This is a genomic window from Mesorhizobium sp. WSM3879, assembly GCF_002294915.1.
Lineage (GTDB): Bacteria > Pseudomonadota > Alphaproteobacteria > Rhizobiales > Rhizobiaceae > Mesorhizobium.
In genome coordinates, this window is record NZ_NSFZ01000005.1 from 55920 (window position 1) to 113344 (window position 57425).

Consider the following 57425-nt stretch of genomic DNA (forward strand, 5'->3'; position numbering starts at 1 on the left):
ACCAGCGGATGGCGCACGACATCGCCCTCGTTGAAGCGGACCGTGACTATGCCCGGCACGCCGTCGAGGATGCGCAGCGCCTCGACCAGGCCCGACTTGGTGTTGGGCGGCAGGTCGATCTGGGTCGGATCGCCGGTGACGATCATGCGCGAGTTCTCGCCGAGACGGGTGAGGAACATCTTCATCTGCATCGGCGTGGTGTTCTGCGCCTCGTCGAGGATCACCGCGGCATGCGCCAGCGTGCGGCCGCGCATGAAGGCTAAAGGCGCGATCTCGATAACCTCGGCGGCGATCGCCCGCTCGACCTTGTCGGCCGGCATCATGTCGTATAGCGCGTCGTAGAGGGGCCGCAGATAGGGGTCGACCTTCTCCTTCATGTCACCGGGCAGGAAGCCGAGCCGCTCGCCGGCCTCGACCGCCGGGCGCGACAGCACGATGCGCTCGACCATGCCGCGCTCGAGCAGCATCGCCGCATGGGCCACCGCCAGATAGGTCTTGCCGGTGCCGGCCGGGCCGATGCCGAAGACCATTTCGGAGCGCTCCAGCGCGCGCATATAGGCGTCCTGGTTGAGCGAGCGGGCATAGATCGTGCGCTTGCGCGTGGCGATCTGGGCGGCCGAAACCTTGCCCTTGCGCTCCATGGTGGGCAGCGTCAGCTGGTCGTCGGCGGCGATCGCCATGCGCACGGCGCCGTCGACGTCGGACTGGCCGATATCGACACCCTTCTGCAGAATGCCGTAGAGCGTGTCGAGCGCGCGGCGCGCCTGCTCGGCGGCCGAAGCTGTGCCCTTGATCGCAAGCTGGTTACCGCGCGAACGGATATCGACGCCGAGCTTCTGCTCGAGACGGGCCAGATTCTCGTCGAACTGGCCGTATAGGGCGCTGGCAAGCTTGTTGTTGTCGAAGGTCAGTACGATGTGCGCCATGTCGGAGGCCCCGGATGCCTGGTTCTGGGGCGGATTCTTCAGTTCAGCAGCGCTCAACCGTCTCTCCTCATCTGCCGAGGCTTGTGGCTATGCATGTCGTTGTCCCGAAACCGCGAGCACTTTTTGGGCGACATGCATCAGGCCAACTCGGCGAACAGGCTGTTGGGACCTGTCTTCGTGATTCGTACGTCGATAATGTCACCGATTCCGCCGGCCTTGTCGTCAACAATAACAGGCTGCAGCCAGGGCGAGCGGCCGACGATCTGACCGGCATGGCGGCCGGGCTTCTCGATCAGCGTGCTGACGGTGCGGCCGACCAGGCTGGCGATGAATGCCTTCTGCTGCTCGTTGACCAGCGCCTGCAGGCGCTGCAGCCGCTCGTCCTTCACGGCTTCCGACACATGGCCGTCCATCTCGGCGCCCGGCGTGCCGGGACGCGGCGAATATTTGAACGTGAAGGCCGAAGCGTAATTCACCTCGCGCACCAGTTCGAGCGTTGCCTCGAAATCCGCTTCCGTCTCGGCGGGGAAACCGACGATGAAGTCGCCGGCCATGGCGATATCGCCGCGCGCGGCGCGGATGCGATCGATGAGGGCCAGATAATCGCGTGCCGTATGCCTGCGGTTCATCGCCTTCAGTATCCGGTCGGAGCCAGACTGCACTGGTAAATGCAGATAGGGCATCAAGGCCGGCAGGTCACGGTGCGCGGCGATCAATTCATCATCCATGTCGCGCGGATGGCTGGTGGTGTAGCGCAGCCGCGCCAGGCCGGGAATTTTCGCCAGGCGGAAGAGCAGGCGGCCGAGGCCCCATTCCTCGCCGTTTTCGCCCTCGCCGTGCCAGGCGTTGACGTTCTGACCGAGCAGCGTCACCTCGCGCACGCCAGCCTCGGCGAGGCGCTCGGCCTCGGCGACGATCTGGGCCACCGGCCGCGAGACTTCGGAGCCGCGCGTATAGGGCACGACGCAGAAGGTGCAGAACTTGTCGCAGCCCTCCTGAACGGTAAGGAAAGCGGTGACGCCGCGCTTTGCCAGCTCGGCGCGCTTCGGCTGCGGCAGATGCTCGAATTTGTCCTCAATGGCGTAGTCGGTCTCGACGATCTTCTCGCCGCCGCGCACCCTCGCCAGCACGTCGGGCAGCCGGTGATAGGTCTGCGGGCCGATGACGAGATCGACGGCCGGCGCACGGCGTATGATTTCCGCCCCTTCGGCCTGCGCCACGCAGCCGGCGACGCCGATCAGCAGCTCACGGCCGGCCTCGGCGCGCTCGGCCTTCATGTCGCGGATGCGGCCAAGCTCCGAATAGACCTTTTCGGCTGCCTTCTCGCGGATGTGGCAGGTGTTGAGCAGCACCAGATCGGCGTCTTCGACGGCGTCGGTGGCGACATAGCCGTCGGCCGCCAGCGCATCGGTCATACGCTGGGAATCGTAGACATTCATCTGGCAGCCATAAGTCTTGACGAAGACCTTTTTCGCCGCCCGGGCATGCACCGGCTCGCGCTCGGGCGCGGTGCCGATGTCGTGACTTTCAATCGTGTTCAATTCCATCGGGCGGCTTCTAACGCCTTTCCGCGACAAAAAACAGCCAATTCCGGCAGGATACGGCGCCGCGCGTCGGTTTTTCAAGCTATGCGCTGACGACTGGGACGCGGCTCGGCGAGCGCAGCCTGCATCATCTCGCGCACTCTCGCTTCCATCAATCTTGCCGTTTCCTTGCGGTTAGAACCCTTGGAGAAGGGCACCGGATCACCGAAATGCACTTCGGCATCGAGCGAGCCCTCGGCAAGCAAACCCTTCAAATGCGGTATCAGGTCCTGGTCGCCGATCCAGGCGGCGATCGGCCGGTGACGGCGGCCCATCGGCACGCCATGCAGGCGCGTATAGGCGATCGCCACCGGCTGGATGAAGACCTGGTCCGCCGCCCCTTCCGAAATCGCCATCGAGGCGGCGCCGAACAAGGTGCTCTTGAACGGCAGCACCAGATTGCCATCGCCGGTCGACCCCTCGGCGAACAGCACCATGGCATCGCCCTTGGCCATGCGTCTGGCGATCTCGCTCGCCTGGTCGCCGGAGGTGCGTTTGCGCTCGCGCTCGATGAAGACGGTGCGCTGCAGCTTGGACAGCATGCCGATCATCGGCCAGCCTTCCATGTCGGCCCTGGCGATGAACTTCACATCGACAAAGGAGCCGAGCACCATGATGTCGGTCCAGGAGATGTGGTTGGCAGCGATGAGCAAGGGGCGCTCTTTCGAGAGCGCGCCTTTGACGTGCACGCGCATGCCCAGCGCCTTGAGGATCATGCTGTGCCAGATTTTGAGGACGACCGTCTCCGGCCAAAGCCTCGTCTTCATCGACAGGAGCTGCAGCGGCGCCAGCACCAGCGTGCCGGCGGCGACGAGGCCGAACGCCAGGAAAATCCGCAATTTCTTGATCATTCGCTCCGGCCCTATCCCACGGTCTGGCTAGCGAAGATCGCGGCGCATGACAAGCGCGCCGGTCGGGCCGTGCTCGGTCGACCGGTAGTAGTTCGGACGCTGGCCGACCTGACGGAAGCCGAGCCGGCGATAGAGCGCGATGGCCGGCGTATTGGTCTCGTCGACCTCGAGGAACAGCGCCTCGGCGCGCTGCGCATGCAATTCGCGCAGCACCGCATCGATCAATTGCCAGCCAAGCCCCTGGCGCCGATGGGCGCGAGCCACCGCGACCGTAAGGATCTCGCCCTCGCCTGCCGCGAGCCGCGCCAGCACGAAACCGACCGGCGGCTTCGCACCCTGCCCGGTCTCGCGCGCGGCGTAACCGAACACGGTGTCCTGTTCGAGCAGTGCCGCGAACTCGCCATCGGTCCAGGGGCGAACGAAATCCTCGCGATGCAGCACCGCAACGGCGGCGCTGTCGGCCACCGTCAGCGGCTCCAGCGCATAATCCCTGCGGCGCGGCTGAAAGAAAGGTATGCGCATCAGGATTTTTTTCCCTTTGGTGCATGATCTTCTCCAGAACCCGGCTTCCCGGATTCATGGCTCCGCCTTGGCAGAATGAAACCGGCCTGCGGCTTGGCGTCGGCGCCGCGCAGATAGAGCGGCTTCGGCTTTGCGCCTGGCCCTTTCGCGGCGGCCAGTCGGGCATAGGTCGCTATGTCGGCTGTGGCAACGGCCGGCCCGGTGTCGAAACCATGTCCGCTCGCCGCGATCAGCGGCGCGGCGGTGCCGGTGAGGACCGCTTTCGCATCGACTGCCATTCCGGTCGCTTGGGAAAGCGTGGCCACCATTGGTCCGTAAGTCAGAACTAACGCTTCATCGAAAAGTGCCGCATGGAGTTCCTCGCGGCCGGCGTCGAGCGCCGCCAGCACGGCGCGGCCGGGAAAGGCATTCGCGGCCTCCGCCGCCAACGCTTCCAGCGTCGTCACGCCGATGGCCGGGATCTTCAGCGCCAGGGCCAAGCCGCGCGCGGTCGAGACGCCGACGCGCAGGCCAGTGAAAGAACCGGGGCCGATCGAGACGGCTACAGCGTCCAAGCCTTGGTAGCCGATCCCGCTGGCCTTCAATGCCGCCTCGATGACGGCCATCAGATGCTCGGCATGCCCTTTGCCGAGGTCGAGCACCTGGCGGCCAAGCTCGATGCCAGCGTCAGCGTCGTGTACGCAGGCGGCGCAGAGATTGGCGGCGCAGTCGATGGCGAGCAGCTTCATAGGGCCGGTTAACCAACTGGATCAAAACACATTCCCTGTGCCCGGCATGGCCCGCCGCCGCAAGGGCCACGCCGCATAAATGTCATGCGGCTTGGCTTTAGCGCGACATCAGGAAGCTGGCCTTGACAGCGATCAGCCCGCAGCCGCGATGCGCAGCACGTGGTTGTCCCAGACATAATCGGGTTCGGCGCGCGTCCCGCCCGGACCGCCGACGATCTCGCCAGCGCCGGTCGTTGCCATGAAGTCGGCGCCGTCCGGCGCGAGACCGCAAACTTCGACCAGCGACTTCGTCGCGATAACGCGTCCGCTGGCGGCATCGATGACGGCCAGCGAATTACCCTCCGGCGAGGTCACGGCGACGGTGCCGGCATCGGGATTGGCGGCAACCGAGCCGATATAGTTGCGGAAGCCCGACAGCACGTCCTGCGGCATCTCCAAAAGCTCGAGCTGCTTGCCGCGCGCGGCGCGGCCGACCAGCGCCGGCCGGTCGATCGCCGGCCCGCGATACTGGCAGCCGAACCAGACGGTGCCCGTCCGGTCGCGGTCCATGTGACGGATCGACAGCTGATGCAGCGCCGGCGGCAATTCGTGCTTTTCGATCAGGTCGCCAGTGATGCGGTCGACCAGCGCGTAGGACGGCTTCATCGTTGCGATGTTGAGCTCGGCGCGGCCGAAATCCGGATGCGTTTCGATGCCGCCATTGGCGATGGCGAGCGTCCTGCCGTCGCCGAGCAGCAGCAGTTCGTGCGGACCCATGCCGTAGGTCGGGAACTCGCCGACGCGGCTGAACTTCGCCCGCGCGTCATAGACGCCGACGACGCCGGCGGCGTTGTCGAAATCATTTTCCGTTGCATAGAGCAGCGCGCCGTCGGGCGAGAACACGCCGTGACCGAAGAAGTGCCGGCCGGCAATGCTGGCGATGATCAAAGGCTTCTCGCGGCCGGTGTGGTCGAAGGCCATCGCGAAGGTGCCGGGCTGGCGGGCGAAGACGACCGAGCGTTTCGACACTGGATCGAACGCGACGTCGTGGCCACGGTCGGGCAGATCGAGCGTGTGCAGGATCTTGCCGGCCTCGGAGAGCACGGCGGCGCCGAAGCCGCCGTCGCGCCTGACGAAGGCCGTGGCGAAGACGGCGTCCGTTGCAAGCGTCTCCGCCCAGGCGCGCGGCGCCATCGCCGCGGCGAAGCCGGCGCCGGCGGCACGCAGAAAGTCGCGGCGATCGATGAGCGGCGTCGTCACGGCGTCAATCACCATCCAGCGACGAAAAGCCGGCGGTGAGGCCAAACTCGGCGGTCATCCTGGTGCCGATCAGGGTCGAGAGGCTGGAGGTGATCAGCGCGAGATGCTCGAGCTTGTCGCGTAGCACCGGATCGGCGAGCGTCTTGTCGATCGGGCCGCTAACAGACTTCGCCGTCGCCACGCCGTTGGTCAGCTGGATGTGGATGGATTCGGCCATCCACCGCGCATCGGCGGGCAGCGCATCGCCAAGCTTCGAGGCCTGGAACAGCTTGTCGATGCCGGACAGATTTCCGGCCAGCGAATTCAGCGTGTTCTGCGAGCGCCAGTAGATCGCCTGCTTCGGCTTGTCAGCATCGGGCTTCGCGCCAAGAAAACCCTTGAGCCGCACGTCGCGGATCATTTCCAGCTCATTGATAAAAACGCCGACCAGTTCCGTCACTGCTTCGGTGCCATCACGATAGAGCGGGTTCTTCGGCCCCGGATTGGCCCAGAGCGAGGCAAAACCATCGGGCTTGCTCCACGCTTCGCGGACCTCGCCGGCGATCGCTTGGATGTTGCTGGCCACCGCCGCGCCGTAGGCGCAGCGATAGGGATCGTCCTTACTGGCAAGCGTTTCGGCGCCATCGCCGAACAGCACATATTCCAACGCACCGAGGCCCTGCATGGCCACGCTCTTTCCCGCGAGTTGCGCCGGATCGGCGGCGGATGGATCCTTGGCAACGAGGGTCGACTGCACCTGCCTCAATCCGATGCTCTTGCGGTCCGGCCAGTAGAGCATGCGCTCCAGCCGGTTGTTCTCCTTGACCGGCCCGAAGGCGATGATCTCGGCCACCGACCAGGCTTCGACGGTGGCGGCAAACTCGGTACGCGCCGCGTCGAGATTTTGCTGGGACGGCGCATTGCAGAGCTGGCGCATCGCCTGGGTCAGGGTCCCGGCATGGTCGTCGAGGCTGGCGTAGGCCGGTCGGACAAAGCCGTCGATCGCGCGTCCGATAACATCGGAAGCTTTGACCGCGGCCTGGGTCGGCAAGGCCGCGGCCAGCAAGAAAGGAAGGGCAAGCGCGGCGGCACGTCGGTTAAACATCAGAGCGACTCCAGGAATTTGATCAGCGCATCGCGGTCGGAGGCAGCTGCGCCGGCAAAGCGGTCGCGCGCCTTCTGGCCCTCGCCGCCGTGCCACAAGATCGCCTCTTCGAGCGTCCGCGCGCGGCCATCATGCAGATAGAAGCTGTTGCCGTTGACCGTGGCGGTCAGGCCAATGCCCCAGAGCGGCGGCGTGCGCCATTCGCTGCCGCTCGCTTCCCCCACGCGCTGCCCGTCGGCCAGACCCTCGCCCATGTCGTGCAGCAGGAAATCGGAATATGGCCAGATCAATTGGAAGGCTTGCGCCTTGTTGGGCGTGCCGCGCATGGTGACGAATTTCGGCGTGTGGCAGGAAATGCAGCCCATCTCATAGAATTGCTTCTTGCCGGAAAGAACCTCCGGCTTGTCGACGTCGCGCCGCGCCGGCACAGCGAGGTTCTGCGAATAGAAGGTGACGAGGTCCATGACCGGGGGCGGCGCTTCGGCCGCGCCCAGGCGCTCTTGGACGCCATTCGGCAGGGTAAGGCAAGCCTTCTCAGCCTCGGTGCAATCGCCCCAATGCTTCGGCACTTCGGGCGTCGAGATGCCGATATCGCCGGCAAAGGCATCGGCGGCCTGCTGCCGGATCGATGCGGCCTGCGCTTTCCAGCCGAAGCGGCCCAAAGTTATCGCGCCGCTCAACTCCTCGCGAACTATGTTCGGCCGGCCGGAGATGCCGTCGCTGTCGCGGTCATGCGGATCGGCAAGGGCGAGGATGTCGGCCGGGGCGATCTCCTCGATCAGTCCCAGCCCGATCATTGGCGGCGTCAGGCGCGGCGACAACGTCGTGCGCGGATCGAGCGGGCCATAGCGCAGATTCTCGACCGAGTAGCGGGGCTTGCGCAGCAAAACGACGGCACCGTCGCCCAGCGTGACCTTCTCTTCCGAATAGTCGATGCGCATGCGGCCTTCACCCTTGAGGCCGGGAACGGCCAGATCCTGCAATTGCGAGCCATAGACAGGATCGGGGAAATTCGGCAGCTTATGGTTGGCAAGTTCGGCTCTCTCCTCGGCATTGCTTGCATCGCGCGCCAGCCGCAAGAACATCGAGGTCAAGCCTGTGCCGCTTTCCGGCGGTCGGCCGCGACCATCCTTCAGATGGCAGTTCTGGCAGGCGCGTTCATTGAACAGCGGCCCGAGCCCGTCGGACGCTTGGGTCGATGACGGCGACGACACCCAGTTCTTGCGAAAAAGCGCATTGCCGAGCTTGAAGGTCGCTTCCTCGTCGAAGGTGATGTTGGCGGAAGGCTGCGAGAAGGCGTCGCGGTTGACGCCCTTCCTCGACGTGCCGGCGCCGCCCTGCATCAGCTCGAACGGTTCGGGCTTTGTAAAGTCGGTCGTAGGCTTGGTGACCGCCAGCACCCGCGCCTGATCCCCCGGCGTCAGATCTGTGCGGCTCGTCGGCAGACCCGCCGGCTCGCCCGCCATGGCGGGAGCAGAAAGCGTGATTGCCAGCAGGAGCGTGGCACCGCGCCAGATCCGGTATCGCGGGTTCCTCGGGAGCAGCAGGCCGGCTATCTCGGCCCGCCGCGAGCGGCGCGAAAAATCTATCGGGCGCCGCATTCCCGCATGTCCTTACTCCGCCTCGTTGGCCGAGTCGGCGTTGAGCTGGCCGTACTTTTCCTCGCCGATCGAGGCGAGCAGGTCGAGCTGACTCTCCAGGAAGTCGATGTGGCCTTCCTCGTCCGTCAGCAGATCCTCGAACAGTTTCATCGACACGTAGTCGCCCGCATCCTGGCAAATCTCGCGCGAGCGCTTGTAGGAGGTGCGCGCGTCATATTCGCCGGCGAGATCGGATTCGAGCACTTCCTTCACATTCTGGCCGATACGCAACGGCGCGACCGACTGCAGGTTCGGATGGCCTTCGAGGAAGATGATGCGGGCAACCAGCCGGTCGGCGTGATGCATTTCTTCGATCGATTCCGCCCGCTCCTTCTTCGCCAGCTTGGTGTAGCCCCAGTCTTCGAGCAGACGATAATGGACCCAGTACTGATTGACGGCACCAAGCTCCAGAAACAGGGCTTCGTTAAGCCGCTCGATGACCTGCGGTTCGCCTTTCATGGGTTCTGCTCCCGAATTGGCCGCGCAGTCCTCTGACGCGGTCCAGGTGTGAAACGATATCCGCGCCGCTCCCCTCTGAACGGGCGTGGTAGTTCTCGGTGACCCGAATGATCGTTTCCACCACATTTGGAAAGCAGCCGCAACAGCGGCCGCGCTTGCGCATGGCATGATAGACCTTGGCCGGCACGATAAGCTGCCAGGGATCTTCATCGAGCAGACCGATGATCGTCTGCTCGATCTCCTTCTCGGTGATGATGTTGCAATGGCAGATCAGCATTCACTTGCTCTGGCTAGCGGCGCTGTTCCGGCGCCGTTTGGCTTGTTTCTCAATTGAGCATGATCTTGTCCAAAAACCGGCTTCCACTTTTTGGGATCATGCTCGGGTGCTACTTGAACACCTTGTCCGGAGCATCAAGGCTGTCGGAGCCCTCGAAGGCGATGGCATTGAGCTTGAGCGAGCCGACCGCGCGTTCGATCGACTTGGTCTGGTCGATCAGCGCGTCGATCGCCGCCTGCACAGTGGCGTTGCCTTCCGCATTGCCTTCGGCGATCTGCTGGTCATAGGCCTCGCCGGCCAGCGCCCGCGCCTTGATCGCTTCCATCTTGGCGACCGAAGTATCGAGCTTGTCCGACAGTTCCTTGTCGATCGCCGGATCGGCCACCTTCACCATGTCCGACACCGACGGGCCGGAAACCACGGTGCCGTCGAGACGCGTATAGTTGGCGTGATAGGCGGCGCGAATGCCGATCGCATCATAGAGATGCGAGTTGTAGGTGTTGTCGGAGAAGCAGTCCTGCTCCTCCTCCGGGTCGTGCAGCAAAAGGCCGAGCTTCATGCGCTCGCCGGCCAGTTCGCCATAGGAGAGCGATCCCATGCCGGTGAGGATGGTGGAGATGCCGGCATTCGGCTCGCCATCGACGAGGGTCTTGCGCGCGGCGCCGTCTTCTTTCCAGTTGTTGACCATCTCCTGCAGGTCGGAGACCAGAAGGTCGCTTGCCGACTTCAGATATTCCGCGCGGCGGTCGCAATTGCCGCCAGTGCAGTTCTTGAGATCGTAGTCGGTGTACGGGCGCTCGCCGGCGCCTGGACCGGTCCCGTGCAGGTCCTGGCCCCAAAGCAGGAATTCGATGGCGTGATAGCCGGTCGCGACATTGGCCTCGACGCCGCCGGCTTCCTGCAGCGTGCCCGAGAGGAATTCCGGCGTCAGCTTCGAGGCGTCGACCTTCTTGCCGTTGATCTCGATCTCCTTGTTCGCAATGACGTTCGCCGTATAGAGCGAGTTCTCGTCCGACTCGGTGCCGTAGCTCTTGGCGACATAGTCGATCAGGCCTTCGTCCAGCGGCCAGGAATTCACCTTGCCTTCCCAGTCGTCCACGATCTTGTTGCCGAAGCGGTAGACCTCGGTCTGCTGGTAAGGCACGCGCGCCGCCTTCCAGGCGTCGCGTGCAGCGTTGAGCGTCTCTGCCGAGGGCTTGGCGAGAAGCGCGTCGACGGCCTTGTCGAGCGCCTCAGCCGTGATCAGCGAATCCTCGTATTTGGCGAGCGCGATGTCGGCATAGGTCTTGATCACCGCCTTCGCATCGGTTTCGGCCTTCGCCGGCAGCACGAACACGGCCGCCGTCAGCGCCGCGGTGGCGCCGATCGCGGCAAGCCTGCTGCCCCAACGCAGCGCAATAGTTCGCGGCGTGATTATCGCTTTCATCAATCCCATCTCCTCAGAAATTCAATGACATAGGCATGCGGCCGCCGGCGCGCGGCGCCAGCGCAAGCACGAATGACCGGAAAGGCAAAGTTGCCGCGCAATGGCGCGGCCAATCAGCAAAAGACACCGAAATGCCTCCAATCGAAAGGGTTCAAGGCCCAGACATCAAAGGAATGCGCCGAGAGCGCGGCCCTCCATAAAGCGGCGGAGCGGCTGGAAGTCAACTGGCGGTACAGAGAAAATTCAATTGAAACAACAGTTTAGAATTATTCTAAACTGGAATTATCAACTTTAAGCCGGCGAATGCGGCGGACATCCGGATTGACAGGCGGCCATCCTGGGTGCGACCCGGACCACGGCTCTTGCGGCGGCGGCAGACAATCGCCACTTGGCGGAAGATCCTAGATTTGAGGCAAAAAGGGCTGCGATGAAGAACGGGGTGGTCATTGTCGGTGCGGGTCATGCCGGCGTGCAGGCGGCCGCTAGCCTGCGTGAGGAAGGCTATGACGGGCCGGTCATCCTGATCGGCGACGAGAACGAGCTGCCCTATCACAAGCCGCCGCTGTCCAAGACCTTCATCAAGGATGCCGAAGCCAAGCCGCAGCCTTTGCGCGGCGAGGCCTTCTATTCCGGCAATGCCATCGACTACCGGCCGGGCGTTTGGATCGACAGGATCGATGGCGAGCGCAGGCTGGACGTTTCCGGCGGCGGCACAATTGCCTTCGACCGGCTGGTGCTGGCCACCGGCTCGCGGCCGCGGCTCCTCAAGCTCGATGGCGCGGAGCTCGCCGGCGTGATGTCGCTGCGCTCGCTGGCCGATGCGCGGCTGATCCGCGAGTTGAGCGCGCAGAGCGAGGAGGTCGTCATCCTCGGCGGCGGCTTCATCGGCCTCGAAATCGCAGCGACGCTGAGGGCCGCCGGCCGCAGGGTCACCGTCGTCGAGGCGCTCGACAGGCTTCTCGGCCGCGCCGTGGCGCCGGCAATCGCGGCGCATGTGCGCCAGCGCCTGGAGGCGATGGGCGTGCGCCTGCTCACCGGCACCACGGTTGCCCGTCTGGAAGGCGAAGGCGGCCGCGTTTCGGCCGCGATCACGTCAAGCGGCGAGCGCCTGCCGGCGCAACTGGTGATTATCGGCATCGGCGTGGTGCCCAATGTCGAGCTGGCCGAAGCCGCCGGCATCGCGATCGCCAACGGCATCCGCGTCGACCAGCATATGCAGAGCTCGATCCCGGAAATCCTCGCCGTCGGCGATGCCGCCTCCTACCGGCACTGGTTCACCGGCGGCGACGTGCGGCTGGAATCGGTGCAGAACGCCACCGACCAGGCGCGGCTTGCCGCGCGCACCATCGTCGGCCATGCCGAATCCTTCGCGGCCGTGCCTTGGTTCTGGTCGGATATCGGCGACATGAAGCTGCAGATGGTCGGCCTGACGCAAGGCGGCGACAGCCATGTCGTGCTGGGCGAGCCGGCCGAGAACAAGTTCTCGATCTACCATTATGCCGGCAACAGACTGCTCGGCATCGAATCCGTCAACCGCCCGGCCGACCACATGCTCGGCCGCAAGATGCTCGGCGCCGGCTTCTCGCCCGCGCCTCACACCGTGGCAGCCGGGCCGGATGCGCTGAAGGCGGCGCTTGCGGCCTTCAGCCAGGACGAGCCGGCAAGGGCCGCAGGCTGACGCGCTTACCCTCCCCCTTGTGGGGAGGTAGGGTTGGCTCAAGCCGCCCGCGCCTCGCGGATCGAGGTCTCGAGGATATCCAGCGCCTCGGTCATGACGCCGTCCTGGATGGTGATTGGCGACAGGAAGCGGATGACGTTGCTATAGACGCCGCAGGTGAGCAGGATGAGGCCCTTGTCGAGCGCCTTCAGCCGCACCGCATTGGCTAATTCCGCCGAGGGCAGGCCCTTGTTCACATCATTGAACTCGACGGCGTTCATGAAGCCCGGGCCGCGGATGTCGACGATCTCCGGCACGTCCTCGCGGATCGACGCCAGCCGCTGCTTCAGCCTGGCGCCGAGCGCGTTGGCGCGCTCGCACAGCTTTTCTTCCTCGATGACGTCGAGCACGGCATGCGCCGCGGCGACGCCGATCGGACTGCCGCCATAGGTGCCGCCGAGCCCGCCCGGTCCAGGCGCGTCCATGATCTCGGCGCGGCCGGTGACGGCCGACAGCGGGAACCCGCCGGCGAGGCTCTTGGCCATGGTGGTGAGATCCGGCGCCACGTCATGGTGCTCCATTGCGAACATCTTGCCGGTGCGGGCAAAGCCGGTCTGCACCTCGTCGGCGACAAGAAGGATGCCGTGCTGGTCGCAGGTCTTGCGCAGTGCCGTCATGAAATCGCGCGGCGCCTCGTAGAAGCCGCCCTCGCCCTGCACCGGCTCGACGATGATGGCCGCGACCCTGGCCGGATCGACATCGGCCTTGAACAGCTTGTCGAGCGCTGCAAGCGAATCCGCGACCGACACGCCGTGCAGCGCGACCGGGAACGGCGCATGGAAGACATCGGCCGGCATGGCGCCGAAGCCAACCTTGTAAGGCACGACCTTGCCGGTCAGCGCCATGCCCATGAAGGTGCGGCCGTGGAAGCCGCCGGAAAAGGCGATGACCGCCTGGCGACCGGTGGCGTTGCGCGCGATCTTGATGGCGTTCTCGACGGCCTCGGCGCCGGTGGTGACGAAGACGGTCTTCTTGTCGAACTTGCCGGGCAGCATGCCGTTCAGCCGCTCGGCGAGGCGCACATAGCTCTCGTAAGGAACGACCTGATGGCAGGTGTGGGTGAAGCGGTCGAGCTGCGCCTTGACCGCTTCGATCACTTTCGGATGGCGGTGACCCGTGTTGACCACCGCAATGCCCGACGAGAAGTCGATGTATCGGCGGCCCTCGACGTCCCAGATTTCCGAATTCTCGGCACGATCGGCGTAGATCTGCGTGGTCATGCCGACGCCGCGCGAGATCGACTGGTTCTTGCGTTCGGAAATGGCTGAATTCTTCATCTCACACCTCATCGGGCCGGCGCCCGCTCCGTTTTGATGCCGTCAAAGCCTCTTCTGACCTTATTTCAGGTTTTCCTCAAGTCGGCACATTGGACCAGTCGATTGGGCCTGCCGAAAGGCCGAAATCGATCTCGACCAGCCAGTCGATCGTCAGGCAGAAACAGTTTCCTTTTCCGGCCGATGGATTATCCTCGCTGCAGCCGCGACGCGCCGCTGCCGGGAACGGCTCCCGCGGGCCGAGGGAACCATGAGCAGGAACGCGACATCGTCCGCTTTGCCGTCCTTGCCGCTCCGCCCTGCATGTCGTCCAAACACATTGCTGCTGCTGACCTGTGTCTTCGCGGCGCTGCTGGTTTCAGGTTGCCAGAAGCAGCAGGCAGCCGACGAAAAGCTGCCGGTGATGGTGACCACACAGACGGTCGCGCTTGCCGACTACGCGCCGCGGACCTCGCTGACCGGGGTGATCGCGGCCCGCACCCTCAACAATCTGTCGTTCCGCGTCGGCGGGCGCGTCGCCGAGCGGCTGGTCGATGTCGGCCAGCATGTCGACCAAGGGGCGGTGCTTGCCCGCATCGACCCGCAGGAACAGGAATCGGACCTGCGCTCGGCTGAGGCCGACCTCGACGCCGCGCAGGCGCAGCTCACCCAGGCCGCAGCCACTTACCAGCGGCAAAAGACGCTGCTCTCCGAGGGTTTTACCACCAGACGCGAATTCGACACCGCCAACCAGACGCTGAAAGTGGCGCAAGGCAGCGTCGATGCGGCGCAAAGCGCCTTGGCCAACGCCAAGGAAAATCTTTCCTTCACCGAGCTGAAGGCAGGAGCCGGCGGCGTGATCACGGCGCGCCAGGTCGAAGCCGGGCAGGTGGTGCAGGCGGCGCAGACCGTGTTCACCATCGCCGAGGACGGCGACCGCGACGCGGTCTTCAACGTGCATGAAACGCTGGTTGCCCAGACGCCCCCCTCCCCGGCGGTGACGATCACGCTGCTTTCCGACCCTCAGGTCAGGGCTGTCGGCAAAGTGCGCGAGATCTCGCCAGCGGTCGATACCCGGTCGGGATCGATCCGGGTCAAGGTCGGCATTCCTGATACGCCTGCCGGCATGCCGCTGGGTGCGGCCGTGATCGGCACGGTCAGCGCCAAGTCCGTCAAAGCCATCCTGCTGCCCTGGCAGGCGCTGACGTCCACCGCCGGCAAGCCCGCGGTGTGGATCGTCGACCCGTCAAGCAAGGCGGTGACGGCGGCGCCGGTCGAGGTGCTCGCCTTCGATTCCGGCGTGGTCGTCGTCGACAAGGGTCTGCAGGAAGGCCAGAGCGTCGTGACGGCCGCCGGGCAGTTGCTCAGTCCCGGCCAGACGATCGAAGTGGCGGGGTCCGACCAATGAACCGGTCGCCGCACATTGCCTCGCTGGTTCTTCTTGCTGCGCTTGCCGCCTGCTCGCGTTCGGAAGAGAAGGCGCCTGAGGTCATCCGGCCGGTCCTGTCGATGGTGGTCGAACCGAAGACCGTCGAGACCTTCGGCTTTGCCGGCTCGATCGAGCCGCAATACAGCGCCGACCTCGCCTTCCGCCTGCTCGGCCGCGTCGTCTCGCGCGACGTCAAGGTCGGCGACATCGTCAGCAAGGGCATGACGATCGCGGCGCTCGATCCGACGGCGCTGGAGTTCGCCGTCCAGGCATCGAAAGCCGATCTGTCGAACGCGCAGGCGCAATTCGCCAATGCCGCGGCCAGCGAGGAGCGGCAGCGCCAACTGCTTGCCTCCGCCAATACTTCGCAGGCTACGTTCGATGCCGCCAAACAAGCGCGCCAGGCGGCGGAAGCCGGCGTCGAGCGCGCCAATGCCGCTCTGGCCAAGTCGCAGGAGCAGCTCGGTTATGCCCGGCTGTTCTCCGATTTCGACGGCGTCGTCACAGCGATCGGCGCCGAAGTCGGCCAGACGGTTTCGCCGGGACAGACCGTCGTCACCGTAGCCCGCACCGATCCGCGCGAGGCAGTGGTCGACATTCCCGACCAATTGACCGGCGATCTCACCATCGGCGCGCCGTTCGAGATCATTCTGCAATCGCTGCCGACCATCAAAACCCACGCCAAGCTGCGCGAAGTCGCGCCGCAATCGGAGGGCTCGACCCGCACCCGCCGCGTGCGGCTGACCCTGGTCAATCCGCCGTCAGCGTTCCGGCTGGGCTCGACGATCACGGCGACGCGCATGACCAAGTTGGCGCCGACCATCGAACTGCCGATATCGGCGCTGCTGGAAAAGAATGGCTCGGAAATGGTGTGGGTCGTCGATCCGCAGTCCTCAAGCGTGAGCGCGCGCGAGATCAAGATCGCGTCGAAAAAGGGCGGCAGCTTCACCGTGGCCGAAGGCCTCGAGGCAGGCATGCGCGTCGTCACCGCGGGCGTCCACAGCTTGAGCGAAGGCGAGAAAGTCAAGGTGCCGGAGGGCGGGGTCTGATGCAGGGCTTCAATCTTTCCGATTGGGCGCTCAGCCACCGCTCCATGGTGTGGTATTTCATGCTGGTCTTCGTCGTGGCCGGCATTTTCTCCTATCTCAATCTCGGCCGCGAGGAAGATCCCGCCTTCACCATCAAGACCATGATCATCCAGGCCAACTGGCCGGGCGCCTCGGTCAAGGAGACGGTGCAGCAGGTGACCGACCGCATCGAGAAAAAGCTCGAGGAGCTCGACAGCCTCGACTTCACCAGATCCGTCACCACGGCCGGCCAGACCGTCATCTTCGTCAACCTGAAGGACACCACCAAGGCGCGCGATGTCGTGCCGAACTGGCTTCAGGTGCGCAATATGGTCAACGACATCAAGGCGCAGTTGCCGCAAGGCGTGCAGGGACCGTTCTTCAACGACCGCTTCGGCGATGTCTACGGCAACATCTACGCCTTCACCGCCGACGGGCTGACGCCGCGCCAATTGCGCGACTACGTCGAGGATGTGCGGACAAAGATCCTGACCGTGCCGAATGCCGGCAAGGTTGACCTGGTCGGGGCGCAAGACGAGGCGATCTATCTGGAATTCTCCAGCCGCCAGATCGCCGCGCTTGGCCTCAACCAGCAGCAGATTGTCGCCAGCCTGCAGGCGCAGAACGCCATCACGCCGTCCGGCGTCGTGCAGTCCGGTCCGGAGCGCATCAGCGTGCGCGTCGGAGGCCAGTTCACTTCCGAGGAGAGCCTGCGGGCCATCAACCTGCGCGTCAACGACCGCTTCTTCCGGCTGAGCGACGTGGCGACGATCAGGCGCGGCTACGTCGACCCGCCGACGGCCTTGTTCCGCTTCAACGGCCAGGATGCGATCGGGCTTGCCATCGGCATGAAGCCGAACGCCAATCTGCTCAAATTCGGCGAAGCGCTGCACGAGGAGATGCAGAAGGTGCTGGCCGACCTGCCGGTCGGCGTCGGGGTGCATCTGGTCGCCGACCAGCCGGTCATCGTCGAGGAGGCGGTCTCGGGCTTCACGCGGGCGCTGTTCGAGGCCGTCGCCATCGTGCTGGCCGTCTCCTTCATCAGCCTCGGCCTGCGCGCCGGCTTCGTGGTCGCACTGTCAATTCCGCTGGTGCTGGCCATCACCTTCACGGTCATGGCGTATCTCGGGATATCGCTGCAGCGCATCTCGCTCGGTGCGCTGATCATTGCGCTCGGCCTTTTGGTCGACGACGCCATGATCGCCGTCGAGATGATGGTGGCGCGGCTGGAGGTCGGCGACAACCTGCGCAAGGCGGCGACCTATGTCTACACCTCGACCGCCTTCCCGATGCTGACCGGCACGCTGGTGACAGTCGCCGGCTTCATCCCGATCGGGCTCAACTCGAGCGCCGCAGGCGAGTACACCTTCACGCTGTTCGTCGTCATCGCGGTGTCGCTGCTGGTGTCATGGATCGTGGCGGTGCTGTTCGCGCCGCTGCTCGGGGTCACCATCCTGCCGGCGACGATGAAGGAAAAACATCACGACCAGCCCGGCCGGTTCACGTCACTGTTCCGGCGCGTGCTTGTCTTCTCGGTTCGCCGCCATTGGCTGACGATCATCGTGACGATGCTTGTGTTCGCGGCCTCGGTCGCCGGCTTCGGTCTCGTCCAGCAGCAGTTCTTCCCGCCATCGGACCGGCCGGAGCTGATCGTCGACTGGAACCTGCCGCAGAACTCCTCGATCACCGAGACGCGCGACCAGATGGAGCGCTTCGAGCAGCGGGCGCTGGTCGGCAACCCCGACATCGACCATTTCAGTTCGTACATTGGCCAGGGCGCGGTGCGCTTCGTGCTTGCCTATGACGTACAGCCGGCCAATCCCTATTTCGGCCAGACCGTCATCGTCACCAGGAGCATCGAAGCGCGCAACCGGGTGAAGCCGGCGCTGGAAAAGCTGCTGCGCCAGGAGTTCGTCGGCACCGACGCGTTCGTCAAGCCGCTCGAGCTCGGGCCGCCGGTCGGCAGGCCGGTGCAGTACCGCGTCGGCGGTCCCGACATCCAAACGGTGCGCGAGCTGGCGCAACAGTTTGCCGGCGTGATCTCCGCCAATCCGAGGCTCGCCGCGCCGACCTTCGACTGGAACGAACCGCAGCGCGTGCTGAGGGTCGACGTGCTGCAGGACAAGGCGCGTCAGCTCGGCATCACCTCGTCCGATATCGCCAGCGCGCTGAACAGCACGGTGGGCGGCTCGACGATCACCCAAGTGCGCGACGCCACCTACCTGATCAATGTCGTGGCGCGCTCGCGCGAGGCGGACCGCAGCTCGATCTCGACACTGCAGAACATGCAATTGCCGACCGGCACGGGCGAGTCGATCCCCTTGGCTGCCATCGCCAATTTCCGCTACGACCTCGAGCAGCCGACGGTGTGGCGGCGCAACCGCACGCCGACGATCACCGTGCGCGCCGGCCTGGTGGGCGACGTGCTGCCTGCGACCGTGGTCAACGAGCTTAAGCCTTCGGTCGATGCCTTCATCGCCAAGCTGCCGCCCGGCTATTCGGTCGAGACGGCGGGCTCTGTCGAGGAAAGCGCCAAGAGCCAAGGACCGATCGCGGCCGTGGTGCCCTTGATGCTGTTCATCATGGCGACCATCCTGATGGTGCAGTTGCAAAGCTTCCAGCGCCTGTTCCTGGTGGTGGCGGTGGCGCCGCTCGGGCTGATCGGCGTCGTGGCCGCCCTGGTGCCCAGCGGCGCGCCGCTCGGCTTCGTCGCCATTCTCGGCGTGCTGGCGCTGATCGGCATCCTGATCCGCAACTCGGTCATCCTAATCGTGCAGATCGAGGATCTCGTCGCCGAGGGCAAGGACCGCTGGACAGCCGTGATCGAGGCGACCGAGCACCGGATGCGGCCGATCGCGCTGACGGCGGCGGCGGCCAGCCTGGCCCTCATCCCGATCGCGCGCGAGGTGTTCTGGGGACCGATGGCCTACGCGATGATGGGCGGCATCATCGCCGGCACGGCGATCACGCTGCTCTTCCTGCCGGCGCTTTATGTGACGTGGTTCCGGATCAAGGAGCCGCCGAGGCGGGTGCGGGATGGCGCCAAAGCAGACGTGATCGTTGCTGCGGAGAGTTAAAAGCCAGGTCGCACCCCGTCGCGAACCTGCGAGAGAAAACTACACCCTCACAAACCCCTCGCTCGCTCGAAGCAGGTTGCGCGTATAATCCTCGCTCACGCGGTGGCCGATCAGCTGGCTTGCGGTCAGCGTCTCCACCGCTTCGCCGTTCTGCATCACCATCAGCCGTTCGCACATATGGGTGATGATGGCGAGGTCGTGACTGACCATCAGAAAGGTGAGCTTGCGCCGCCGCCGCACCTCTTCGAGCAGGTTCAGCACCTCGGCCTGGACAGAAGCATCGAGCGCCGAGGTCGGCTCGTCGAGCAAAAGGATCGAAGGTTCGAGGATCAGCGCGCGGGCGATCGCCACGCGCTGGCGCTGGCCGCCGGAGAGCTGGTGCGCATAGCGGAAGCGGAAACCCTTGCCGAGGCCGACTTCGTCCAGCGCGCGCTCGATGCGCTTCTCGCCATCCTGGATTGCGTGAATGGCGAGCGGTTCCTGCAGCAGCCGGTCGACGGTCTGGCGCGGATGCAGCGACCCATACGGATCTTGGAAGACCATCTGCACGTCGCGGTAAAAGGCCTTGTCGCGGGTCTTGCCAAGCGTCTTGCCGTTGACAGCGATGGTGCCGGCAGCGACAGGCGCAAGGCCGGTGATTGCCTTGAGCAGGGTCGACTTGCCGGAGCCGCTTTCGCCAACCAGGCCGTAGGACTCGCCTTCCCTGACTTCGAGTTTAACGCCCTTCAGCGCGCGGAAGCGGTCGAAAACCACCTCCAGCCCTTCGATGGTGATGGCGGCCGTCATGCCGCCCACTCCGGCTTGCGGTCGAGCACCGGCAGCGGGTGTCGCTCGAAGCCGATTCTCGGCATGCAGTTGAGCAGGCCGCGCGTATAGGGATGCTGGGCTTCGCGCAGTTCGGACGCCTTGAGCTGCTCGACCACCTTGCCGGCATACATGACGACCACGCGGTCGCAGAAGGAGGACACCAGGCGCAGATCATGCGAGATGAAGATCAGCCCCATGCCGCGCTCGGCGACCAGCCTATCGAGAATGTTCAGCACATCGAGCTGCACGGTGACGTCGAGCGCCGAGGTCGGCTCGTCGGCGATCATCAGTTCCGGCCCGGCGATCAGCATCATGGCGATCATCGCGCGCTGGCCCATGCCGCCCGAGACCTCATGCGGGTGAAGGTCGAAGACACGGGCCGGATCGCGAATTTGCACCGCCCGCAGCATCTCCAGCGCGCGCTCGCGCGCTTCGGCCTTTCCGACTTTCTCATGCGTGCGCAGCGTCTCGACGATCTGGCGGCCGATGGTCATCACCGGATCGAGCGAGTATTTCGGGTCCTGCAGGATCATGGCGATGCGGTTTCCCCGCAGCGCACGGCGCCGGCTGGATGACACCGAGAGCAGGTCGATGCCGTCGAAGCGCAGCTTTTTCGCCGACACCTCGGCCTGCGGCGGGGTCAGGCCCATGATGGCGCGGCCGGTCTGCGACTTGCCGGAGCCGCTCTCGCCGACGATGCCCAGCCGCTCGCGGCCGAGCGAGAAGGACACGCCGCGCACCGCCTGCACGATCCCGGTGCGTGTCGGGAAAGTGACGCGCAGATCGTCGACTTCGAGCAGCGTGCCTTTCGTTTGCCTATCGGAATTACCGCTCATCGGTCGCCGCTCATCGGTCGTCACTCATTGGTCGCCGCTCCGGGGATCGAGCGCGTCGCGCAGGCCGTCACCGAGCAGGTTGAAGCCGAGGCTGACGATGAGGATGGCAACGCCTGGTGCGGCAGCCACCCACCACTGGTCGAGGATGAAGCGGCGGCCGGACGCGATCATCGCGCCCCATTCGGGCAGCGGCGGCTGCGCGCCGAGGCCGAGGAAGCCGAGGCCTGCGGCGGTGAGGATGATGCCCGCCATGTCGAGCGTCACCCGGATGATCAGCGAGGAGATGCAGAGCGGCATGATGTGGCGCAGCACGATGCGGAAGGGTGAGGCACCCATCAATTGCACCGCCTTGATGTAGTCGGAATTGCGCACCGTCAGCGTCTCGGCGCGCGCGATGCGCGCGTAAGGCGGCCAGGAGGTGATGGCGATCGCCAGCACCGCGTTCTCGATGCCGGGGCCGAGCGCCGCAACGAAGGCCAGCGCCAGCACCAGCTTCGGGAAAGCCAGGAAGATGTCGGTGATGCGCATCAAAATGGCATCGGTCCAGCCGCCGGCATAGCCTGCGACGGTGCCGACCAGCAGGCCGATGGGCGCGGCGATGATGGCGACGAGGATGACGACATAGAGCGTCCAGCGCGAGCCGTAGAGGATGCGCGAGTAGATATCGCGGCCGAGGTCGTCGGTGCCGAACCAATGCGCGGCGCTCGGCGCCAGCAGACGGGCATTCTTCAGGTCACCCACGGTTGGCGAATAGGGTGCCAGCACGCCGGCAAGCGCGGCTACCACCACCAACGCGAAAATGATGAGCAAACCGACGAGCGCGAGCCGGTTGGCTGTGAAGCGCCGCCAGGCCACATAGGCGCGGCCGAGCCTTGCCTGCATGCGCGAGGCCGGCCTCTCGCTGAGCAGCCATTCGCGTCGGGTTTGCATCGTCTCGGCGCTCATTCGACTTTCGTCCGTGGATCGAGGAGCCGATAGAGCAGGTCCGACAGAAGGTTGATGGCGATGAAGACCGAGCCGATGATGATGGTGCCGCCGAGCACCGCGTTCATGTCGGCGTTCTGCAATGAATTGGTGATGTAGAGGCCGATGCCCGGCCAGGAGAAGACGGTCTCGGTCAGCACCGAGCCTTCGAGCAGGCTGGCATAGGAAAGCGCGATCACCGTCACCATCGGCACAGCGGCGTTGCGCAGCGCGTGGCCCCAGATGATGCGCGTCTCCGACAGGCCCTTGGCGCGGGCGGCGACGATATATTCCTGCGCCATCTCGTTCAACATGAAGGAGCGAGTCATGCGGCTGATATAGGCGAGCGCGAAATAGCCAAGCAGGGAGGCCGGCAGGATGATGTGGCGGTAGGCATCGTAGAAGACATCCCACTGTCCCTGCATGGCCGCATCGAGCAGGTAGAAGCCGGTGATCGGCGTGAAAGTGTATTCGTAGACGACGTCGAGCCGCGCCGGAAAGGCGACCCATTGCAGCTTGGCGTAGAACAGGACGAGGCCGAGCAGTCCCAGCCAGAAGATCGGCACGGAATAGCCGATAAGGCCGATGATGCGCACGATCTGGTCGACGAGACTGCCGCGACGGACAGCAGCGAGCACGCCGAGCGGCACGCCGATGACGGCGCCGATGATCGTGCCGAGCGTCGCCAGCTCGATGGTCGCCGGAAAGACGCGGCGGATGTCGGACATCACCGGATTGGTGGTCAGCACCGAAGTGCCGAAATCGCCGCTGAGCGCGTTTTTGACGTAGATGTAGAACTGCTGGATCAGCGGCAGGTCGAGCCCCATCTCGCGGCGCGTGCGCTCGACGACGGCTGTCGGGGCCCGGTCGCCGAGCACGGCCAGCACCGGATCGATCGGGATGACGCGGCCGATGAAGAAGGTCACCGCGAGAAGACCGAGATAGGTCGTCACCGCGATGACCAGGAAGCGGCCGATCGACGACAGAAGCGCGACGGCACGGGCGCCGCCGCGCCCCGCCGCCGCCTGGTTCTCAGCTACGCTCACGCGGCGCGTCCGAAAGCGCTATTCCTTCGAGACCGGCCAGACGAAGTTGGTGTCGAAGCTCGGGCCGAGCTTGAAGTCCTTCAGGTTCTTGCGCAGCCCCGCCACCTCCAGTTGCTGATGGATGATGACGAAGGGGCTGGTGTCGAGGATCTTCTTCTGCAGGTCCTTGTACATGTCGGCGCGCTTGGCGGAGTCCTTCTCGAGCAGCGCCGCCTCGGTTTCCTTGGTCAGGTCCGGAATATCCCAGGCATTGCGCCAGGCCAGTGTCTTGATCTTGCCACTGTCGGAATTGTCCGGGTTCGAGGCGAAAGTCTGCGCGTTGGAGTTGGGATCGAAATAGTCCTGGCCCCAATTGCCGATATAGATGTCGTGGTTGCGGGCGCGGTATTTGGTCAGCGTCTGCTTGCCGTCGCCGGGGATGATCTCAAGCTTGATCCCGGCCTGGCCGAGCGTCTGCTGGATCGATTCCGCCATGCCGGTGGTCGGCTGGCCGGTGCGCACGTCCATGGTCACTTTGAAGCCATCAGCCAACCCGGCCTTCGCCAAAAGGTCCTTGGCCTTGGCCACGTCGAGCTTGAACGGATTCTCGTCGATCGCGCCGAGATCGCCCTTGGGCAGGAAGGACTGGTGGATCTCGCCAATGCCCTTCAGGATGGTCGAGGCCATCGCATCATAGTCGATCAGATATTTGAACGCCTGACGCACCTCAGGCTTGGCGAGGTTCGGGTTCTTCTGGTTGAGGCTGATGTAATAGACCGTGCCCTTCGGCGCGCTTGTCGTGGTGAGATCGGCGTTTTTGGCGATGGCATCGAGATCGTTCGGTTCCAGATTGCGGGCGACATCGATGTCACCGGCCTCCAGCGCCAGGCGCTGCGCCGAGCTCTCCTTCATGTTGCGGTAGATGACGCGGGCGAGCTTGGCCTTCTCGCCATTGTAATTGTCGTTACGCTCCAGCACGACAGCCTCGTTGGCGCGCCATTCGCGCAGCTTATAGGGGCCAGAGCCGGCATAGCCGGTCTTCAGCCAGGCGTTGCCGAAGTCGTTGTCCCATTTGTAGTCGGCGCTCGGCGTGACGGCGGCGACATGCTCCTTGACCAGCTTGCTGTCGACGACCGAAGCGACGGTGGCCGACAGGCAGTTCAGCACGAAGCTCGGCGCATAGGCCTTGTCGACAACGAACTGGAAGGTGGTGTCGTCGACCGCTTTCGCCTTCTCGGTGACATTGTCGCCACTGATGCCGAACTGATTGATGATGAAGGCCGGGCTCTTATCGAGCTTGATGGCGCGCTCGAAGGAATAGGCGACATCGGCCGCGGTGATTGGATTGCCGGAGGCGAACTTCATGCCGGGCTTGAGCTTGAAGGTATATGTCAGGCCGTCATCCGAAACGCTCCAGCTTTCGGCGAGATCGCCCTTGACCTTGGAAGTATCGTTGAGGTCGAGGCGGACCAGAAGATCATAAGTATTGCCGGTAACCTCGGCGGTCGACAGCTCGAACGCTTCGCCCGGATCCATCGAGATGATGTCGTCGATTGCGAAACCTTCGACCAGCGTGTCGGCAGGCGTGACCGCAAAGGCCGGCACCGCGAGCAGCGCCGACATCGCCACACCCGCGAGCAAGCCACGAGAGCGAAGAGCAAACCTTTCCAGCATCATGGTAGTCGTTCCCTGTTTTGTTGATTGTTGACCTGAGTTCCCGGCTCAGGGTTGCAGAATTCCTTGGGACCGATCGACGGCCCACCGAGCTTACCGTCGTGGTTTTTGTCCAGTTGGTCAACACCCTATTCGGCGGCGTTCGAACCCGCAACGCGCATTTTGCGAGACAGCTTATTGGGCCAGAATGGGCCACCACGAGTCGACCCAGCTGCCGGCTAATCGAAGCCGCCGATTGGGAAAATCTGCCAACTCCTGGCCGCTAGGAAGTCGCCCGTCATTTTAGCTGCGCAACCAGGTTCGCGTCCGGAAAGCAGGTGGCGGCCTTGCCGTTCTTCGCTTGCCAGACGCCGATCGAGCGGCGCGTCTTGAAGCCGGGCAAGCCGTCGGCGCTGCCGACGTCGTAACCCTTCGCCTCCAGCGTCCGCTGCAGCGAAGCGATATCGGACCGGTGAAGATCGCCGACCGGCCCCCAGGTGCCGGCGAAGGTGGCGTCGCCCTTGGCGATGCGATCGGCGGCGTGGCCGATGAACAGCGCATAGAGGTCACTGGTGTTGTATTCCTTCAAGACATAGAAGTTCGGCGTGACGATGAAGGCAGGACCGCTGCGCCCGGCCGGCATCAGCAGAAACCCCTCGGCCTTCAATTCGCTCGCCGCGAACGCTTTGCCATCGGCGCGCCTGATGCCCATCGCCACCCAGTCGGATATCTTCTTTCCCTGGTCGGGTCCTTCGAGCGCGCAGGAGACGTTTGCCGGCGCAATCACCTCGGTTCCCCAGCCGCGCCCCCTCACCCAGCCATAGTGGACAAGATAGTTGGCGATGGAGGCGAGCACGTCCGGCGTCGAGTTCCAGATGTCGGGCCGGCCGTCGCCGTCGAAATCGACGGCATGCTTGAGGAAGGAAGTCGGCATGAATTGCGGCTGGCCGAGCGCGCCGGCCCAGGAGGACTTCATCGCATTGACCGGAGCCAGCCCGCGCTCGACGATCTCTAGTGCGGCCAGCACCTCGGTGCGGAAGAAATCCTTCTTCGTCGACATGAACGCCTTGGTGCCCAGCACCTCGAAGGCGTCGTAAGGCATCTTGGCGGCGCCGAAGCCGGTCTCGCGACCCCAGATCGCCAGCACGATCTCGCCAGGCACGCCGTACCGCTTCTCGATGAGCCCAAGCACGCGGGCGTTGGCGCTTTCGCGCGACCGTCCTCCGCCGGTGACGGCCCGAATGATCTTCTCGGCGAAATAATTGGCGGGCGGACCGAACTCCGCCTGGTGCTGTTTTTGCGGCGTCGCCGGCTTCTCGCCGGGCATGACGAGATCCGGCAGTTTCAGGTTCGGCTTCACGCCGATGAAGGCGGCGTCGAAGGTCTTTTTGGAAATGCCTTTGGCCTTGGCCTCGGGCCAGAGGTCGTTTTGCAGCCAGGCCTGGAATTGGTTGTCGATGGGCGTGGCGCGAGCGGGGAGGGTAAGGAGGACGGCAAGCGCGGCAAGGAAAAATGCGAAGCCGAATTTGGAAAAGCCGCGTTCTGTCGCGCCCCCCTCTGTCTTGCCGGACATCTCCCCCACTTGGGGGGAGATTGGCTGTTTCGGTGCCCCGCCTCTTCCTGCGACCTTGGATATTGGCGAAAGCCGGCGTGACGTCTGATCTCCCCCCTTGCGGGGGAGATGTCCGGCAGGACAGAGGGGGGTGGGACGGAGTGCGGCCTTTCCGGGAAAAACGCCAGTCACCAATCCCCTCCCCTCAAAACGCCGTCCTCGAGCGCAGCGCCGCGGCAAGCGTGCCTTCGTCGAGATAATCGAGCTCGCCGCCGACCGGGACGCCATGCGCGAGCCTAGTCACCTTGACCTCGAAACCCGAGAGCTGATCGGTCAGGTAGTGCGCCGTGGTCTGGCCCTCGACGGTGGCGTTGACGGCAAGGATCACCTCCTTCACCTCGCCGCCGGCGACACGGTCTACCAGCGAGCGGATGTTGAGCTGGTCCGGGCCGATGCCATCGAGCGGCGACAGCGTGCCGCCGAGCACGTGATAGCGCACATTCATAGCGGCGGCGCGTTCCAGCGCCCAGAGATCGGAGACGTCCTCGACGACGATAAGCGTGCCGGCATCGCGGCGTGGATCGGTGCAGATCATGCACGGGTCGGAGGTGTCGACATTGCCGCAGGTCGAGCAGATGCGCACTTTATCGGCCGCCTCGCCCATGGCTGCGGCTAAAGGCTCGAGCAGCTGCTCCTTCTTCTTGATGAGATGGAGAGCCGCGCGCCTTGCCGAACGCGGCCCGAGCCCCGGCACCTTGGCCAGGAGCTGGATCAGGCGTTCTATCTCTGGACCGGCGATTCTTTTCGACATCGCTCTGATCTAGAGCAATTCCGGGAAAAGTGCGAAACGGTTTTCAGAGCGCTTTGGTGACATCCGCAACAGGAAATGATCCGCCATGCCGTCAAGGCGGATCATTTGATGGCGGGTTGGCTCAGTAGGCTTCGAGCGGCCGGGACTGGCTGACAATCAGCGCGCCGATGGCGTCGGTGTTCTCGGGCGTCGACTGGAATCCCATCGCCGCTTCCTGCGGGGCGCTCGGAACGGAGGTGATGTAGCGGCCTTTCAACGTGCCGCCGAAGCGGGAGGCGTCGGGCTCCTCCATCGGCTCCTGCATCGCCACCATGATCGGCTTCGCGGTGACGCGGCCGGCCTTCTGCCCTGGCGCGGCGGAGGCCGTCACATAGGTCTGCTGGGCAGCAACGGTTGTGGTCTTGGCCGGAAGCGCCGGCGCGGCAGCCGCGGTCGTGGCGGCCGGATCAGCATGCACGATCGTCTTGACCACCGGCTCGGCGGAAGCGACGAGGACCGGAGCGGTGGGGTCGGTCTTCTGCGACTTGCCGGAGGCCATGGCGACCATGGGCTCATCCGGCAACGGCTGCCAGTTGCGGCCGCGCTTCTCATAGAAGGCATTGCCGCCGGCCACCATCGTGTAGTGCATGTTCTTGTAGGGGAAACGCAGGCCGGCGGTGTGGAAGAACATCGTGTTCTTGAGCTTGGCCTTGCGCTCGCCTTTCAGCACTGCCTCGGCGGCTTCCTCGACATCTGGCAATGCCCGCGAATTCATCGGGCGCGTCAGCACGCCTGGGGCGAACTGGCCCCTTTCGCCGACGACCTCGCAGATCGTGCTGCCATGCTGGCCCGAGCGCAGCCGGTTCATCACGACCGTACCGACGGCGATCATGCCGTCACGGCTCGACCGGTTGGACTCGAAGAACATCGCCCTTTGCAGGCACTCCTTGTCCTTCATCGAGTATTTGTAGGAACGCGAGCTGAGGAAGCTCGGGGTGACGGCGTCGGTCAGGCTCGCCACCGACATGCCATGTGAAGCGGTCTGGCTGCAGCCGGCCAGGAACAAGGGGGAAGCGGCGATGCCGATAAGCAGCAGCGGCGTCTTCCATCGCGTCGCGATCAACAAAAAAGCCTCATTTCCAGATGCCAGCCCGCCCCGAGATGTGGCAAGAATGAGACTCTTTCAGGCAAAAAGATGGCTAGATGGTTAGCAATCTCTGGACTTGGGTAAAACTTTATGAATGTCGCGAAATGAGCCCGTGAGCATGCCGGCAAAATGGTTAATATTGCGGCCCAGGCTCAATTCTCGTTCATAATCAATTAACTGGTGGCAGATGCCTTAGAACGGCAATTTCATTCCGGGCGGTATAGGCAGGCCCGCAGTCAATGCCTTGGTCTTTTCCTGCATGACCAGCTCGACCTTATTTTTGGCATCATTGTGAGCGGCCAACAGCAAGTCTTCGAGGATCTCCACCTCGTCGTCCTTCAGCAAGGACGGATCGATCTTCAGCGCCTTCATTTCGAACTTGCCGGTCAGGGTCACGCTAACCAGCCCGCCACCCGCCTGCCCAGTGGCTTCGAGGGTGGCGATCTCGTCCTGCATGGCCTGGAACTTGGCCTGCATTTCCTTTGCCTTGCCCATCAGGCCGAGAAGATCCTTCATCGTAAAACTTCCTCTTGTTGGAATCTACGTTAACGCGAGCATGATCTTGACCGAAACCGGTCCGTACTTTCCCTGACGCGTTCGTCAGCTCTAAATCTCTTCGTCGTCGGCAGCCGGCTCAACCGGCAGGTCGGCGTCAGCGCCTTCCGCTTCCGGCACATCCGGAATGCGCACATCGATGATCTTGGCGCCGGGAAAGCGAGCGAGGATGGCGGCGACGGTCGGATCGCTCCTGGCATCGGAGAAGGCGTTCTCGCGCTTGGTCGTCTCCATCTCGGCCAGCGTCTGGCTACCCTCTTCCTTCGACAGCGAGACCAGCCAGTTGCGGCCGGTCCAGGCACGCAGCTTGGAGGTCAGGTCGTTGAGCAGCATCTTGGGCGCATCGGCGGTCAGGCTGACGTCGATGCGGCCAGGCTCGATGCGCACCAGCCGCACGCAGCGCTTGACCAACACCTTGAAGGCGATGTCGCGGTTGGCATCGGCAAGGGCCACGATGTCGGCCAGCGACTTCACCGGAACGGCCGGTGTTTCGATGACCGGTTCGGGCGCCGGGACGAAGGCGGCGGGCGCGGGCTGCATCTCGACCAGCCGCATGGTCTGCCCTCCGCCGTTAGAGGCCGGCATCCGCGCCGGCGCCACGGCATTTGTGCCGCCGCCACTGCTTGCCGGCGCTCCATTGGCGCGCGGAGCGCCATTCGGCACAGGGGCCGCCCCCTCGAGCGATTTCAGCGCTTCGTCCAGCGTCGGCAGGTCGGCGGCGTGCGCCAGCCGGATCAGCACCATCTCGCCGGCGCTGACCGGACGGTTGGAGGACTGCACCTCGGGAATGCCTTTCAAGAGCATCTGCCAGGTTCGCGAGAGCACGCGCACGGACAGCGTGCTCGCAAATTCGGCGCCGCGCCGCCGCTCGTCCTCGGAGAGCGAGGCATCATTGGCCGCGACCGGCACGAACCGCAGACGCGTAACGAGGTGGTTGAATTCCGCCAGGTCGGTGAGCACCGCGGCCGGATCGGCGCCGGTATCGTATTGCGCGCGGAATTCGGACAAGGCCGCTGCAACATCGCCCTTCATGACGTGCTCGAACAGGTCGATGATGCGGGCGCGGTCGGCCAAGCCCAGCATGGCGCGAACGGCGTCAGCGCTGACGGTGCCGCTGCCATGGGCGATCGCCTGATCGAGGATGGAGAGCGAATCGCGTGCCGAGCCCTCGGCGGCCCGCGCAATCATCGCCAAAGCCTCATCATCGACGGAAATGCCTTCCTTGGCGGCAATCGAGGAAAGATGCGCGACGAGCGCGCCGGCATCGATGCGCCTCAGGTCGAAGCGCTGACAGCGCGACAGAACCGTGATCGGCACCTTGCGGATCTCGGTGGTGGCGAAGATGAATTTGACATGCGGCGGCGGCTCTTCCAGCGTCTTCAACAGGCCGTTGAAGGCCTGGGTGGAGAGCATGTGCACTTCGTCGATGATGTAGACCTTGTAGCGGGCCGAGACCGGCGCGTAGCGGACGCGGTCGATGATGTCCCTGATGTCGTCGATGCCGGTATGGGAAGCCGCGTCCATCTCGATGACGTCGACATGGCGGCCCTCCATGATCGCCTGGCAATGCTCGCCGGGGGTCGAAAGGTCGACGGAGGGCTGGTCGACGGTGGCGGTTTTATAGTTCAGGGCGCGTGCGAGAATGCGCGCCGTTGTCGTCTTGCCGACACCGCGCACGCCGGTCAGCATCCAGGCCTGGGCGATGCGGCCAGTGGCGAAGGCATTGGTGAGCGTGCGGACCATCGGCTCCTGGCCGATCAGTTCGGAGAAATTGGAGGGGCGGTATTTGCGCGCCAGCACGCGATAGGCGCCGGCCTTTCCTGTCTCCAGGCTTTCTGGCCCCGAATTTCCGGCTTCGCTCATTCGCCGTCAAAAGCTCCAAGGACCGCGACGGAAGGCGGCCGATTCCTGCGCATAGTCTCGCCCGCACGGCTCGGCGCCGTCAATGTCGCGGGAGAAAGGCGAAGAGGCGGGAGGCTGGAACAATGACCCGTTCCGGGCTCGTTAGGGCTGCTTCCTTCCGGACCTGACCCGGTTGGCGAGTGGATCGTCCACCACCAACCTCCCAAGCTCCATATCGGCAATTCAGCGGCGAAATGCAAGGGTCGTAGTGGATCACCGGCCAGGCCATGCGGTGCAGACGACCTTCAAATCCGCAGGAGCGGTCAATGATTCGCTTGCAGCCACCTTGCCGTCGCTCTAGCGTTCAGGGTTTGAAGCATTCTCGAAAAGTGAGGGAAACGCCCATGCTGCCTGGCCTAAAGGCCGGTTTCACACTGGACGCCCGATTGGAGGCGGACAGTGAGCAGCTCATGTGGCTCGGCCTGTGCGAGCTCCGGCTGATGAACGATCGCCGCTGGCCGTGGCTGGTCCTGGTGCCGCAGCGGCCGGGCGTGGAGGAAATCCACGACCTGACGCCGCTCGACCAGACGATGCTGACCTTCGAGACCAATATGGTGGCGCACGCGCTGAAGCGGGTGACCGGCTGCACCAAGATCAACACCGGGGCGCTCGGCAACATCGTGCGCCAGCTGCACGTCCATGTCATCGCCCGCAGCGAGAGCGACCCCGGCTGGCCAGGGCCGGTCTGGGGGCATGGCATGCGCGAGCCGTATGAGCGCTCCGACATCCGCCGGTTTGCCGAAAAGATCAAGGCAGCGCTATAAGCCCATCAGTGTCCACCCCGCGCTTTCCTCGAGTCTCCTATGAACTTTCGTCTGTTTGACGCGCCTTTGCGCGAGCCGAGCCAATTCGTCGGTTTCGCCGGCAACCGGATCGATCGGCAATCGGAAAACCGCGCCGACGACGCGGTCGAGAAGGCGCTTGGCGAGCGATCGGCGCGGCTGATGCTGATGCATGGCGGCAGGCTTTATCTGAAGCTCGACGACGGCAAATTCGACCCATGGTTCGAGGCGGCGGAAAGCGAGGCCTTCGAGGTTTCGCTCGACGGCGGCGTGCTGCTCGGCCTCTCGGAGAGCGGCCCGGTGCTGGCGGTGCCCGCCGGGATCGAACCGGAAAATCTGCCGGAAACGGTGAAGGCGATCGACTACCGCTCCGTCTATATGCAAGGGCTGATCGACGAAGCGGCGGCCGGTGCGCTGGCGCAAGGCGCTGCGCTGCTGGCCTGGCATGCCAGCCACGCTTTCTGCAGCAAATGCGGCAATCGCTCGGAGATGCGCGCCGGCGGCTACAGGCGGCATTGCCCGGCCTGCGGCACCGACCACTTCCCGCGCACCGATCCGGTGGCGATCATGCTGACGGCGACGCGCGAGAAATGCCTGCTCGGGCGCGGCCGGCATTTCGGGCCCGGCATGTATTCGGCCCTTGCCGGCTTCATCGAGCCCGGCGAGACGATCGAGGCGGCGGTGCGCCGCGAGACGCTGGAGGAGGCCGGAATCCGGCTCGGCCGCGTCGTCTACCACGCCAGCCAGCCCTGGCCGTTCCCCTATTCGCTGATGATCGGCTGCTTCGGCGAGCCGCTGAACGAGGACATCCAGGCCGACCTGAACGAGCTCGAAGACTGCCGCTGGTTCTTCCGCGATGAGGTGCGCTCGATGCTGGAGAGGACGCACCCGGGCGGCCTGATCACGCCGCCGAAAGGGGCGATCGCCCACCACCTCATCCGCGCCTGGGTCGACAGCGAATAGGAGCCGAGAAATGATCCGTCATACCGTCGTGTTCACGCTAAAGCATCCGCCGCATTCGCTGGAGGCGAAGCGGTTCCTCCACGATGCCAAGAAGATCCTGACGGCGATCAAGGGTGTGACGCATTTCGAGCAGCTGCGCCAAGTGAGCCCCAAGAACGACTATCAGTTCGGCTTCTCGATGGAGTTCGCCGACCAGGCTGCCTACACCAGATACAACGAGCATCCCGACCACGTCGCGTTCGTGCGCGACCGCTGGCTGCCTGAGGTCGAGAAATTTCTCGAGATCGACTATGTCCCGCTCGGCTTTGGCTGAGATTGGATCGAGCGCCGGCGTCCAAGATTGACGCGGACCTCCATGAGGTCGTCATCCGAGGGCGGAGCGACGCGAAGCGGAGCGCAGACCCTGGGATCCATGCCGTTACCTCAGTCGAGGGGCGCAGCGGAGCAGAATCTGGACCGTCCTAACGCGTTGAAGTCCGGGCATGGATCCTCGGGTCTGCGCCGCCTCGCTTCGCTCCTTGCTTCGCCCGTGGATGACGAAGCATCAAGGCCTTTGCCAATCTCGAAGGTCCTAGGAACCACCTAATCGGCGACCTTCCACTGCTCGCGCGACGCGCTTGCCGGATAGACGCCGAGAATGCGCATCTCGCGCGAGAAGAAGCGCAATTCGTCGAGCGCCAGCTTGACCAGCGGATCATCGGGGTGGCCCTCGATGTCGGCATAAAACAGCGTCGCTGTGAAAGCGCCGAGCTGGTAGCTCTCGAGCTTGGTCATGTTGATGCCGTTGGTGGCGAAGCCGCCCATGGCCTTGTAGAGCGCGGCCGGCACGTTGCGGACGCGGAAGATGAAGGTGGTCATCATCTTGGCTTCCAGCGAGGGGCGCTCGGCCCATTGCTTGTTCTTGGTCAGCACGACGAAGCGGGTGACGTTCGAGTCGGTGTCCTCGACATTCTTCTCGATGATGTCGAGGCCGTAGAGCTCGGCGGCAAGCGCAGGCGCAAGTGCCGCCATCGTGCGGTCCTTGACCTCGGAGACCATCTTGGCCGATCCCGCCGTGTCGCCGGCGACAACCGGCTTCCAGCCATTCTTGCGGATGTATTTGCGGCATTGGCCAAGGGCATGGATATGGCTGTGCACGCTTCTGATCTCTTCGCGTTTCACGCCCGGCAGCACCATCAGCTGGAAATGGATGGGCAGGAAATACTCGCCGACGATGTGCAGGCGCGATTCCGGCAAAAGATGATGGATGTCGGCGACGCGCCCGGCAATCGTGTTCTCGATCGGGATCATGGCGAGCTCGGCCTTGCCGGTCTCGACCGCGTTGAAGGCGTCTTCGAAGGTGGGACAGGGCAACGGCTCCATCGAGGGGAACATGTTGCGGCAAGCGGTATCGGAATTGGCGCCCGGCTCGCCCTGGAAGGATATTCTGTTGGTCTTTTCAGGCATGCGCCAAGGTCTCGCTTACGGATGTCTCAGTTTGAAAGAATTTGCCTGGCGCGCTCGAGATCGTCGGGCGTGTCGACGCCGAGCGGCAGCGACCGGACGATCTCGGCATCGATGCGCATGCCGGCTTCCAGCGCCCGCAGCTGCTCCAGCCGCTCACGGCGTTCGAGCGGCGACGGCTTCAGCGCCACGAAGCGTTCCAGCGCTGTCCGGCGGTAGGCATAGAGGCCGATGTGGTGATAGAGCGGGCCCTCCCCCCACGGCGCCGTGGCGCGCGTGAAATAGAGCGCCTTCAGCCTTGTCGCCGAGAGCGGCGAGCCGACGATCTTGACCACGTTCGGATTGGTCCTTTCCTCGTCGCGCACTATCTCGACGCCGAGCGTGGCTATGTCGACCGACGGGTCGGCGAAGGGCCGCAGCGATGCGCCGATGATCTCAGGATCGATGGTCGGCAGATCGCCCTGGACGTTGACGATGGTTTCGACCTTTTTCTCCGGGTCCAGCACGGTGAGGGCCTCGAAGATGCGGTCGGATCCCGATTCGTGGTCCGCGCGCGTCATCACCGCCTCGAAACCGTGATCCCTTACCGCCGAGGCGACCGCTTCGGTGTCGGTCGCCACCACCACACGGCCGAGCCCAGCCTCGGCGCCGCGGCGGGCGACATGGACGATCATCGGCGCGCCGGCGATGTCGGCCAGCGGCTTGCCCGGCAGGCGCGTCGAGGCCATGCGGGCGGGGATCAGGATCAATGTCGACATGGGACTTCTGGGACAGCCGGGGAAGCGGATGGAAAAGTGGCAAAACGTCTCACTGGAAGCGCCCTTATAGGTGTTGCAACGACGAAGCAAAAGACCTAGTTTCCGCGCGATTTAACGGGCCCGTTGGGGCCTTCGCTATACCGACGGACGGAGTGGACGGGACGGTCCGCCGGAAAAGGGAGCAAGGGGCGTATGGATTCCAACGAAGTCAACAAGCTGCTCGCCGGATTCCTCGGAACCTGTTTCGTCGTCTTTTCCGTGGGCATCGTTTCCGACGGGCTGTTTGCCTCCCCCGCTCCCGAGAAGCCGGGCTTCGCCATCGAGGCGGCCGAGCCGGCCGAAGGCGGCGGCGCTGCCGCGCCCGCGGCCGAAGCCAAGCCGATCGCCGACCTGCTCGCAACCGCCAATGCCGAGACGGGCGCCGCCATTTTCAAGAAGTGCCAGGCCTGCCATTCCGGCGAAAAGGGCGGCCCCAACAAGGTCGGTCCGGACCTCTGGGACATCATCGATCGCCCCGTCGCCGAGCATGAGGGCTTCGCCTATTCGGCCGGCATGAAGGATTTCTCCAAGGGCGGCGCCGAGAAGTGGACCTACGACAACCTCAACCACTTCATCAACGCGCCGAAGAAGTTCGTGAAGGGCACGGCGATGGGCTTTGCCGGCCTGCCGAAGGATGAGGACCGCGCCAACGTGATCGCCTATCTGCGCACGCTGTCGGACAATCCGAAGCCGCTGCCGCAGCCGGGCGCTTCGGCGGAAGCCAAGCCCGCCGAAGGCGCCGCCGCGGCGAAGCCGGCCGCAGGTGCGGCACCCGCCAAGCCGGCCGAAGGTGCGGCTCCGGCAAAGCCGGCCGAAGGTGCCGCCCCGGCCAAGCCGGTCGCGCCCGCGCAATAAACATTTCGTCATAAAGACACCTTGGAAAAGCCGGGTTCGTCCCGGCTTTTTTGTTAGGAAAGCCGCATATGCTGAGACAAAAGCCGGCGCTTGCGGTTTTCACCGGCGTCAAATGATCTAGATTGCCGGTGGGTACTGTTGCGACGAGGAGAACGCATGACGGTCGGCCGCTCCCGGACGTTTTTCGCATCGATGCTGGCGATCGCCTTCGCCGCCAGCCTGCAGGCCAGCCTCGCTGATGAGTGGCACACCACGTCCTCGCTGACCGGCCCGTCCAAATACGGCGAAAATTTCCAACGCTACGACTATGTCAATCCGGACGCTCCCAAGGGTGGCGCCCACGACTCCGTCGTTGTCGGCACTTTCGACAGCTTCAATCCCTATATCGTGCCGGGGTCGCCGGCCGCGGGGCTCGCCGGGTTCGGCGGCGGCCTGCTCTACGACACGCTGATGGACCAGGCGACCGACGAGGGCAGCGTCAGCCACCCGCTGGTTGCCGAGGCCTATAAATACCCGCCCGACTATTCCTCTGCGACCTACCGGCTCGACCGGCGAGCGAAATGGCATGACGGCCAGCCGATCACCGTCGACGATGTGGTCTGGTCGTTCCAGGTGCTGAAGGCCAACGCCCCCCAATACAACCGCTATTTCGAGAACGTTACCGACGCGGTGGCGATTTCCGACCGCGAGGTCGAGTTTCATTTCAACCAGAAGGGCAACCGCGAGCTGCCCAAGATTATCGGCGATCTGGTCGTCCTGCCGAAGCACTGGTGGGAGGGCACCGATGCCAGCGGCAAGAAGCGCGACATCACCAGGCCGACTCTCGAGCCGCCGCTGGGATCAGCCGCCTACAAGATCGCCAGCTTCAAGCCGGGTTCCGAGATCGTCTGGCAGCGCGTGGCTGATTACTGGGGCGCCAAGCTGCCGGTGAAGATCGGCCGGGAGAACTTCGACACCCAGCGCTTCACCTACATACTGGACGAGAATGCTGCGTGGCAGGCCTTTACCAAGGGCGGGCTAGACGACATCAAGGCCGAAAACAGCTCGCGGCGCTGGGCGACGGCTTACAACTTTCCGGCGGTGAACGCCGGCGACGTGATCAAAAAGGAATTCAAGACCACTTCGCCGGAGCCGATGCAGGCCTTCATGCTGAACCAGCGCCGGGCGCTGTTCCAGGATCGCCGGGTCCGCGAGGCGCTGACCTATCCCTATGACTTCGAGACGATGAACCGAACGCTGTTCTTCAATTCCAACACGCGCACCCAAAGCTATTTCCAAGGTACGGAACTCGCGTCGAGCGGTCTGCCGCAAGGCAAGGAACTCGAAATCCTGGAGAAGTATCGCGACAAGCTGCCGCCTGAACTTTTCACCCAGGAATTCAAGCTGCCGGTCTACGACTCACCACAAGCGGAGCGGAAATATCTGAAGCAGGCTGTCGACCTCTTCGCCCAGGCCGGCTGGGTGATCAAGGGCGGCAAGATGATGAACGCCAAGACCGGCGCGCCGTTCAAATTCGAGATCCTCGGCACGTCCGACACGGATCAGATCCTCTCCGGCAACTATATCGCCAATCTGCGCAAGATCGGCGTCGATGCGACGCTGCGCATCATCGACCCAAGCCAGTACGTCAACCGCGTCAACAATTTCGACTACGACGTCATCACCAACGTGCTGCAGCAGTCGGATTCGCCCGGCAACGAACAGCGCGATTTCTGGAGTTCGAAGTCCGCCGATTCACCCGGCTCGCGCAATTACTCCGGCATCAAGGACCCGGTCGTCGACGCGCTGGTGGACCGCGTCATCTTCGCCACCGACCGCGACGATCTCGTCGCCGCCACTCATGCGCTCGATCGCGTGCTGTTGTGGAACTACTATACCGTGCCGCAATACTACCGGGCGGTGGTCTGGCTTGCCTACTGGAACAAGTTCGGCATGCCCGAAAAGCAGCCCAGCTACCGTGGCGCCGATATCGACTCCTGGTGGATCGATACGGCGAAGGAAAAGGCATTGACCGCCAAATACAGGGGCAACTGATGAGGCGGCAGACATTGCTTCCTCGTCGCGACTTCCTGGCGCTCGGCGCGGCGGCGACTGCCGCAGCGCTGCTGCCGGGTCGGGCTTTCGCCCAGACCCCGACCGGTGTCAAATTGCATGGGCTGTCGGCGTTCGGCGATTTGAAATACAAGCCTGACTTCGCGCATTTCGACTATGTCAACGTCGATGCGCCGCAAGGCGGCACCTTCAATTTCTCGCCGCCCAACTGGGGCCAAAACCAGAGCCCTTTGACGTTCAACACGCTGAACTCCTTCGTGCCCAAGGGCGATGCGCCGCAGCGCATGGAAATGTGCTTCGATTCGCTGATGGTGCGGGCGCTCGACGAGCCTGACGCCGTCTATGGGCTGATCGCCGACGGGGTCACAATTTCCGACGACCGCAACGGCTTCACCTTCTCGCTGCGCCCGCAGGCGCGCTTCCATGACGGCACGCCGCTCACCGCCGACGATGTCGCCTTCACCTTCAAACTGCTGAAGGACAAGGGGCATCCGGATTATTCGCTGTCGTTGACGCATCTCGACAACGCGGTGGTGAAGGACGCCCATACGGTCGAGCTCAAGTTCTCCGGCAAGCAATCGGCCCGTACCATCCTGAACGTCGTCGCGTTTCCGATCCTGTCGAAGGCCTTCTTCACGGCCAACCCCTTCGATTCGTCGCAGCTCAACCCGCCGCTCGGCTCGAGCGCGTACAAGGTCGGGCGCTGGTCGGCGGGCGCCTGGATCGAGTACGAGCGGGTGGCCGATTATTGGGGCAACGACCTCCCGGTCAACCGCGGCCAGAACAATTTCGAGCGTATCCGCATCGAGTTCTACCAGGACCGCACGGCCGGCTTCGAAGCCTTCAAGAAGGGCGAGATCCTCTATCGCGAGGAATTCACCTCGCGCGTCTGGGCGACGGCTTACAACTTTCCGGCCTTTACCGACGGCAAGGTGGTGAAGCACGAATTCCCGGCCGAGACGGTGCCGTCGATGCAGGCGACAGCCGTCAACCAACGGCGCGCGCAGTTCCAGGACCCGCGCGTGCGGCAAGCTATCGCGCTCTGCTTCGACTTCGAATGGACGCGGCGCAATTTCTTCTATGGCTCCTATGAGCGCTCGCAATCCTGCTTCGAGAAATCCGACTTTCGCGCCGAAGGCATGCCGCCGCCGCCAGAACTCGCGCTGATGGAGCCCCTGCGCGAGAAGCTGCCGCCGGAGGCCTTCGGCGAAGCGGTGACGCAGCCAGCCTCGGACGGCTCGGGACGCGACCGCAAACTGCTTGGTAAGGCGGCGAAGCTGCTTGCCGAAGCCGGCTGGAAACGCTCCAGCGATTTCGTCGTCAACGACAAGGGCGCGCGGTTGCCCGCCGAGTTCCTCGTGGAAGACGAGACCTTCGTGCAGGTCTATTCGCCCTGGGTCGCCAACATGAAGGCGATCGGCATCAACGCTTCGATCCGGCTGGTCGATTCCGCCCAATACCAGCTCAGGCAATCGACCTTCGATTTCGATCTGATCTCGGCCGCCTACTCCTTCAGCGCCACGCCGACACGCGACGACCTCGAGATCTTCTTCCATTCGCGAAGCGCGTCGGTTTCAGGCTCTCGGAACCTGCCGGGCATAGCGAGTCCGGCTATAGACGCGCTGATCGACGCCGTCGGCGCGGCCAAGGACCGTGAGAGCCTCACCGTCGCCATGCGGGCGCTCGATCGGGCCTTGCGCGCTCGGCGCGATTGGATTCCAAGTTGGTATCTGGCGAATCACCGAAGCGCCTATTGGGACATGTTCGGCTTTCCCGAGCAGAAGCCCGATTTCGGCTTTCCGGTCGAAGCGCTGTGGTGGGTCGACAAGGGCAAGGCGGCGAAAATTGGCAAAGGGTGACTTTCATGCGGGCGAAGGTGCCGCCCCTCACCTGCCTGCCGGCATCCTCTCCCCGTATAGTGACGGGGAGAGGGAAGCCTTCATCTTTGGTTTCGCCAATCACAAGCGGCGTGGCGAAAGTGCCGAGATTGCGGCCAGCCCCTTTCTCCCCGTCACTATAGGAGGAGAAATGTCCGGCAGGACGATGAGGGGCGGCGCCGACGCCGACAATTGGTCTGAAGCGATTGCCTCGGGGGCACCTCCAGATACAGTGGTCTTCCCCAAGGAGGGCAACATCTGATGGGCGCCTATATCCTGCGCCGCATCCTTCTGATGATCCCGACGCTGTTCGGCATCATGGCGATCTCGTTCGCCGTCATCCAGTTCGCGCCGGGCGGCCCGGTCGAGCAGGTCATCGCCAAGCTCACCAATCAGGGCGGCACCGATCGCCTGGGCGGCGGCGGTGGCGACGCGGGCGCCACCAATTTCGACGTCGCCGGCGATGTCGGCTCGAAGTATCGCGGCGCTCAAGGGTTGGATCCCGAATTCATCAAGAAGCTCGAAAAGCAGTTCGGCTTCGACAAGCCGCCGCTCGAGCGCTTCGGCATGATGCTGTGGAACTATGCCCGATTCGACTTCGGCGACAGCTATTTCCGCGACATCTCGGTGCTCGACCTGATCCTGGAAAAGATGCCGGTGTCGATCTCGATCGGGCTCTGGATCACGCTGCTCTCCTACCTGATCTCGATCCCGCTCGGCATCCGCAAGGCGGTGCAGGACGGCTCGACCTTCGATGTCTGGACGAGCGGCGTGGTGATCGTCGGCTACGCCATCCCGGGCTTCCTGTTCGGCATCCTTTTGATGGTGCTGTTTGCCGGCGGCTCGTTCTGGGATTGGTTCCCGCTGCGCGGCATCGTTTCCGACAATTGGGACCAGTTGTCCTGGCCGGACAAGATCATCGACTATTTCTGGCACATGACGCTGCCGCTGACCGCGCTTGTGCTGTCGGCCTTCGCCACGACGACGCTTTTGACCAAGAACTCGTTCCTCGAGGAGATCCGCAAGCAATATGTGGTGACGGCGCGCGCCAAGGGTCTCTCGGAGCGCAAGGTGCTATACGGCCATGTCTTCCGCAACGCTATGCTGATCGTTATCGCAGGGTTCCCGGGAGCCTTCATCTCGGCCTTCTTCACCGGCTCGCTGCTGATCGAGAACATCTTCTCGCTCGACGGGCTCGGCCTGCTCGGCTTCAAGTCGGTGATCGACCGCGACTATCCGGTGGTCTTCGCCAATCTCTACATCTTCTCGCTGCTCGGCCTGTTCGTCGCCCTGCTCTCGGACCTGATCTACACCTGGGTCGATCCGCGCATCGATTTCGAGCGGAGAGACGTCTGATGACGGCAGCTTCGGCAGAAACCAAGCCGGCCCGCGCCGCCCGGCCGTGGTTGTCGCCGCTCAATCAGCGGCGGCTGCAAAACTTCAAGGCGAACCGGCGCGGCTACTGGTCGCTGTGGATCTTCCTGTTGCTGTTCGTGCTGTCGCTGTTTTCCGAATTGATCGCCAACGACAAGCCTATCATCGCCTCCTACAAGGGCGAGATCCTGTTTCCGGTGCTGGTCGCGTATCCGGAGGAGAAGTTCGGCGGCTTCTATGCCGTCACGGACTATCGCGATCCGGTGATCCAGGACGAGATCAATGCCAATGGCTGGATGATCTGGCCGCCGGTCCGCTACTCCTACCAAACGGTCAACAACGCCATCCCTGAAGCCGCACCCGCCAAGCCGTCATGGCTTTACGACAAGAAGACGCGCTGCAGCCAGTATCCGCAGGGCGAAGCCGATCCCAACTGCGTCGTCGGCAACTGGAATTGGCTGGGCACCGACGACCAGGCGCGGGACGTGCTGGCACGCGTGCTTTACGGCTTCCGCATCTCGGTGCTGTTCGGGCTGATCCTGACGCTCGGCTCCTCGCTGATCGGCGTCGCGGCGGGCGCGGTGCAAGGCTATTTCGGCGGCTGGACGGACCTTCTGTTCCAGCGCTTCATCGAGATCTGGTCGGCGATCCCGGTGCTTTATCTGCTGCTCATCGTCTCTGCCATCCTGCCGCCCGGCTTCTTCATTCTGCTCGGCCTGATGCTGCTGTTCTCCTGGGTGGCGCTGGTCGGCGTAGTACGGGCCGAGTTCCTGCGCGCGCGCAACTTCGAATATGTCAACGCGGCGCGCGCGCTTGGCGTGCCCAACCTCACCATCATGTTCCGCCATCTCCTGCCCAACGCCATGGTGGCGACGCTGACCTTCCTGCCCTTCCTGCTCTCGGGCTCGATCTCGACGCTGACCTCGCTCGACTATCTCGGCTTCGGCCTGCCGCCGGGTTCGGCCTCGCTCGGCGAATTGCTGAAGCAGGCGCAACGCAATCTCAACGCGCCATGGCTCGGCATCTCGGGCTTCATCGTGATTTCGCTGATGCTGTCGCTGCTGGTCTTCATCGGCGAGGCGACGCGCGATGCCTTCGATCCGCGCAAGACGTTCAAATGAGCGAGCCTCTGCTTTCCGTCCGCGATTTGAGTGTCGCCTTCGCGCAAGGCGGCAAGCAGTCGATTGCCGTCGACCACGTCTCCTTCGACATCGGCAAGGGCGAGACGGTGGCGCTGGTCGGCGAATCCGGATCCGGCAAATCGGTCTCGGCGCTCTCGGTGCTGAAGCTGTTGCCCTACCCGTCGGCCAGCCACCCCTCGGGAAAGATCCTGTTCCACGGCGCCGACCTGCTCCACGCCAACGAAAGGACGCTGCGCGGCGTGCGCGGCAACAAGATCACCATGATCTTCCAGGAGCCGATGACCTCGCTCAATCCGCTGCACACGATCGAGCAGCAGATCGTCGAGGTGCTGAAGCTGCATCAGGGGCTGGGCGATCGCCAGGCCCACGCTCGCACGTTGGAGCTGCTCACCGAGGTCGGCATACGCGACCCGCAGAAGCGGCTCGATGCCTATCCGCACCAGCTCTCCGGCGGCCAGCGCCAGCGCGTCATGATCGCCATGGCCTTGGCCAACGAGCCGGAACTCTTGATCGCCGACGAGCCGACGACGGCGCTCGACGTGACCGTGCAGGCGCAGATCCTCGAACTGCTCGCCGGCCTGAAAAGCCGCAAGCGCATGTCGATGCTATTCATCACCCATGACCTCGGCATCGTCAGAAAGATCGCCGACCGCGTCTGCGTCATGACGAAGGGCAAAATAGTCGAGACCGGGCCGACCAAGGAGATCTTCGCCAACCCGCAACACGCCTATACCAAGCACCTCTTGGCCGCCGAGCCGAAGGGCAAACCGCCGGCGGCGAATGCCGATGCCACGGCGGTGATGACCGGCAAGGACATCAAGGTCTGGTTCCCGATCAAGCGGGGCTTCTTCCGCCGCACCGTCGACCATGTGAAGGCGGTGGACGGCATCGACGTTACCGTGCGCGCCGGCCAGACGCTCGGCGTCGTCGGTGAATCCGGCTCCGGCAAGACGACGCTCGGCCTGGCGCTCGCGCGGATGATCTCGTCCACGGGCGCGATCAACTTCAACGGGCGCGACATCAACCAGCTTTCCTTCAGCGCCATGCGGCCGCTGCGGCGCGAACTGCAGATCGTCTTCCAGGACCCGTTCGGATCCTTGAGCCCGCGCATGTCGGTCGCGGAGATCATCGAGGAAGGGCTGAAGATCCACGCGCCGAAACTCTCGCCCGATGAGCGCGACGACAAGGTCGTCGAGGTGCTGAAGGAAGTCGGTCTCGACCCGGAGACGCGTCACCGCTATCCGCATGAATTCTCGGGCGGCCAGCGCCAGCGCGTCGCCATCGCACGCGCCATGGTGCTCAACCCGCGCTTCGTCATGCTCGACGAGCCGACCTCGGCGCTCGACATGAGCGTGCAGGCGCAGGTGGTCGATCTGTTGCGCAACCTGCAGGCCAGGCACAACCTCGCCTATCTCTTCATCAGCCACGACCTGAAGGTCATCCGCGCCCTTGCCAACGACGTGATCGTCATGCGCAATGGTCAGATCGTCGAAGCCGGGCCGTCCGAACAGATTTTCGACCGCCCGCAAACCGACTATACGAGGGCGCTGATCTCGGCCGCGTTCCGGATCGAAACGGCACCGACCGGGGTCGTCAGCGAGTAGGCTGGAAACACAGGAAAGATACTGCGCGAATGGAAAAAGGCAAAGTCTTGCTTGCCCTCACCGGCTTTCACCCGCAGCGCTGGCGCGAACTGCTCGCGGCCGAGCGCGAGGTGGTGCTGGAGCCTGATGGTCCGAGCGATCCCTCGATCGCTTATGCAGTGGTGTGGAAGCAGAAACCGAATCTGTTGTCGTCGCTGCCCAATTTGCGCGCCATCTTCTCGATCGGCGCAGGCGTCGACCATATCTTCGCCGACCCCGGCCTGCCCGAGGTGCCGATCGTCCGGGTCGTTGCCGACAATCTCACGCAATACATGACCGAATATGTCGTCTGGCGCGTGCTCGACCACCATCGCCAGGGCATGCTCTACCGAGCGCAACAGCAGAAGAAGACCTGGCACGAGCCGCCGCAACGCCCGGCCGGCGACATCTCCGTCGGCATCATGGGTCTCGGCAACCTTGGCCGCGCCGCGGCATCGGTGCTTTTGGCGCTAGGCTTCGCCGTGAACGGCTGGTCGCGCACCGAGCACCCCATGCAGGGGGTCTCGACCTATTCCGGCGAAGGCGGGCTGATCCCCTTCCTCAACGCCACCGACATCCTGGTGGTGCTGTTGCCGCTGACGCCGCGCACGCAAGGCATCGTCAATTACGCCGTTCTGAAGGAATTGCGCAAACGCAACGGCCTTGGCGGCTCGGTGCTGATCAACGCCGGGCGCGGGCGGCTGCAGAAGGATGCCGACATCCTGCGCGCGCTGGAAGACGGCACGCTGAAGGAAGCGAGCCTCGACGTGTTCGAGGTCGAGCCGCTGCCCAAGACGAGCCCGCTGTGGAGCCATCCGAAAGTGTTCGTGACGCCGCATGCGGCGGCGACCTCGGACCCGGCCCATCTGGTGCCGATCATGCTTCGGCAGATGGCTGCCTTCGAGCGCGGCGAAAAGCTCGAAAACGTCGTCGATCGCGAAGCGGGTTACTGAGCAGACGCCGGCTTCGAGCCCGGCAGCGCGAACTTGTCCTTCTTCTTCGGCTTGCCGCAATCGCGCCGTTCGATCGAACGGTTCATTGCGTCGATCTCGCCGCTCGCCTTGTCGCTGTCGCGCTGCGCCCTGGAGCGCATGTCCGGCGTGAACGGGCCAAAACCCATCGCCGGATTGGAGAAAGCCGGTTTTGCGGTGACCGGCAGATTGTATTGCTGCGCCAGCGCGTTGCGATTGGCTAGCAGCTGGTCGCAGGGCACGCTGTCATATTGCAGCGACGACTGGACGTTTTCGTCCTGGCGCTCCGCCATCGAAGTGCCGCCAACGCAGCCGGCCGTCATCAGGCAAGATGCCAACACAGCCATGGTCCAGCGCATGGTAATTCTCCGTGCCATATCGCCCAAGCCTAAGCCGACACGCGATTCGGGCTTTTTCGCGAGCAGCCGTCGCCCTCATTCCGCCGGCCTGCGACGGGCTATTACCGCAAGGCCTCCTACGGCCTCGCCGCGGTCATGCCGGATGGTCGTGCTTTCCAGCGACAGGATCGCAAACCCGCTGTCGGCGAGAACGTGCCGCACATAAGCCTCGGAATGCGCGTAGCGCCGCGAGGGCAGCAATGCAAAGTCATCGCCACCGGCAAATGTCTCGACCGAGAACGCACAGAGCCCTTCATCGACCAGACTGTCGGCAATTGCTCCAACAATGCGTTCGAGCGCCCCGACATAGATGAACACGTCGGCGGCGACCACGAGGTCGGCTTTCGCGTCGGGTCGAGAAAAATGCTGGAGATCGGACTTGGAAAGCCGGTCGTAGATGCCTTTGGCGCGCGCCTTCCGCAACATGCTGCTCGAAATGTCATAGCCTTCCAGCCGGTCGACGATCGGGCGCAGCCTTTCGCCCATCAGGCCGGTGCCGCAGCCGAGGTCGAGCGCCAGCCGGAACCGGCCCGGGCTCGCCGCGCGAATGGCGCGCTCGAGAAACTCGGGCATCCGATAGCCGAGTTTCCCGACCAGCGATTGCTCGAAATTGTCGGCATAGTGATCGAACAGGGTCTCGACGAAAGCGCTGGGCGGAGCCGCTGCCGCCAGCGCATGGCCGATCAGCTGCAGCTTGAGCGCGGAACCCAGCCGGTCCGCGGGATCGAGCTTCATGGCCATCGCCCATGAGTGGGCGGCTTGGTCGGGAAAACGTGCGGCCTCCTGCATTTCACCGAGCCGGAACCAGCCCGCCGTCCATTGCGGCGCCAGTTCCAGCGCGCCAAGCAAAAGCTCCGCCGCCTGCGCAGGCTCGCCGGAGGCCAGCAGCATCTCGGCAAAGTCGGCGCGACGGTCGGCGTTCAAATCGCCGGAGGAGGCCTGAAGTGGTTTCATGGTTCCATTGATCCCGCCGGTGTGCGAACCGGCGGCCGGCTGTAGGACGAGTCAGCAGTCTGTTGCAACAGGCTTCCCGCGTCGAATTTAGCCACTATGTTCAAGGCCATGCGCGCCAGCGACCTGCTCAAGCCACGACCCGAAGGGCTCTACTGTCCGCCAGGCGATTTCTTCATCGATCCGGTGCGGCCGGTCAGCCGCGCGCTGATCACGCACGGCCATTCCGATCATGCGCGCTCAGGCCACCGCTCGGTGCTTGCCACCCAGCAAACGCTCGACATCATGGGCCTGCGCTATGGCGAGGATTTCGCCGAAACCACGCAGGCAGCCGTCATCGGCGAGACGATCGATATCAACGGCGTCTCCGTCACTTTCCATCCGGCCGGGCATGTGCTGGGTTCGGCGCAGATCGTCGTCGAGCATCAGGGCCTGCGCATCGTCGCCTCCGGCGACTACAAGCGCCAGAAGGACGCTACCTGCCTGCCGTTCGAGCCGGTGCCTTGCGATGTCTTCATCACCGAGGCGACCTTCGGGCTGCCGGTGTTCCGGCACCCGCCGGACCATGAGGAGATCGCGCGCCTGCTCAAATCGGCGATGCAATTTCCCGAGCGTTCGCACCTGATCGGCGCCTATGCGCTCGGCAAGGCGCAGCGCGTCATGCGGCTGCTGCGCGAGGCCGGCTATGACAGGCCGATCTATATCCACGGCGCGCTCGCCAAGCTCAGCGAATATTACCAGAGCCAGGGCATCGATCTGGGGCAACTCGAACCAGCGACGGTGGAAAGCGGCGGCAAGGCCGATTTCGAAGGCGCCATCGTCGTCGGGCCGCCGGCCGCCTTCGCCGACCGCTGGGCGCGGCGCTTCCCCGACCCGATCGCCTGCTTCGCTTCAGGTTGGATGCGCATCCGTCAGCGCGCCAAGCAGGGCGGCGTCGAGCTGCCGCTGATCATTTCCGACCATGCCGACTGGGACGAGCTCATCGCCACGATCAAGGAAACGGGCGCCGAGGAGATCTGGGTGACGCATGGCCGCGAGGAAGCGCTGGTGCGCTGGTGCGAGCTGGAGGGCATTGCGGCGCGGCCGCTGCATCTGGTGGGCTACGAGGACGAGGGCGATTGATGGAACAGTGTTCGCCAATCGCCGCCGCCGAGTTCTACGGCGCCCCCCTCTGTCCTGCCGGACATCTCCCCCTCAAAGGGGGAGATTGGCAGTTTCAGCGCCGACGCATCTCGCGCGACGCGAGAGATTGGCGAAAGCCGGCGCGGCATCTGATCTCCCCCCTTGAGGGGGAGATGGCCGGCAGGACAGAGGGGGGTGCCTCGCGCCGGCTTTCGTCATTGGCGTGTCGCGCATGAACCGCTTCGCCGAGCTCCTCGACCGGCTGGTGCTGACGCCTTCGCGCAACGGCAAGCTGACGCTGCTCACCGACTATTTCCGCAGCGTCGAGGATCCCGACCGCGGGCTGGCGCTGGCGGCGATCACCGGCGATCTGTCGATCGCGGCGGTGAGGCCGGCGATGCTGCGCGCGCTGGTGGTCGAGCGGATGGACCCCGTGCTGTTCGGCTATTCCTACGATTATGTCGGCGATCTCGCCGAGACGGTGTCGCTGGTCTGGCCGCAGCCGGCCGGCCACATACCGAACCACGCGCCGACGCTCGCCGAAGTGGTCGGCAAGCTGCAGGCGGCGAGCCGCTCCGACGGGCCGCAGGTGCTCGCCAGGCTTCTCGACAGCGCCAGCATCTCTGCGCGCTTCGCCATCATCAAGCTGGTTACCGGCGGGTTGCGCATCGGCGTGTCGGCGCGGCTTGCCAAGCAGGCGTTGGCCGATCTCGGCCAAGTCGATGTGGTCGAGATCGAGGAGCTCTGGCACGGGCTGACGCCACCCTACACGGCGCTCTTTGCGTGGCTGGAAGGCCGGGCGGAAAAACCGAGGAGCGCCGCGCTCGCATTGTTCCGGCCGGTGATGCTGTCCAACGCGGTCGACGACGGCGACTTGGAAAAGCTCGATCCGGCCGATTATGCGGCGGAGTGGAAGTGGGACGGCATCCGCGTCCAGGCGGTGTGCGAGGGCGGCATCCGCCGGCTCTATTCGCGCACCGGCGACGATGTTTCCGGCGCCTTCCCGGACCTCGCCGCGACGATGGATTTCGAGGCGGCGCTCGACGGCGAATTGCTGGTCGGCGATCCGCGCGAGGCGACCGGAACCTTCTCCGACCTGCAGCAGCGGCTGAACCGCAAGAGCGTCTCGCCAAAAATCCAGCAGCAATATCCGGCCTTCATGCGCTGCTACGACGCGCTGCAGATCAACGGCGAGGATTTGCGCAGCCTCCCCTTCGCCGAGCGCCGCACCCGGCTCGGAGCCTTCGTCGAGACGCTCGATCCCAGCCGCTTCGACCTTTCGCCGCTGGTCGAATTTTCGGATTGGGAGACGCTGGAGCGGCTGCGCCAGGCGCCGCCGCATCCGATCATCGAAGGAGTGATGATGAAGCGCTGGGATTCGCCCTATCTTGCCGGCCGGCCGAAAGGCCCCTGGTTCAAGTGGAAGCGCGATCCGCACACGATCGACGCGGTGCTGATGTATGCGCAGCGCGGCCACGGCAAGCGCTCGAGCTTCTATTCCGACTACACCTTCGGGGTCTGGTCCGGCCCGGAGGGATCGGAAGAGCTGGTGCCGGTCGGCAAGGCCTATTTCGGCTTCACCGACGAGGAGCTGCGGCAAATCGACAAATATGTGCGCGACCATACGATCGAGCGGTTCGGGCCGGTGCGCTCGGTGCGCGCCGATCGCAAGAATGGGCTGGTGCTGGAAGTGGCCTTCGAAGGGCTCAACCGCTCAACGCGCCATAAATCTGGCGTCGCGATGCGCTTTCCGCGCATCTCACGGCTGCGCTGGGACAAGCCGGCCGCCGAGGCCGACCGGATCGAGACGCTGCAGGCGCTGCTCGACAGCTAGAAATCTGCCGACGCTTCACCCCACCCGGCGCTTCGCGCCGACCTTCCCATCAAGGGGAGGTCGGTCGCATCCCTGGAGATAGCCGCTCGCTGCCGATGCCGAGGTCACTCCGCGATCGATACGCGGATCTCGTAGATGTCGACGGACTTGCCCTGCTTGTCGAAGTCGGAGTTGACGGCGATGGTGCCGGCCGCACCCGGATGCTTGTTCGGGAACTGCACGTCGAACAGGTATTCGTTGCGCTCATGGCCGACGGCATAGCGCTTGCGGCCGCAATCGCCGAGCTCGCCGAAATTGCAGTCGACCGAGATCTGCGTCTCCTTGCCTTCTTCCGAGCGGGCGATGATGTCAAACATGGCATGCTTGCCGGCGAGCTTTTCCAGCACGCCCTGGCCGACATCGAAGGCAATGGCCGAGCCGGATGCGCCCGAGCGGACGCGCAGGAACTGGCCGGTGTCGTCCTTCATGACATCGGCGGCGGCGTCGGACGGTGTGCTGACATGGGTCGGATCGCTGGGCGAGAAGACGTTGATCCAGTTCTTCGACTGATCCGCCTCGCCGGGCTTCTGCGGCGAACCGGTGTCGGCAGGCTGCGAGGAGTCTTCGTCTTCCAGCGTCGGGGTCGGCTCCGGCGGACCGGTGTTGAGTTCAGCTGCCGTCTTGAAGACGCCGGTCTGCTTGGCGAAATAGAGGCCGATGCCGGCAGCCGCCAGCAGAGTCGCCGCGACAAAGATGGCGGTGAGCGGCAGGCGCCGGCCACGGATACGCCGTTCATCGCGATCCGGCGCCACTTCGGCGCCGTTGCCGATGGACGCTCCGGGGGAGTCATCAAGCGTCGGCGCGTTCGGAAGCGCCTCGTCCGGCATGATGTCGGGCACGCGGGGCAGCACGCGCGAGCGCGGCGCATCCGATGTGTCGGGCTGCACCGGACCGTCGACGGTGATCGACGGCGACGGTGCCGCCTGGTCGGGGCCCCGCGGGGCATCCACCGGCGGCGCGGGAGACTGGCTCGGCGTGTCGACCGCCGGCCCCGGCGCGGCGTTGCCGACGAATGGACCGCTGTCCAGCGGAAGCGTCACGTCAGGAACGGCCTGGACAGCCGGCAGGAATTCGGATTCGATCTCGGTGATCTTGGCCTGCACCGCCTTGCGGCGGTTGATGGCGGCTTCCACCGTCACGTTCGGGTTGGCCTGCAGCACGCGATCGAGCGCGGCAAAGGCCGAGCGATAGACCTTCTCGCGAAACGCCCGGTCCTCGGGATTGCCTTTCTCGAAGGCGTTGCGGATCGCTTTCTCGATGGCGTCCAAGCGAGCTCCCTCTGCGCGTTCGCTCACAGTTATCGATCGTTAGCCGCAGGCGACCAGTCAATCAACGGGCGGGCGGCTGCCTTGCCGACGCATCCAATGCCCATTTCGGCGTTTTTTGTTGAAGAATCAACATTTTTGTCGCCGCCGCCGGATCGGCCTGCAACGGAATCGGAGCCTCCCGCCGGCGAGCCCGCAAGCCGTGCTGGCGCGGCGCTTAAGGCTGTCGCGCAGCGGCAAGCGACGGAATTGCCGCGCATGAGCGCAGGATTTCGCCGCCAGCCATCTTGAATTAGCTGTCGGTTGAGTCTATCAACCGGCGCATCTTGGAAGCCCAGCGGCTTCCCGGGCCGCTTTAGCTCAGTTGGTAGAGCACATCATTCGTAATGATGGGGTCGCGTGTTCGAGTCACGCAAGCGGCACCAGTTTTTCTAAAAGCGTGTAATTCCAATACCATACCTGTCGGGTGGATTTGGGTTCGCCCATAAACCCACCCAAGATCGCCCTAAGCCGAAACGCTGCGGCGTCGTACGGCAGCATTTCGCCGCTTGCCGACCTCAGCACCTCCAAGCGTGAGTGTTCGGTGTGATGCCGATACAAAAGCGCCGCCACGGTGGCGTCAACCGGTTACACAAGCCAGGCAACATCCCCGGCCTTCTGGAAGTGGCGTCAGCGTCCCCAGAGGCTGCGTGGGCGAGTCGTTGGTTGGCTGTAGCGCGCGACTGAACGCTCCACGCTTCGCAAGCTGGATAGCGGAATCTCGTGAGGGCAAGGTCAAATTGCTCTCCGTTCCAGCGACGGGCGGAGATTGGGAAAGATGGATAGCGTGCAGGTGAGGCGCATGGAAGCCGGCAGGACATGGACGGGGGACGGCCCGCGTGCAGGCGCCTGGCTGAGCCGTGCAATGAGCACGCAGCGCCACCTCGCAGCGATCCTGGCTTGCGACGTGGTTGGCTATTCGCGCCTGACGGAGCGCGACGAACGCGGCACGCTCGAGCGGCTGAAGGCCTACCGCAAGGACCTCCTCGAACCGCTGGTTTCCGAGAACCAGGGGCGCATCGTCAAGCTCACCGGCGACGGCATGCTCTGCGAATTCGCGAGCGTCGTCAATGCGGTGACATCGGCGGTGGCGATCCAGCAGGCTGTGGCGGAACACGAGGCGGAAACGCCGGAGGAAGAGCGGATTCGCTTGCGCATCGGCGTCAATCTCGGCGACGTGGTCTGCGAGGAGGACGGCGACCTCTACGGCGACGGGGTCAACATCGCCGCCCGCCTCGAAAGCGCCGCCGATCCCGGGAGCGTGGTCGTCTCGGGCACCGCCTACGACCACCTCCAGGGCAAGCTCGACTGCGGCTTCACGCCGCTCGGCAACCTGCGCCTCAAGAACATCGAGCGGCCCGTGCGCGCCTACCGCGTCGAGACCGACGCCAGCGCCTCGGTGGCTGCACCGCCTCCCCTGCCCGAGAAGCCCTCGATCGCGGTTTTGCCTTTCACCAACATGAGCGGCGACCCTGACCAGGAATACTTCGCCGACGGGCTGGTCGAGGACATCATCACGGGATTGAGCCGGGTGAACTCCTTCTTCGTGATCGCCCGCAACTCGTCCTTCACCTACAAGGGCCGGGCGGTCGACCTGCGCCAGGTCGGGCGCGAGCTGGGCGTCCGCTACGTGCTCGAAGGCAGCATCCGCAGAGCCGGATCTCGCGTGCGCATCAGCGGGCAGTTGGTAGACGCGATCAGCGGTCACCATGTCTGGACCGGCCGCTTCGAAGGCGACGTGAGCGACATCTTCGACCTGCAGGACAAGGTGACCGAGAGCGTCGTCGGTGCTGTCGAGCCGAGCATCCGGCTGGAGGAGATCAAGCAGGCGCGCATGAAGCCGACCGACTACATCAGCGCCTACGACCTTTACCTTCGCGCACTGCCGCGCTTCTACAGCATGACGCGCGAAGGCTTTGCCGATGTGCGCCGACTCACCAACGAGGCGCTCAGCATCGACCCTGGCTTCACCTTGGCGAAGGCACTCGGCGCCTATATCCGCAGCCTATCCGTGAGCCAGTGCTGGCACGAGCCCGACGATGTGCGAGTCGCCGCGCGCATGGCGCGCGAGGTGCTGGCGGAAGCGCGCGACGACCCCACCAGCCTGCGCTTCGCGGCGCAGGTGATCGCCTACAGCGCGAAGGAATACGAGATGGCGCTGGGCACGATCGAACGGTCCCTGCTGCTCAACCCCAATTCGGCGCAGGGCCATACCGGCAGCGGCTGGGTGAACGCGCATTCCAGCCGCCCGCTCGTGGCGATCGAGCACTTTCACAGGGCGATGCGGCTGAGTCCGGTCGACCCCGAGAAAGGCATCGCGCTCTCCGGCATCGGGATGAGCTATCTGATGCTCGAGCGCTACGAGGAAGCGCTGGCATGGGGAGAACGCGCGCTGCACGAGATGCCGAACTACGGCTCCTCGCACCGCGTGGTGATCATGGCGCTGGTCAAGCTCAACCGGCTGGACGAGGCGCAGGCCGCGGCGCGCCGCCTGATGGAGGCGTTCCCGACCTTCACGCTCACCCTGCAGAGACGGATCAACCCGTGGCTGGACAAGGTGTTCGCCGAGCGCTACGTCGAGGCGCTGGGCATCGCCGGCGTGCCGGAGTGATCGCCGCGGCTGCAACGATGCCCTCTCCTGCGCGCCGCGTGCGGCCAGGCGGCTTTGCCGCGCATCTCGGGCATTGTCGAGAATCGCTGTTGGTGGGAAACTCCCGGTCTCTAGCAAGGAGGCCAAAATGCCCAACACTTTCAAGACCGGTGACGTCGTCAGGCTAAAATCCGGAGGCCCGGAGATGACGGTGAGTGATGGCGCTGCCTCGGGCACGTATCTGTGCCACTGGTTCAATCGTGACGGCGACGTGTGGACCCCGCAACATGCCGGCTTCAAGCCGGATCAGCTGATGGTGGTCGACGAACGGAAATAGTTTCGCTCACCCTCGTTCCCGATCGGCTCCGGCCCGGCTTCTTGCCGGACTCTTGCTAATTGTCTCGTCAGAAACGACCGACGGATTTTCCCTGTTGCCGCGTTTAACGGCTGAAGCGTGGCCGCCAATGGCCATGCGCAACCGGAGACGAGAGCATGATCCGCCGTTCGATATTTGTCGTTGCCCTTGGCCTGCAGGCCGCCGCCGCGGCCGCCCAGACAGCGACGCCTGCCACCGCGCCGGCGCAGCCGGCGCCAATCGCGTCCGCCTCCGCCAGGCCCGGCATCACGCTGGAAAAGTTCGAGGCGCGCCGGGAAAAGACTTTCATGCGGGCGGACACCGACGGCGACGGCAAGGTCAGCCTCGCCGAGTGGACGGCGTTCCAGACCCAGCGCAAGGCCAAGGGCGATCCGGCCAAATCCTTCGCGCGGATGGACGCCAACAAGGACGGCTTCGTCGACAAATCCGAGCTCGACGCCTTCTTGGCCAAGCGCTTCGCCAGGCTCGACAAGAACGGCGATGGCGTGATGAGCGCCGAGGAACGGCCGGGCCACAAAACCGCTCCCAATCAGGAGCAATGACCGAGAGGTCATGCAGCACGATGATCATTGGGAGCGCCCCGCTTGATGGGCGCCGATCCGGACGAGGAACTGGTACGGCGCATCGGTGCCGGCGATCAAGCCGCCGTGCAGGCGATGGTGGCGCGCAAGCTGCCGCGCCTGCTTTCGCTCGCCACCCGCATGCTCGGCGATGCCGCCGAGGCCGAGGACGTCGCCCAGGAGACCTTCGTGCGCATCTGGCGTCATGCCTCGGGCTGGCGCCAGGGTCACGCGCGTTTCGACACCTGGATCCACCGGGTGGCGCTCAACCTCTGCTACGACCGGCTGCGGCGGCGCCGCGAATGGGTGACGGACGAACTGCCGGAGGCGGCGGATGAGGTACCGCTTCCCGACGCCGGAGACGAAGGCCGGCGCGTCCAGCAGGCGCTGCTGCGCATCGCGCCGCGTCAGCGCGAGGCGATCGTGCTCGTCTATTATCAGGAGATGTCCAACATCGAGGCCGCCGGCGCCATGCAGGTCAGCGTCGATGCGCTGGAAAGCCTGCTCGCGCGGGGCCGGCGCTCGCTGCAAGCCATGCTCATCGGGGATGGCGATGACTGAGCAGCTGGCGGCGGTTGGGACTTGGGTGGCCACGTCAAACCCGTGGAAGGGGAAACCAGATGGCTGACGAAAGAAAGGCTGCTGACGGGCCGATGAATGCCCAACGCTTCGCTGCACTTGCGGACGCCTATGGCAGCGCCCTGCATCGCTGGCCTCGGGCCGAGCAGGCTGCCGCCACGCTGTTTGCGGAGAGCGAAGAGGGTCGCGCCATCTTGGCGACCGCCGGCAGGCTCGATGTCATCCTCGACCGCCATCACGTCGAAGCCCCAAGCCGGACGCTGCATGGCGAGATTGTCGCAAGGGCCACCACGCAGCTCAGCCAGGGGCGCCGCCGCCGGTTTTGGTGGCTGGGCTTTGGGCTTGCCGGCGTCGGCCTTGCCGGCGCCGTGGTCGGGCTGGCGCTGGTCACCGTCGTCACGCCAGATGCCACGTCCGACCATTATGTGATGGATGCCAACGCAACGTCGTTCGGCGATGCCGGTCCCGACGCCGACACGGAGGACCTATGAGCGCTCGTCTTTTCGCGGCATCGCTGGTGCTGAACGTCTTCCTGATCGGTGCCGTCGCCGGCGGTGCAGGCTGGCTGATCGGCCGTTCCGGAGGCGGCTATTCGCTGGAATCGGCCGGCGGTCAGCTTCCCGCCAGCGATCGCAAGGTATTCCGCCAGGCCCTGCGCGAGGTTCGGCGCGAGTCGCGCGCGGTCATCCTCGACGGACAGCAGGCGCGGCGTGAGGCGGCCAACCTCTTGCAGCAGCCGACGCTCGACGCCAACGCTCTGGCCGCTGCCCTGGAGCGGGCGCGCAATGCCGACGCCACCATCCGCAGCCGGCTGGAACAGCGTATCGTCGAATTCGCCGCGTCGAGCCCGCTAGATGACCGTAAGCTGCTGGCCGACGCCCTGCTGCGCCATGTCGGCAGGCAGCGGCCGATCCCGGCAAAAAATACGCCATAAGAGCGACGGAAAGCGCCGGCCGTCTCCGTTCAAAGAAAAAGAGGGACACGCCTGCCGCCACGCGAACGCGACGTGGCCGGTTCAACCTCGAGAAACTTCGGAGTATCCCATGAATGGTCTGACGAAATATTCTGTTGCGGCTGCGCTTGCCATCGGCGGGACTGCCGCGGCAAGTGCAGCCTCGGCAATGCCGATCGCGCCGGTTGCGGCGCCTGCGATTGTCGAGCATGTGGCCTGGGGCTGCGGCCCCGGCTGGCACCCCAACCGGTGGGGTCGCTGCGTGCCCAACCGCCGCGTGATCTATCCGGGCTATTATTACTGGGGTGGCCCAAGTGTCTATATCGGCCCGGCCTGGCGTCCGTGGCACGGCGATCGTTACTGGCGCCGCTGGTAAGCCCCTGCCGGCCTCATCATGCCGACTCCGGCGTCATAAGGCCTTTCGACCGTGGATATTGCCGCCGACGCGACCTGCGTCGGTCCGCGACGGAGGCTCTGTTGGCTCTATCCGTTCCAAATGCCGTTCCGCCCGATCCAGCCTTGGTCGCGCTCAACCGCTTCGGGCTTGGCGCGAAACCCGGTGACGATCTCGGCAAGATTGCGGCCGATGCGCGCGGTTATCTGAAGGCCGAGCTCGAGCTGTTGGATGTCGCGCTTGTCTCGGCCGACGATTCAAAAAATGCCGGCTTGTTGGACAGCACCGCCGCGATCCAGGCCAGCATGGCCGCCGCCGCGGAGCGCAAGGCAGCGCGGGAGAAGCCAGCGCCCGCCATGCAGCCTACGGCAGACACTTCGGACGGCTCAGCCGAGGCAAAACGCAAGTCAGGCGTGCCGCCGGTCGAGGCCGACATCTATCGGGATGAAGCGCAAGCCCGTTTCGACAAGGCGCTCGGTGCCGCACCCGGCTTTGTCGAAAGACTGGTCGGTTTCTGGTCGAACCATTTCTGCGTCTCGACCGCCAAGGGCCAGCTCGTGCGGGCCTGCGCCGGCGCTTTCGAGCGCGAGGCCGTCCGCCCCTTCGTGCTCGGCCGCTTCGCCGACATGCTGCTGGCCGTCGAGCATCACCCGGCGATGCTGTTCTACCTCGACAACCGACAATCGACCGGACCGGATTCGCGCGCCGGAAAAAGACGCGGCCGCGGCCTCAACGAGAACCTCGCCCGCGAGATCCTGGAATTGCACACACTGGGCGTCGACGGCGGCTATAGCCAGGCGGATGTCACGAGTTTCGCGGGAGCGCTCACCGGCTGGACGATGGCCGGACGGAAGGGCCGCCTGGGCGAGCCCGGCACATTTGTGTTCGACGCCAATGCGCATCAGCCTGGCGAGACGGTGCTGCTCGGCAAGACCTACCCGGCCGGCGGCATGGGCCAGGCCGAGGCCGCGCTCAACGACATCGCCCGCCAGCCGGCGACCGCGCGCCACATCGCTACCAAGCTCGCCCGCCATTTCATTGCCGACGATCCGCCGGCGGCTGTAGTCGACCGCCTTGCCGAGATCTTCACCAAGACGGACGGCGACCTGCGCGCGCTGGCGCTGGCCCTGATCGATCTGCCTGAAGCCTGGTCGCTGCCGCTGACAAAATTGCGCTCGCCGTTGGACTATGCCGTAGCGGTCCGGCGGGCGATCGGCTCCACCACCGGGAAAGAGCCGCAACGAACGCTGCGCTGGCTAAGGGCGCTGGGCGAGCCGCTCTGGCAACCGCCCGGGCCGAACGGCTTTTCCGACCGGACGGATAGCTGGGCGTCCGCCGAAGGCCTCAAGACGCGCCTCGACATCGCCTGGCAAGCGGCTCGTCAGGCGAGCGACATCGGCGATCCCGATGACATGCTTTCCACCGTGATCGGCGCCTCCGCCTCGGCCGAGACGCGCCAAGCGATCGCGCGCGCCGAATCCAAGCAGCAAGGCCTGGCGCTGCTGCTGATGGCGCCGGAATTTCAACGCCGGTGAACAATGGAGAAGCGGCATGAGTCTTCTTAGTGAAACGCCGAATCCATCTCGGCGCGCCTTGCTGATGACAGGCGGCGCGCTGTTTGCCTGGGCCTATCTGCCACGCTTCGCCCGCGCCGCCGACCATCGCGATCCGCGCCTGATCGTCATCATATTGCGCGGCGCGCTGGATGGGCTGTCGACGATCGGCCCGCTCGGTGACCCCGACTATGCCGGCCTGCATGGCGACATCGCGCTGTCGCTCTCCGGCGCCAATGCGGCGCTGCCGCTCGACAGCTTCTTCGCGATCAATCCCGCGATGCCGGTGTTCGCGCGGCTGTTCAAGGCAGGTCAGGCGGCTGCGGTGCACGCGGCCGCGACCGGCTACCGCGAGCGCTCGCATTTCGACGGCCAGGATGTGCTGGA

General features: G+C 64.6%; 51 protein-coding genes, 1 tRNA gene, 1 other RNA gene and 1 pseudogene (2 of these 54 cut by a window edge). 26 read left to right on the forward strand and 28 right to left on the reverse strand.

Features of this window, described 5'->3' with window-relative positions:
- The 11 genes from CK218_RS13270 to CK218_RS13320 all read right to left on the reverse strand — a co-directional run.
- Positions 1–926, reverse strand: partial view of a PhoH family protein gene (locus CK218_RS13270; protein ID WP_245299624.1) — the 5' portion only. Its footprint begins 67 nt before the window's first position; only the first 926 of its 993 coding nucleotides appear in the window; it begins with the start codon at positions 924–926; its stop codon lies beyond the left edge, outside the window.
- A gap of 137 nt (positions 927–1063) precedes the next feature.
- Positions 1064–2473 carry a tRNA (N6-isopentenyl adenosine(37)-C2)-methylthiotransferase MiaB gene (gene miaB / locus CK218_RS13275; RefSeq protein WP_095828022.1) on the reverse strand — a complete coding sequence of 470 codons (1410 nt, stop codon included), beginning with the start codon at positions 2471–2473 and terminating at the stop codon, positions 1064–1066.
- A 74-nt stretch (positions 2474–2547) separates the two neighbouring features.
- Positions 2548–3360: a lysophospholipid acyltransferase family protein gene (locus tag CK218_RS13280; RefSeq protein WP_095828023.1), complete on the reverse strand. Its 813-nt coding sequence runs from the start codon at positions 3358–3360 to the stop codon at positions 2548–2550.
- A 27-nt stretch (positions 3361–3387) separates the two neighbouring features.
- Positions 3388–3882, reverse strand: a complete 495-nt coding sequence (rimI, locus tag CK218_RS13285; RefSeq protein WP_095777510.1) for a ribosomal protein S18-alanine N-acetyltransferase — start codon at positions 3880–3882, stop codon at positions 3388–3390.
- Entirely contained in the window at positions 3882–4610 is a 729-nt protein-coding gene (tsaB, locus tag CK218_RS13290) for a tRNA (adenosine(37)-N6)-threonylcarbamoyltransferase complex dimerization subunit type 1 TsaB (protein ID WP_067324508.1), read from the reverse strand. Before tsaB ends, rimI begins: the two co-directional genes overlap by 1 nt.
- A gap of 132 nt (positions 4611–4742) precedes the next feature.
- Positions 4743–5849: a DUF1513 domain-containing protein gene (locus CK218_RS13295; protein ID WP_095828207.1), complete on the reverse strand. Its 1107-nt coding sequence runs from the start codon at positions 5847–5849 to the stop codon at positions 4743–4745.
- Positions 5850–5853: 4 nt separating this feature from the next.
- Positions 5854–6933, reverse strand: a complete 1080-nt coding sequence (locus CK218_RS13300; protein ID WP_095828024.1) for an imelysin family protein — start codon at positions 6931–6933, stop codon at positions 5854–5856.
- On the reverse strand, positions 6933–8534 hold the full coding sequence (locus CK218_RS13305; RefSeq protein WP_095828025.1) for a di-heme oxidoredictase family protein: 1602 nt from the start codon (positions 8532–8534) through the stop codon (positions 6933–6935). Before CK218_RS13305 ends, CK218_RS13300 begins: the two co-directional genes overlap by 1 nt.
- Positions 8535–8546: 12 nt before the next feature.
- Positions 8547–9032, reverse strand: coding sequence for a bacterioferritin (gene bfr, locus CK218_RS13310; RefSeq protein WP_067324504.1), 486 nt, complete (start codon positions 9030–9032; stop codon positions 8547–8549).
- Complete coding sequence (locus tag CK218_RS13315; protein ID WP_066996295.1) at positions 8998–9309, reverse strand: (2Fe-2S)-binding protein; 312 nt, start codon at positions 9307–9309, stop codon at positions 8998–9000. The genes bfr and CK218_RS13315 overlap by 35 nt, the downstream gene beginning before the upstream one ends.
- A gap of 109 nt (positions 9310–9418) precedes the next feature.
- Positions 9419–10735 (reverse strand): imelysin family protein, encoded by a 1317-nt coding sequence (locus CK218_RS13320; RefSeq protein WP_170950300.1) that lies wholly within the window; start codon positions 10733–10735, stop codon positions 9419–9421.
- Positions 10736–11162: 427 nt separating this feature from the next.
- On the opposite strand from CK218_RS13320, the gene CK218_RS13325 reads away from it, so the two are divergent.
- Positions 11163–12413: an FAD/NAD(P)-binding oxidoreductase gene (locus CK218_RS13325; RefSeq protein WP_095777515.1), complete on the forward strand. Its 1251-nt coding sequence runs from the start codon at positions 11163–11165 to the stop codon at positions 12411–12413.
- A 38-nt stretch (positions 12414–12451) separates the two neighbouring features.
- Here the strand turns inward: CK218_RS13325 and CK218_RS13330 are convergent, their stop codons facing one another.
- On the reverse strand, positions 12452–13729 hold the full coding sequence (locus CK218_RS13330; RefSeq protein ID WP_095828026.1) for a 4-aminobutyrate--2-oxoglutarate transaminase: 1278 nt from the start codon (positions 13727–13729) through the stop codon (positions 12452–12454).
- 316 nt (positions 13730–14045) lie between these two features.
- Between CK218_RS13330 and CK218_RS13335 the strand changes: the two genes are divergently transcribed.
- Genes CK218_RS13335 through CK218_RS13345 form a run of 3 tightly spaced genes read left to right on the forward strand, consistent with a single transcriptional unit; the run spans position 14046 to position 19278 of the window.
- Entirely contained in the window at positions 14046–15113 is a 1068-nt protein-coding gene (locus tag CK218_RS13335; protein WP_245435023.1) for an efflux RND transporter periplasmic adaptor subunit, read from the forward strand.
- On the forward strand, positions 15110–16183 hold the full coding sequence (locus CK218_RS13340; protein ID WP_095828028.1) for an efflux RND transporter periplasmic adaptor subunit: 1074 nt from the start codon (positions 15110–15112) through the stop codon (positions 16181–16183). Before CK218_RS13335 ends, CK218_RS13340 begins: the two co-directional genes overlap by 4 nt.
- Entirely contained in the window at positions 16183–19278 is a 3096-nt protein-coding gene (locus CK218_RS13345) for an efflux RND transporter permease subunit (protein ID WP_095828029.1), read from the forward strand. Before CK218_RS13340 ends, CK218_RS13345 begins: the two co-directional genes overlap by 1 nt.
- A 39-nt stretch (positions 19279–19317) precedes the next feature.
- Here CK218_RS13345 and CK218_RS13350 read toward each other — a convergent pair whose 3' ends face one another.
- The 11 genes from CK218_RS13350 to ffs all read right to left on the reverse strand — a co-directional run bounded on the left by CK218_RS13350 (position 19318) and on the right by ffs (position 30672).
- Entirely contained in the window at positions 19318–20064 is a 747-nt protein-coding gene (locus tag CK218_RS13350; RefSeq protein ID WP_095828208.1) for an ABC transporter ATP-binding protein, read from the reverse strand.
- Positions 20061–20921 (reverse strand): ABC transporter ATP-binding protein, encoded by an 861-nt coding sequence (locus CK218_RS13355; protein WP_066996477.1) that lies wholly within the window; start codon positions 20919–20921, stop codon positions 20061–20063. The genes CK218_RS13350 and CK218_RS13355 overlap by 4 nt, the downstream gene beginning before the upstream one ends.
- Positions 20922–20945: 24 nt before the next feature.
- Entirely contained in the window at positions 20946–21866 is a 921-nt protein-coding gene (gene nikC, locus CK218_RS13360) for a nickel transporter permease (RefSeq protein ID WP_095828030.1), read from the reverse strand.
- Complete coding sequence (locus CK218_RS13365) at positions 21863–22930, reverse strand: ABC transporter permease (protein ID WP_095828031.1); 1068 nt, start codon at positions 22928–22930, stop codon at positions 21863–21865. The genes nikC and CK218_RS13365 overlap by 4 nt, the downstream gene beginning before the upstream one ends.
- An 18-nt stretch (positions 22931–22948) precedes the next feature.
- Positions 22949–24586: an ABC transporter substrate-binding protein gene (locus tag CK218_RS13370; RefSeq protein WP_095828032.1), complete on the reverse strand. Its 1638-nt coding sequence runs from the start codon at positions 24584–24586 to the stop codon at positions 22949–22951.
- A 274-nt stretch (positions 24587–24860) separates the two neighbouring features.
- Complete coding sequence (locus tag CK218_RS13375) at positions 24861–26135, reverse strand: lytic murein transglycosylase (protein WP_066996265.1); 1275 nt, start codon at positions 26133–26135, stop codon at positions 24861–24863.
- Positions 26136–26319: 184 nt separating this feature from the next.
- Positions 26320–26925, reverse strand: a complete 606-nt coding sequence (recR, locus tag CK218_RS13380) for a recombination mediator RecR (RefSeq protein ID WP_066996262.1) — start codon at positions 26923–26925, stop codon at positions 26320–26322.
- 121 nt (positions 26926–27046) lie between these two features.
- Positions 27047–28027: a cell wall hydrolase gene (locus CK218_RS13385; RefSeq protein ID WP_066996474.1), complete on the reverse strand. Its 981-nt coding sequence runs from the start codon at positions 28025–28027 to the stop codon at positions 27047–27049.
- 216 nt (positions 28028–28243) lie between these two features.
- Positions 28244–28567 (reverse strand): YbaB/EbfC family nucleoid-associated protein, encoded by a 324-nt coding sequence (locus CK218_RS13390; protein WP_066996259.1) that lies wholly within the window; start codon positions 28565–28567, stop codon positions 28244–28246.
- 90 nt (positions 28568–28657) lie between these two features.
- On the reverse strand, positions 28658–30469 hold the full coding sequence (locus tag CK218_RS13395; RefSeq protein ID WP_095828033.1) for a DNA polymerase III subunit gamma/tau: 1812 nt from the start codon (positions 30467–30469) through the stop codon (positions 28658–28660).
- A gap of 106 nt (positions 30470–30575) precedes the next feature.
- Positions 30576–30672, reverse strand: an RNA gene (gene ffs, locus CK218_RS13400) — signal recognition particle sRNA small type.
- 180 nt (positions 30673–30852) lie between these two features.
- Between ffs and CK218_RS13405 the strand changes: the two genes are divergently transcribed.
- From CK218_RS13405 to CK218_RS13415, 3 genes are read left to right on the forward strand one after another with little or no spacing between them, the layout of a single operon-like run.
- The gene (locus CK218_RS13405) at positions 30853–31272 is read left to right on the forward strand and encodes an HIT family protein (protein ID WP_066996253.1); all 420 of its coding nucleotides are present in this window, start codon (positions 30853–30855) and stop codon (positions 31270–31272) included.
- A gap of 39 nt (positions 31273–31311) precedes the next feature.
- On the forward strand, positions 31312–32253 hold the full coding sequence (gene nudC, locus CK218_RS13410) for an NAD(+) diphosphatase (protein ID WP_095777525.1): 942 nt from the start codon (positions 31312–31314) through the stop codon (positions 32251–32253).
- Between the two features lie 10 nt (positions 32254–32263).
- Positions 32264–32566 carry a Dabb family protein gene (locus tag CK218_RS13415; RefSeq protein WP_095777526.1) on the forward strand — a complete coding sequence of 101 codons (303 nt, stop codon included), beginning with the start codon at positions 32264–32266 and terminating at the stop codon, positions 32564–32566.
- A gap of 269 nt (positions 32567–32835) precedes the next feature.
- Here CK218_RS13415 and CK218_RS13420 read toward each other — a convergent pair whose 3' ends face one another.
- The gene (locus CK218_RS13420; protein WP_066996244.1) at positions 32836–33699 is read right to left on the reverse strand and encodes a prephenate dehydratase; all 864 of its coding nucleotides are present in this window, start codon (positions 33697–33699) and stop codon (positions 32836–32838) included.
- 26 nt (positions 33700–33725) lie between these two features.
- Positions 33726–34454, reverse strand: a complete 729-nt coding sequence (locus tag CK218_RS13425; RefSeq protein ID WP_066996241.1) for a 3-deoxy-manno-octulosonate cytidylyltransferase — start codon at positions 34452–34454, stop codon at positions 33726–33728.
- 192 nt (positions 34455–34646) lie between these two features.
- Between CK218_RS13425 and CK218_RS13430 the strand changes: the two genes are divergently transcribed.
- The 7 genes from CK218_RS13430 (at position 34647) to CK218_RS13465 (ending at position 44368) form a co-directional block, all read left to right on the forward strand.
- Positions 34647–35348 (forward strand): cytochrome c family protein, encoded by a 702-nt coding sequence (locus CK218_RS13430; protein WP_095828034.1) that lies wholly within the window; start codon positions 34647–34649, stop codon positions 35346–35348.
- Between the two features lie 156 nt (positions 35349–35504).
- A complete protein-coding gene (locus CK218_RS13435; RefSeq protein ID WP_066996236.1) occupies positions 35505–37382 on the forward strand; it encodes an extracellular solute-binding protein in 1878 nt (625 codons plus the stop codon).
- Positions 37382–39259 (forward strand): extracellular solute-binding protein, encoded by a 1878-nt coding sequence (locus CK218_RS13440; RefSeq protein WP_095782869.1) that lies wholly within the window; start codon positions 37382–37384, stop codon positions 39257–39259. The genes CK218_RS13435 and CK218_RS13440 overlap by 1 nt, the downstream gene beginning before the upstream one ends.
- 279 nt (positions 39260–39538) lie before the next feature.
- Positions 39539–40633 (forward strand): microcin C ABC transporter permease YejB, encoded by a 1095-nt coding sequence (locus CK218_RS13450; protein ID WP_066996227.1) that lies wholly within the window; start codon positions 39539–39541, stop codon positions 40631–40633.
- Positions 40633–41772: an ABC transporter permease gene (locus tag CK218_RS13455; RefSeq protein ID WP_066996224.1), complete on the forward strand. Its 1140-nt coding sequence runs from the start codon at positions 40633–40635 to the stop codon at positions 41770–41772. The genes CK218_RS13450 and CK218_RS13455 overlap by 1 nt, the downstream gene beginning before the upstream one ends.
- On the forward strand, positions 41769–43397 hold the full coding sequence (locus CK218_RS13460; RefSeq protein WP_066996221.1) for an ABC transporter ATP-binding protein: 1629 nt from the start codon (positions 41769–41771) through the stop codon (positions 43395–43397). Before CK218_RS13455 ends, CK218_RS13460 begins: the two co-directional genes overlap by 4 nt.
- A 29-nt stretch (positions 43398–43426) precedes the next feature.
- Entirely contained in the window at positions 43427–44368 is a 942-nt protein-coding gene (locus CK218_RS13465; RefSeq protein WP_095777532.1) for a glyoxylate/hydroxypyruvate reductase A, read from the forward strand.
- Here CK218_RS13465 and CK218_RS13470 read toward each other — a convergent pair.
- Positions 44362–44745, reverse strand: a complete 384-nt coding sequence (locus CK218_RS13470; protein ID WP_066996215.1) for a hypothetical protein — start codon at positions 44743–44745, stop codon at positions 44362–44364. The two genes, CK218_RS13465 and CK218_RS13470, sit on opposite strands and share 7 nt — an antisense overlap.
- Before the next feature lie 75 nt (positions 44746–44820).
- Positions 44821–45738 carry a methyltransferase domain-containing protein gene (locus CK218_RS13475; protein WP_095828035.1) on the reverse strand — a complete coding sequence of 306 codons (918 nt, stop codon included), beginning with the start codon at positions 45736–45738 and terminating at the stop codon, positions 44821–44823.
- 108 nt (positions 45739–45846) lie between these two features.
- Between CK218_RS13475 and CK218_RS13480 the strand changes: the two genes are divergently transcribed.
- Both CK218_RS13480 and CK218_RS13490 read left to right on the forward strand, forming a co-directional pair.
- Positions 45847–46857 carry a ligase-associated DNA damage response exonuclease gene (locus CK218_RS13480; RefSeq protein ID WP_095828209.1) on the forward strand — a complete coding sequence of 337 codons (1011 nt, stop codon included), beginning with the start codon at positions 45847–45849 and terminating at the stop codon, positions 46855–46857.
- 232 nt (positions 46858–47089) lie between these two features.
- A complete protein-coding gene (locus CK218_RS13490) occupies positions 47090–48691 on the forward strand; it encodes a cisplatin damage response ATP-dependent DNA ligase (protein WP_095828036.1) in 1602 nt (533 codons plus the stop codon).
- Between the two features lie 104 nt (positions 48692–48795).
- On the opposite strand, the gene CK218_RS13495 is transcribed toward CK218_RS13490, so the two are convergent.
- Entirely contained in the window at positions 48796–49998 is a 1203-nt protein-coding gene (locus CK218_RS13495) for a hypothetical protein (RefSeq protein WP_095777610.1), read from the reverse strand.
- Between the two features lie 346 nt (positions 49999–50344).
- Between CK218_RS13495 and CK218_RS13500 the strand changes: the two genes are divergently transcribed.
- From CK218_RS13500 to CK218_RS13545, 10 genes and pseudogenes are all read left to right on the forward strand, one after another.
- Positions 50345–50420 (forward strand) — tRNA-Thr (locus tag CK218_RS13500).
- 479 nt (positions 50421–50899) lie between these two features.
- Complete coding sequence (locus CK218_RS13505) at positions 50900–52645, forward strand: adenylate/guanylate cyclase domain-containing protein (RefSeq protein ID WP_095828210.1); 1746 nt, start codon at positions 50900–50902, stop codon at positions 52643–52645.
- A gap of 127 nt (positions 52646–52772) precedes the next feature.
- Entirely contained in the window at positions 52773–52961 is a 189-nt protein-coding gene (locus tag CK218_RS13510; protein WP_067003764.1) for a DUF2158 domain-containing protein, read from the forward strand.
- Between the two features lie 155 nt (positions 52962–53116).
- Positions 53117–53542: an acid-shock protein gene (locus CK218_RS13515; RefSeq protein ID WP_095828037.1), complete on the forward strand. Its 426-nt coding sequence runs from the start codon at positions 53117–53119 to the stop codon at positions 53540–53542.
- A gap of 45 nt (positions 53543–53587) precedes the next feature.
- Positions 53588–54121, forward strand: coding sequence for an RNA polymerase sigma factor (locus CK218_RS13520; protein WP_067003697.1), 534 nt, complete (start codon positions 53588–53590; stop codon positions 54119–54121).
- A gap of 59 nt (positions 54122–54180) precedes the next feature.
- Complete coding sequence (locus CK218_RS13525) at positions 54181–54630, forward strand: hypothetical protein (protein WP_095828038.1); 450 nt, start codon at positions 54181–54183, stop codon at positions 54628–54630.
- On the forward strand, positions 54627–55073 hold the full coding sequence (locus CK218_RS13530) for a periplasmic heavy metal sensor (protein WP_067003693.1): 447 nt from the start codon (positions 54627–54629) through the stop codon (positions 55071–55073). Before CK218_RS13525 ends, CK218_RS13530 begins: the two co-directional genes overlap by 4 nt.
- A 109-nt stretch (positions 55074–55182) precedes the next feature.
- Positions 55183–55467, forward strand: coding sequence for a hypothetical protein (locus CK218_RS13535; protein WP_095828039.1), 285 nt, complete (start codon positions 55183–55185; stop codon positions 55465–55467).
- 101 nt (positions 55468–55568) lie between these two features.
- On the forward strand, positions 55569–57020 hold the full coding sequence (locus CK218_RS13540) for a DUF1800 family protein (RefSeq protein ID WP_095828040.1): 1452 nt from the start codon (positions 55569–55571) through the stop codon (positions 57018–57020).
- 16 nt (positions 57021–57036) lie between these two features.
- Positions 57037–57425: pseudogene (locus CK218_RS13545) on the forward strand (DUF1501 domain-containing protein); it runs 849 nt beyond the window's last position.

Coding starts and splice junctions, on each gene's coding strand:
- miaB (WP_095828022.1), bottom strand. CDS start 2,473: ATGGAATTGAACACGATTGAAAGTCACGACATCGGCACCGCGCCCGAG.
- CK218_RS13280 (WP_095828023.1), bottom strand. CDS start 3,360: ATGATCAAGAAATTGCGGATTTTCCTGGCGTTCGGCCTCGTCGCCGCC.
- rimI (WP_095777510.1), bottom strand. CDS start 3,882: ATGCGCATACCTTTCTTTCAGCCGCGCCGCAGGGATTATGCGCTGGAG.
- tsaB (WP_067324508.1), bottom strand. CDS start 4,610: ATGAAGCTGCTCGCCATCGACTGCGCCGCCAATCTCTGCGCCGCCTGC.
- CK218_RS13300 (WP_095828024.1), bottom strand. CDS start 6,933: ATGTTTAACCGACGTGCCGCCGCGCTTGCCCTTCCTTTCTTGCTGGCC.
- CK218_RS13305 (WP_095828025.1), bottom strand. CDS start 8,534: ATGCGGCGCCCGATAGATTTTTCGCGCCGCTCGCGGCGGGCCGAGATA.
- bfr (WP_067324504.1), bottom strand. CDS start 9,032: ATGAAAGGCGAACCGCAGGTCATCGAGCGGCTTAACGAAGCCCTGTTT.
- CK218_RS13315 (WP_066996295.1), bottom strand. CDS start 9,309: ATGCTGATCTGCCATTGCAACATCATCACCGAGAAGGAGATCGAGCAG.
- CK218_RS13320 (WP_170950300.1), bottom strand. CDS start 10,735: ATGAAAGCGATAATCACGCCGCGAACTATTGCGCTGCGTTGGGGCAGC.
- CK218_RS13325 (WP_095777515.1), top strand. CDS start 11,163: ATGAAGAACGGGGTGGTCATTGTCGGTGCGGGTCATGCCGGCGTGCAG.
- CK218_RS13330 (WP_095828026.1), bottom strand. CDS start 13,729: ATGAAGAATTCAGCCATTTCCGAACGCAAGAACCAGTCGATCTCGCGC.
- CK218_RS13340 (WP_095828028.1), top strand. CDS start 15,110: ATGAACCGGTCGCCGCACATTGCCTCGCTGGTTCTTCTTGCTGCGCTT.
- CK218_RS13345 (WP_095828029.1), top strand. CDS start 16,183: ATGCAGGGCTTCAATCTTTCCGATTGGGCGCTCAGCCACCGCTCCATG.
- CK218_RS13350 (WP_095828208.1), bottom strand. CDS start 20,064: ATGACGGCCGCCATCACCATCGAAGGGCTGGAGGTGGTTTTCGACCGC.
- CK218_RS13355 (WP_066996477.1), bottom strand. CDS start 20,921: ATGAGCGGTAATTCCGATAGGCAAACGAAAGGCACGCTGCTCGAAGTC.
- nikC (WP_095828030.1), bottom strand. CDS start 21,866: ATGAGCGCCGAGACGATGCAAACCCGACGCGAATGGCTGCTCAGCGAG.
- CK218_RS13370 (WP_095828032.1), bottom strand. CDS start 24,586: ATGATGCTGGAAAGGTTTGCTCTTCGCTCTCGTGGCTTGCTCGCGGGT.
- CK218_RS13375 (WP_066996265.1), bottom strand. CDS start 26,135: ATGTCCGGCAAGACAGAGGGGGGCGCGACAGAACGCGGCTTTTCCAAA.
- recR (WP_066996262.1), bottom strand. CDS start 26,925: ATGTCGAAAAGAATCGCCGGTCCAGAGATAGAACGCCTGATCCAGCTC.
- CK218_RS13390 (WP_066996259.1), bottom strand. CDS start 28,567: ATGAAGGATCTTCTCGGCCTGATGGGCAAGGCAAAGGAAATGCAGGCC.
- CK218_RS13395 (WP_095828033.1), bottom strand. CDS start 30,469: ATGAGCGAAGCCGGAAATTCGGGGCCAGAAAGCCTGGAGACAGGAAAG.
- CK218_RS13405 (WP_066996253.1), top strand. CDS start 30,853: ATGCTGCCTGGCCTAAAGGCCGGTTTCACACTGGACGCCCGATTGGAG.
- nudC (WP_095777525.1), top strand. CDS start 31,312: ATGAACTTTCGTCTGTTTGACGCGCCTTTGCGCGAGCCGAGCCAATTC.
- CK218_RS13415 (WP_095777526.1), top strand. CDS start 32,264: ATGATCCGTCATACCGTCGTGTTCACGCTAAAGCATCCGCCGCATTCG.
- CK218_RS13420 (WP_066996244.1), bottom strand. CDS start 33,699: ATGCCTGAAAAGACCAACAGAATATCCTTCCAGGGCGAGCCGGGCGCC.
- CK218_RS13425 (WP_066996241.1), bottom strand. CDS start 34,454: ATGTCGACATTGATCCTGATCCCCGCCCGCATGGCCTCGACGCGCCTG.
- CK218_RS13430 (WP_095828034.1), top strand. CDS start 34,647: ATGGATTCCAACGAAGTCAACAAGCTGCTCGCCGGATTCCTCGGAACC.
- CK218_RS13435 (WP_066996236.1), top strand. CDS start 35,505: ATGACGGTCGGCCGCTCCCGGACGTTTTTCGCATCGATGCTGGCGATC.
- CK218_RS13440 (WP_095782869.1), top strand. CDS start 37,382: ATGAGGCGGCAGACATTGCTTCCTCGTCGCGACTTCCTGGCGCTCGGC.
- CK218_RS13450 (WP_066996227.1), top strand. CDS start 39,539: ATGGGCGCCTATATCCTGCGCCGCATCCTTCTGATGATCCCGACGCTG.
- CK218_RS13455 (WP_066996224.1), top strand. CDS start 40,633: ATGACGGCAGCTTCGGCAGAAACCAAGCCGGCCCGCGCCGCCCGGCCG.
- CK218_RS13460 (WP_066996221.1), top strand. CDS start 41,769: ATGAGCGAGCCTCTGCTTTCCGTCCGCGATTTGAGTGTCGCCTTCGCG.
- CK218_RS13465 (WP_095777532.1), top strand. CDS start 43,427: ATGGAAAAAGGCAAAGTCTTGCTTGCCCTCACCGGCTTTCACCCGCAG.
- CK218_RS13470 (WP_066996215.1), bottom strand. CDS start 44,745: ATGCGCTGGACCATGGCTGTGTTGGCATCTTGCCTGATGACGGCCGGC.
- CK218_RS13475 (WP_095828035.1), bottom strand. CDS start 45,738: ATGAAACCACTTCAGGCCTCCTCCGGCGATTTGAACGCCGACCGTCGC.
- CK218_RS13480 (WP_095828209.1), top strand. CDS start 45,847: ATGCGCGCCAGCGACCTGCTCAAGCCACGACCCGAAGGGCTCTACTGT.
- CK218_RS13490 (WP_095828036.1), top strand. CDS start 47,090: ATGAACCGCTTCGCCGAGCTCCTCGACCGGCTGGTGCTGACGCCTTCG.
- CK218_RS13505 (WP_095828210.1), top strand. CDS start 50,900: ATGAGCACGCAGCGCCACCTCGCAGCGATCCTGGCTTGCGACGTGGTT.
- CK218_RS13510 (WP_067003764.1), top strand. CDS start 52,773: ATGCCCAACACTTTCAAGACCGGTGACGTCGTCAGGCTAAAATCCGGA.
- CK218_RS13515 (WP_095828037.1), top strand. CDS start 53,117: ATGATCCGCCGTTCGATATTTGTCGTTGCCCTTGGCCTGCAGGCCGCC.
- CK218_RS13520 (WP_067003697.1), top strand. CDS start 53,588: ATGGGCGCCGATCCGGACGAGGAACTGGTACGGCGCATCGGTGCCGGC.
- CK218_RS13525 (WP_095828038.1), top strand. CDS start 54,181: ATGGCTGACGAAAGAAAGGCTGCTGACGGGCCGATGAATGCCCAACGC.
- CK218_RS13530 (WP_067003693.1), top strand. CDS start 54,627: ATGAGCGCTCGTCTTTTCGCGGCATCGCTGGTGCTGAACGTCTTCCTG.
- CK218_RS13535 (WP_095828039.1), top strand. CDS start 55,183: ATGAATGGTCTGACGAAATATTCTGTTGCGGCTGCGCTTGCCATCGGC.